Source organism: Stenotrophomonas sp. YJH_SMC_14-1, from assembly GCF_059372275.1.
In genome coordinates, this window is record NZ_JCAFVK010000006.1 from 114099 (window position 1) to 171769 (window position 57671).

The 57671-nt window shown below is 68.2% G+C and carries 47 protein-coding genes (2 of these 47 cut by a window edge); 22 read left to right on the forward strand and 25 right to left on the reverse strand.

From position 1 onward, the window contains the following. Together mutM and AC5P9P_RS14780 are read left to right on the forward strand one after the other, a co-directional pair. Positions 1-330: the final stretch of a bifunctional DNA-formamidopyrimidine glycosylase/DNA-(apurinic or apyrimidinic site) lyase gene (mutM, locus tag AC5P9P_RS14775; protein WP_005407488.1), read on the forward strand. 483 nt of this gene lie to the left of the window's left edge; only the last 330 of its 813 coding nucleotides appear in the window; its start codon lies beyond the left edge, outside the window; it ends in the stop codon at positions 328-330. 106 nt (positions 331-436) lie between these two features. Beyond that, positions 437-2041, forward strand: coding sequence for an OpgD/OpgG family glucan biosynthesis protein (locus tag AC5P9P_RS14780; RefSeq protein WP_012478684.1), 1605 nt, complete (start codon positions 437-439; stop codon positions 2039-2041). A 522-nt stretch (positions 2042-2563) separates the two neighbouring features. Here the strand turns inward: AC5P9P_RS14780 and AC5P9P_RS14785 are convergent. Genes AC5P9P_RS14785 through AC5P9P_RS14795 form a run of 3 tightly spaced genes read right to left on the reverse strand, consistent with a single transcriptional unit; the run spans position 2564 to position 4694 of the window. Next, entirely contained in the window at positions 2564-3184 is a 621-nt protein-coding gene (locus tag AC5P9P_RS14785; protein WP_033833540.1) for a thymidine kinase, read from the reverse strand. Between the two features lie 9 nt (positions 3185-3193). Then, entirely contained in the window at positions 3194-3925 is a 732-nt protein-coding gene (locus AC5P9P_RS14790; protein WP_111188660.1) for an SEL1-like repeat protein, read from the reverse strand. 40 nt (positions 3926-3965) lie between these two features. Further along, positions 3966-4694, reverse strand: coding sequence for an SEL1-like repeat protein (locus AC5P9P_RS14795; protein WP_033833542.1), 729 nt, complete (start codon positions 4692-4694; stop codon positions 3966-3968). A gap of 99 nt (positions 4695-4793) precedes the next feature. Between AC5P9P_RS14795 and AC5P9P_RS14800 the strand changes: the two genes are divergently transcribed. Both AC5P9P_RS14800 and AC5P9P_RS14805 read left to right on the forward strand, forming a co-directional pair. Beyond that, positions 4794-6770: a UvrD-helicase domain-containing protein gene (locus AC5P9P_RS14800; RefSeq protein WP_049402880.1), complete on the forward strand. Its 1977-nt coding sequence runs from the start codon at positions 4794-4796 to the stop codon at positions 6768-6770. Positions 6771-7108: 338 nt separating this feature from the next. Next, positions 7109-7633: a GNAT family N-acetyltransferase gene (locus tag AC5P9P_RS14805; protein WP_495232895.1), complete on the forward strand. Its 525-nt coding sequence runs from the start codon at positions 7109-7111 to the stop codon at positions 7631-7633. Between the two features lie 77 nt (positions 7634-7710). Here the strand turns inward: AC5P9P_RS14805 and AC5P9P_RS14810 are convergent, their stop codons facing one another. Further along, entirely contained in the window at positions 7711-8370 is a 660-nt protein-coding gene (locus AC5P9P_RS14810; RefSeq protein WP_288469182.1) for a YceH family protein, read from the reverse strand. A gap of 101 nt (positions 8371-8471) precedes the next feature. On the opposite strand from AC5P9P_RS14810, the gene AC5P9P_RS14815 reads away from it, so the two are divergent. The 4 genes from AC5P9P_RS14815 to plsB all read left to right on the forward strand — a co-directional run bounded on the left by AC5P9P_RS14815 (position 8472) and on the right by plsB (position 14131). Continuing rightward, positions 8472-9395: a 5'-nucleotidase, lipoprotein e(P4) family gene (locus AC5P9P_RS14815; protein WP_049432499.1), complete on the forward strand. Its 924-nt coding sequence runs from the start codon at positions 8472-8474 to the stop codon at positions 9393-9395. After that, positions 9392-10117, forward strand: a complete 726-nt coding sequence (gene pyrF, locus AC5P9P_RS14820; protein ID WP_033834576.1) for an orotidine-5'-phosphate decarboxylase — start codon at positions 9392-9394, stop codon at positions 10115-10117. Before AC5P9P_RS14815 ends, pyrF begins: the two co-directional genes overlap by 4 nt. Positions 10118-10541: 424 nt before the next feature. After that, positions 10542-11495, forward strand: coding sequence for a hypothetical protein (locus AC5P9P_RS14825; protein WP_049402878.1), 954 nt, complete (start codon positions 10542-10544; stop codon positions 11493-11495). Then, the gene (plsB, locus tag AC5P9P_RS14830; protein ID WP_005407500.1) at positions 11495-14131 is read left to right on the forward strand and encodes a glycerol-3-phosphate 1-O-acyltransferase PlsB; all 2637 of its coding nucleotides are present in this window, start codon (positions 11495-11497) and stop codon (positions 14129-14131) included. Before AC5P9P_RS14825 ends, plsB begins: the two co-directional genes overlap by 1 nt. A gap of 88 nt (positions 14132-14219) precedes the next feature. Here plsB and AC5P9P_RS14835 read toward each other — a convergent pair whose 3' ends face one another. Then, the gene (locus tag AC5P9P_RS14835) at positions 14220-14423 is read right to left on the reverse strand and encodes a YdcH family protein (protein ID WP_005411823.1); all 204 of its coding nucleotides are present in this window, start codon (positions 14421-14423) and stop codon (positions 14220-14222) included. Positions 14424-14513: 90 nt separating this feature from the next. Here AC5P9P_RS14835 and ttcA point away from each other — a divergent pair, with 90 nt between their 5' ends. Genes ttcA through AC5P9P_RS14850 form a run of 3 tightly spaced genes read left to right on the forward strand, consistent with a single transcriptional unit; the run spans position 14514 to position 17215 of the window. Then, positions 14514-15434 carry a tRNA 2-thiocytidine(32) synthetase TtcA gene (gene ttcA, locus AC5P9P_RS14840; protein WP_171956739.1) on the forward strand — a complete coding sequence of 307 codons (921 nt, stop codon included), beginning with the start codon at positions 14514-14516 and terminating at the stop codon, positions 15432-15434. A gap of 36 nt (positions 15435-15470) precedes the next feature. Beyond that, the gene (locus AC5P9P_RS14845; protein ID WP_005411825.1) at positions 15471-16376 is read left to right on the forward strand and encodes a recombination-associated protein RdgC; all 906 of its coding nucleotides are present in this window, start codon (positions 15471-15473) and stop codon (positions 16374-16376) included. A gap of 59 nt (positions 16377-16435) precedes the next feature. After that, positions 16436-17215 (forward strand): M48 family metallopeptidase, encoded by a 780-nt coding sequence (locus tag AC5P9P_RS14850; protein ID WP_033834578.1) that lies wholly within the window; start codon positions 16436-16438, stop codon positions 17213-17215. A 316-nt stretch (positions 17216-17531) separates the two neighbouring features. Here the strand turns inward: AC5P9P_RS14850 and AC5P9P_RS14855 are convergent, their stop codons facing one another. Continuing rightward, the gene (locus AC5P9P_RS14855) at positions 17532-18398 is read right to left on the reverse strand and encodes a methylglyoxal synthase (RefSeq protein WP_495232896.1); all 867 of its coding nucleotides are present in this window, start codon (positions 18396-18398) and stop codon (positions 17532-17534) included. A gap of 167 nt (positions 18399-18565) precedes the next feature. Between AC5P9P_RS14855 and AC5P9P_RS14860 the strand changes: the two genes are divergently transcribed. Next, the gene (locus AC5P9P_RS14860; RefSeq protein ID WP_495232897.1) at positions 18566-20974 is read left to right on the forward strand and encodes a response regulator; all 2409 of its coding nucleotides are present in this window, start codon (positions 18566-18568) and stop codon (positions 20972-20974) included. On the opposite strand, the gene AC5P9P_RS14865 is transcribed toward AC5P9P_RS14860, so the two are convergent. The 3 genes from AC5P9P_RS14865 to AC5P9P_RS14875 all read right to left on the reverse strand — a co-directional run bounded on the left by AC5P9P_RS14865 (position 20960) and on the right by AC5P9P_RS14875 (position 27509). Then, complete coding sequence (locus AC5P9P_RS14865) at positions 20960-22405, reverse strand: FAD-dependent oxidoreductase (protein WP_033834580.1); 1446 nt, start codon at positions 22403-22405, stop codon at positions 20960-20962. The two genes, AC5P9P_RS14860 and AC5P9P_RS14865, sit on opposite strands and share 15 nt — an antisense overlap. Before the next feature lie 85 nt (positions 22406-22490). Next, on the reverse strand, positions 22491-26945 hold the full coding sequence (gltB, locus tag AC5P9P_RS14870) for a glutamate synthase large subunit (RefSeq protein WP_049432523.1): 4455 nt from the start codon (positions 26943-26945) through the stop codon (positions 22491-22493). A 174-nt stretch (positions 26946-27119) separates the two neighbouring features. Then, positions 27120-27509, reverse strand: a complete 390-nt coding sequence (locus AC5P9P_RS14875; RefSeq protein WP_005407509.1) for an I78 family peptidase inhibitor — start codon at positions 27507-27509, stop codon at positions 27120-27122. Between the two features lie 111 nt (positions 27510-27620). Between AC5P9P_RS14875 and AC5P9P_RS14880 the strand changes: the two genes are divergently transcribed. Next, positions 27621-28676: a DNA topoisomerase IB gene (locus tag AC5P9P_RS14880; RefSeq protein WP_005407510.1), complete on the forward strand. Its 1056-nt coding sequence runs from the start codon at positions 27621-27623 to the stop codon at positions 28674-28676. On the opposite strand, the gene AC5P9P_RS14885 is transcribed toward AC5P9P_RS14880, so the two are convergent. Beyond that, positions 28654-28962, reverse strand: a complete 309-nt coding sequence (locus AC5P9P_RS14885; protein WP_005407511.1) for a putative periplasmic lipoprotein — start codon at positions 28960-28962, stop codon at positions 28654-28656. The two genes, AC5P9P_RS14880 and AC5P9P_RS14885, sit on opposite strands and share 23 nt — an antisense overlap. A 217-nt stretch (positions 28963-29179) precedes the next feature. Here AC5P9P_RS14885 and AC5P9P_RS14890 point away from each other — a divergent pair, with 217 nt between their 5' ends. The 3 genes from AC5P9P_RS14890 to AC5P9P_RS14900 all read left to right on the forward strand — a co-directional run bounded on the left by AC5P9P_RS14890 (position 29180) and on the right by AC5P9P_RS14900 (position 32653). Next, positions 29180-30298 (forward strand): SDR family oxidoreductase, encoded by a 1119-nt coding sequence (locus AC5P9P_RS14890; RefSeq protein WP_495232898.1) that lies wholly within the window; start codon positions 29180-29182, stop codon positions 30296-30298. A 123-nt stretch (positions 30299-30421) separates the two neighbouring features. Continuing rightward, positions 30422-31837, forward strand: a complete 1416-nt coding sequence (locus tag AC5P9P_RS14895; RefSeq protein ID WP_033834583.1) for an XVIPCD domain-containing protein — start codon at positions 30422-30424, stop codon at positions 31835-31837. Between the two features lie 174 nt (positions 31838-32011). Beyond that, on the forward strand, positions 32012-32653 hold the full coding sequence (locus AC5P9P_RS14900) for a hypothetical protein (protein ID WP_229295605.1): 642 nt from the start codon (positions 32012-32014) through the stop codon (positions 32651-32653). Here the strand turns inward: AC5P9P_RS14900 and AC5P9P_RS14905 are convergent. Continuing rightward, entirely contained in the window at positions 32612-33709 is a 1098-nt protein-coding gene (locus AC5P9P_RS14905; protein ID WP_033834629.1) for a serine hydrolase domain-containing protein, read from the reverse strand. The genes AC5P9P_RS14900 and AC5P9P_RS14905 overlap by 42 nt on opposite strands. A 191-nt stretch (positions 33710-33900) precedes the next feature. Here AC5P9P_RS14905 and AC5P9P_RS14910 point away from each other — a divergent pair, with 191 nt between their 5' ends. Continuing rightward, positions 33901-34287, forward strand: a complete 387-nt coding sequence (locus tag AC5P9P_RS14910; protein ID WP_019661969.1) for a BlaI/MecI/CopY family transcriptional regulator — start codon at positions 33901-33903, stop codon at positions 34285-34287. A gap of 3 nt (positions 34288-34290) precedes the next feature. Beyond that, positions 34291-36279 carry a M56 family metallopeptidase gene (locus tag AC5P9P_RS14915; protein ID WP_049432531.1) on the forward strand — a complete coding sequence of 663 codons (1989 nt, stop codon included), beginning with the start codon at positions 34291-34293 and terminating at the stop codon, positions 36277-36279. A gap of 67 nt (positions 36280-36346) precedes the next feature. On the opposite strand, the gene AC5P9P_RS14920 is transcribed toward AC5P9P_RS14915, so the two are convergent. Continuing rightward, a complete protein-coding gene (locus AC5P9P_RS14920) occupies positions 36347-37627 on the reverse strand; it encodes an SGNH/GDSL hydrolase family protein (RefSeq protein WP_181454334.1) in 1281 nt (426 codons plus the stop codon). Positions 37628-37709: 82 nt separating this feature from the next. Continuing rightward, on the reverse strand, positions 37710-38033 hold the full coding sequence (locus tag AC5P9P_RS14925; RefSeq protein ID WP_049402871.1) for an I78 family peptidase inhibitor: 324 nt from the start codon (positions 38031-38033) through the stop codon (positions 37710-37712). Between the two features lie 184 nt (positions 38034-38217). On the opposite strand from AC5P9P_RS14925, the gene AC5P9P_RS14930 reads away from it, so the two are divergent. Continuing rightward, positions 38218-38769, forward strand: coding sequence for a hypothetical protein (locus AC5P9P_RS14930; RefSeq protein WP_495232899.1), 552 nt, complete (start codon positions 38218-38220; stop codon positions 38767-38769). Positions 38770-38796: 27 nt separating this feature from the next. Here AC5P9P_RS14930 and AC5P9P_RS14935 read toward each other — a convergent pair whose 3' ends face one another. Beyond that, positions 38797-39834, reverse strand: a complete 1038-nt coding sequence (locus AC5P9P_RS14935) for a ribonuclease H-like domain-containing protein (protein ID WP_033834587.1) — start codon at positions 39832-39834, stop codon at positions 38797-38799. Continuing rightward, entirely contained in the window at positions 39831-42320 is a 2490-nt protein-coding gene (locus AC5P9P_RS14940; protein WP_111109044.1) for a DEAD/DEAH box helicase, read from the reverse strand. Before AC5P9P_RS14940 ends, AC5P9P_RS14935 begins: the two co-directional genes overlap by 4 nt. Positions 42321-42531: 211 nt before the next feature. On the opposite strand from AC5P9P_RS14940, the gene AC5P9P_RS14945 reads away from it, so the two are divergent. Next, positions 42532-43050, forward strand: a complete 519-nt coding sequence (locus tag AC5P9P_RS14945; protein WP_049402868.1) for a hypothetical protein — start codon at positions 42532-42534, stop codon at positions 43048-43050. Positions 43051-43090: 40 nt separating this feature from the next. Next, complete coding sequence (locus AC5P9P_RS14950) at positions 43091-43765, forward strand: hypothetical protein (protein WP_033834590.1); 675 nt, start codon at positions 43091-43093, stop codon at positions 43763-43765. Between the two features lie 59 nt (positions 43766-43824). On the opposite strand, the gene AC5P9P_RS14955 is transcribed toward AC5P9P_RS14950, so the two are convergent. The 9 genes from AC5P9P_RS14955 to AC5P9P_RS14995 are packed head-to-tail and all read right to left on the reverse strand — an operon-like array spanning position 43825 to position 56173. Beyond that, on the reverse strand, positions 43825-45633 hold the full coding sequence (locus AC5P9P_RS14955) for a hypothetical protein (RefSeq protein ID WP_495232900.1): 1809 nt from the start codon (positions 45631-45633) through the stop codon (positions 43825-43827). Next, entirely contained in the window at positions 45630-47795 is a 2166-nt protein-coding gene (locus AC5P9P_RS14960; protein ID WP_033834592.1) for a membrane protein, read from the reverse strand. The genes AC5P9P_RS14955 and AC5P9P_RS14960 overlap by 4 nt, the downstream gene beginning before the upstream one ends. After that, positions 47792-48913 (reverse strand): BatA domain-containing protein, encoded by a 1122-nt coding sequence (locus tag AC5P9P_RS14965; protein WP_111109045.1) that lies wholly within the window; start codon positions 48911-48913, stop codon positions 47792-47794. Before AC5P9P_RS14965 ends, AC5P9P_RS14960 begins: the two co-directional genes overlap by 4 nt. Next, a complete protein-coding gene (locus AC5P9P_RS14970; RefSeq protein WP_033834594.1) occupies positions 48910-49806 on the reverse strand; it encodes a DUF58 domain-containing protein in 897 nt (298 codons plus the stop codon). The genes AC5P9P_RS14965 and AC5P9P_RS14970 overlap by 4 nt, the downstream gene beginning before the upstream one ends. Before the next feature lie 7 nt (positions 49807-49813). Next, positions 49814-50797, reverse strand: coding sequence for an AAA family ATPase (locus tag AC5P9P_RS14975; protein WP_033834595.1), 984 nt, complete (start codon positions 50795-50797; stop codon positions 49814-49816). A gap of 16 nt (positions 50798-50813) precedes the next feature. Continuing rightward, positions 50814-51521, reverse strand: a complete 708-nt coding sequence (locus tag AC5P9P_RS14980; protein ID WP_033834596.1) for a DUF4159 domain-containing protein — start codon at positions 51519-51521, stop codon at positions 50814-50816. Next, positions 51521-52855: a TldD/PmbA family protein gene (locus AC5P9P_RS14985; protein ID WP_005407529.1), complete on the reverse strand. Its 1335-nt coding sequence runs from the start codon at positions 52853-52855 to the stop codon at positions 51521-51523. The genes AC5P9P_RS14980 and AC5P9P_RS14985 overlap by 1 nt, the downstream gene beginning before the upstream one ends. A 21-nt stretch (positions 52856-52876) precedes the next feature. Beyond that, positions 52877-54511 (reverse strand): TldD/PmbA family protein, encoded by a 1635-nt coding sequence (locus AC5P9P_RS14990; RefSeq protein WP_033834597.1) that lies wholly within the window; start codon positions 54509-54511, stop codon positions 52877-52879. A gap of 30 nt (positions 54512-54541) precedes the next feature. Next, positions 54542-56173, reverse strand: coding sequence for a TldD/PmbA family protein (locus tag AC5P9P_RS14995; protein WP_495232901.1), 1632 nt, complete (start codon positions 56171-56173; stop codon positions 54542-54544). Between the two features lie 426 nt (positions 56174-56599). Here AC5P9P_RS14995 and AC5P9P_RS15000 point away from each other — a divergent pair, with 426 nt between their 5' ends. After that, positions 56600-57214: a DUF938 domain-containing protein gene (locus AC5P9P_RS15000; protein WP_111173312.1), complete on the forward strand. Its 615-nt coding sequence runs from the start codon at positions 56600-56602 to the stop codon at positions 57212-57214. Positions 57215-57287: 73 nt separating this feature from the next. Here the strand turns inward: AC5P9P_RS15000 and AC5P9P_RS15005 are convergent, their stop codons facing one another. Then, positions 57288-57671: the 3' portion of an indolepyruvate ferredoxin oxidoreductase family protein gene (locus AC5P9P_RS15005; RefSeq protein WP_495232902.1), read on the reverse strand. 3303 nt of this gene lie beyond the right edge of the window; only the last 384 of its 3687 coding nucleotides appear in the window; its start codon lies beyond the right edge, outside the window; it ends in the stop codon at positions 57288-57290.

Consider the following 57671-nt stretch of genomic DNA (forward strand, 5'->3'; position numbering starts at 1 on the left):
CAGGCGGTGGTGGTGGGCGTGGGCAACATCTACGCCGCCGAGAGCCTGTTCAAGGCCGGCATCAGTCCGCTGCGCGAGGCCGGGAAAATCTCGCGCGAGCGCTACCAGCGGCTGGCCGATGCGGTGAAGGAGATCCTCGGCTACGCCATCACCCGTGGTGGCACCACCCTGCGTGACTTCATCAGCCCCGATGGCGCGCCGGGTTACTTCGAGCAGGAACTGCTGGTGTACGGCCGTGACGGGCTGCCCTGCCCGAACTGTGGCCGCGCGCTGAAGCACGCCACCATCGGCCAGCGCGCCAGCGTCTGGTGCAGCCACTGCCAGCGCTGAGGCGGGCGGCCAGCGGCAGCTGAACGGGCAGGGCACGTCTCCGCTGCCCGTTAACGTTTGTCTGCCTATGATGGCCGACCTTCCCCTCTGTGCCTGACGCGCCTGCATGCAACGACGCGACTTCATCCGCAATGCCTCCCTCGCCCTGGCTGCATTCGGCCTGCCGTCCCTGCCCGCGTGCGCGGCCAGCAGGAGCGGCCAGATGGGCCTGCGCCGCCTCGGCCAACCGCAGCCGTTCGACTTCGCCACCCTGAAGGGCCAGGCGCGCGCGCTGGCACAGGCGCCCTACAAGAGCCACAAGCGGGTGCTGCCGGGCCGCCTGGAAGGGCTGGACTGGGACCAGTACCAGTCGATCGGTTACCGCCAGGACCATGCGCTGTGGGCCGACCAGCCGGGCAAGTTCCAGGCCAAGTTCTTCCACCTGGGCCTGTACTTCCATTCGCCGGTGCGCATGTTCGACGTGGTCGACGGCAAGGCGCAGGAGCTGGCCTATGACGGCGCGGCCTTCAACTACGGCAAGAGCGGCATCAAGGACGGCGAGCTGCCGGCCGATCTCGGTTTCGCCGGTTTCCGCCTGAACACCCGCAAGGACACCGATCGCGATTTCGCCGCCTTCCTCGGCGCCAGCTACTTCCGCGCGGTCGGCAAGGAAGGCCAGTACGGCCAGTCCGCGCGTGGCCTGGCAATCGATACCGGCATGGGCAAGCCGGAGGAATTCCCGGACTTCATCGCCTATTACCTGGAACAACCCTCGGCTGATTCGGACACGATCGTGGTCTACGGCCTGCTGGATTCGCCCAGCGTGGCCGGCGCCTATCGCTTCGCGATCACCAATGGCGACGTGCTGCTGATGGACATCGACAGCGCGCTGTACCCGCGCAAGGCGATCGAGCGGTTGGGCATCGCCCCGTGCACCAGCATGTACCAGGTGGGCGAGAACGATCGCCGCATGGCCTGGGACTGGCGCCCGGAGATCCACGACACCGACGGCCTGTCGCTGTGGACCGGCGCCGGCGAATGGATCTGGCGGCCGCTGCTGAACCCGCGCAACCTGCGCTTCAACATGTTCGTGGACCGCAACCCGCGCGGCTTCGGCCTGCTGCAGCGCGACCGCAACTTCGACCATTACCAGGACGACGGCGTGTTCTACGAGAAGCGCCCGTGCCTGTGGGTGGAGCCGAAGGGCGAATGGGGCGAGGGCTCGGTGCAGCTGGTGGAGATCCCCACCGTGGACGAGACCTTCGACAACATCGTGGCGTTCTGGAACCCGAAGGAAAAACCGCAGCCGGGCCAGGAACTGCTGGTTGGCTACCGCCTGTACTGGGGTGCCGAACCACCGGCACGGCCGCCGCTGGCGCACTGCGTGGCCAGCCGCACCGGCCTGGGTGGCGTGGTCGGCAAGAAGCGCGAGTACTTCAGCTGGCGCTTCGCGGTGGACTTCGAAGGCGGCGAGCTGGCCAGGCTGATCGACAAGGGCGAGGTCGAGGCGGTGGTGGAAGCCAGCCGCGGCCGGGTCGAGATCGTGTCGGCGCGTCCGCTGCGCGAGATCAACGGCTACCGCGCGATGTTCGACCTGGTGCCGCCGGAGGGCAGTACCGAGCAGATCGACATCCGCCTGTTCCTGCGCAGTGGCGGCAAGACCCTGACCGAGACCTGGCTGTACCAGTACACCCCGCCGCCGGCCGGTGCGCCGGAGCGCACGCTGTACTGAGTGGTTTGGGATTGCAGGGCTTGCAGCCCTGCACCTGCAGAGGCCAGAGCCGAAGCAACGGCAGAAGCTGGTTTCCTGTGGGGAGGCGGGGTGGGTCCGGTGGCGGGAGACGCCGTAAACCCGTCCATGGGGGCTTGGCCGCGGCATCCATGCCGCGGACACTCCCGCCACCGGACCCACCCCGCCTTCGACAGACCTCCGCGATCTGTCGGAGCACGGGGTCGGATCCCGTTGCTGCGCAACGGGCTCTGACCCCAGATGAATTTCGATATCTGACAGATGTGCCGACCAACGGTCGGCACCCACCAACAGCCGCGTGAAACTGTCAGAGGTGGGGCGGTGTCGGAGTGCGGGGTGTCAGCCGCATGGATGCGGCTGCCAAGCTTACAGGGACGTACTTGCAGCGTCCCCGCAGTCCGACACCGCCCCGCCATCCCACGCAATGCCAGCTGTTGCTGTTGCTGTTGCCGGCCAGCGGCCGGCACTACCGCGGGTGCAGGGCGCAGCCCTGCCGAACACCCTTTACAACGGCAGCGGGGCCTGCGCCGGATCGATCCGCCCTTCACCGCGGGTGATCTTCTTGAACTCGGCACGGCTGACCGACACGTAGCGGTCGTTGCCACCGATCTCCACCTGCGGGCCGTCCTGCACCGCGTGCCCATGTTCGTCCACGCGTACCGTCATCGTTGCCTTCTTGCCGCTGTGGCAGATGGTCTTGATCTCCTGCATCTCGTCGGCCCAGGCCAGCAGGTACTGGCTGCCCTCGAACAGCTCGCCGCGGAAATCGGTGCGCAGGCCGTAGCACAGCACCGGAATGCGCAGCTGGTCGACCACCTCGCTGAGCTGCCAGACCTGGGCGCGCGTGAGGAACTGCGCTTCATCCACCAGCACGCAGCCCATCGGGCCGTTGGCGGCCAGGTCCTGTTCGACCCAGTGCTGCAGGTCGGTGTCACGGTCGAAGGCCATGCCGTCCGCACGCAGGCCGATACGCGAGGCCACCACGCCGGCGCCGGCACGATCATCCAGGCGCGGGGTCAGGATCGCCACCCGCATGCCGCGTTCGCGGTAGTTGTGCGCGCTCTGCAGCAGGGTCGTGGTCTTGCCGGCGTTCATCGCCGAATAGTAGAAATAGAGCTTGGCCATCGGCCAATTCTAGTCGTCCACCGCCTCGTCGTCGCGGACCGTGTCCGGCCGTCCTATCTCGACGCTGGGGGTCCGCGCGGGGCGCCAGTAGTTGTCCTGCAGGCACCAGTAGTCGGCGGCGCGCCAGTAGTCGTTGTCGTAGACGATGCTGCCCGGCGTCACGATGCCCTGCTCGTTGCCGCGGCGCTGGACGACGATCAGGCCGGAGCTCACGTACCCGAGGCGGCTGCCGGTGATCTGCTGGCGGCCGTCCCTGAGGGCGCGCTCCATGCGAGGCTTGGCTGCGCGGTCGCCGTAGTCGGCATAGACCTGCTGGCCGCGCTCGATCGCCCGTGCCTGCTGCAGTGCGTCCAGGCGTGCCCAGTAGTGCTCCCGCAGCACCAGGAAGTCGTGATACATGCGCTCGGCGGCCAGGTCCATCCAGATGTAGGCCATCACCGGATCGGCCCGGGTACCGACGCCCTCCTGGTACAGCCGCGCCACCATGGCCTGGGAGAACTTGTCGGCGTAGCGCGCCGAACGCTTGTAGTAGTCCAGCGCCCTGGCGGGCTGTCTGTCCCGTTCGGCCCGCTGGGCCATGCTGCGCCAGAACAGGTCCGGATGGGCATCGAAGAAGCCTCCGGTCAGGACGGTAGGCGGGATCTGCCGCGGGGCCTCCACCGGGCATTCCCTGGCGGTCACGGCAGCGGCCATCGACAGGCCCAGCAGCAGGCAGAAGCGTGGAGCGTGCTTCGCTTTCATACTTGATCGCCCTCCTGGCAATGACCATGAAATGCGAACGTCAGCGCCCCGCGCCTTCCACGGGGCTGAGTGGGCCGACCTCGACGCTGCGGCCGCCGAACTCCTGTTCCCAGATGCGGTCCTGCATGCACCAGTACGCTGCAGGGTCCCAGTACGCATCCCGATAATAGTCATCGCCGCGGGTCGGCCAGCCGGCTTCCGGGCCGTCGGACAGTTCCACCTGCAGCATCGAGCTGACCCAGCCGGTGCGGCTGCCGGTCATGCCGCTGCGGTCCACGCGCATGGCAGCCTCCATGCGCGGCTTGGCCGTGGCATCGCCGTAGGCCGCATACAGCGCCGGCCCTTCGGCGAGCACCCGTTGCCGTTGCGCGGCATCCAGGCGGTTCCAGTAGCGCTCGCGCTCCAGCAGCAGGTCGCGGTAGCCGCGTTCGGCGGCCAGGTCCATCCAGATGTAGGCCAGCACCGGATCAGGGGCGGTACCCGTGCCTTCCTGGTACATGCGCGCGACCAGCGACTGCGACAGCTTGTCGGCGTGCGCGGCCGCCCGCTTGAAACGCACCAGCGCATGATCGGGCCGGCCCTGGCGCCACGACTGCAGGCCCAGCTCGCGCCAGTGCAGGTCAGGATGAGCCTGCAGGAAGCCCGGGGTCATCAGCGCCGACCGCAACGATGCGCGAGCATCGGGCGCGCAGTCCGCACTGCGGGCAGCCAACGGCGCCAGCAGCAACAGCAGGGTGCCCAGCAGGGCGGCAGGGGCGGTCGGGCGCATGCACCTGGCTCCAGTGCTCCGGTGGCGAATCAATAGCTTAGGAACGGTGTGCATGCAAGTCAGGTCCGCCCGCTGCGGCCCCGCTACAATCCCATTCCCATGCACGGTCTCAATCCCCCCCAAGCCGCCGCGGTCCTGCACATCGAAGGTCCGTTGCTGGTGCTCGCCGGCGCGGGCAGCGGCAAGACGCGCGTGATCGTGGAAAAGATCGCCCACCTGATCGGCAGCGGTCGCTACCCGGCACGCCGCATCGCAGCGATCACCTTCACCAACAAGTCGGCCAAGGAAATGCGCGAGCGTGTGGCCAAGCGCCTGCGCGAGCAGGACGCGGACGAGGTGACCATCTGCACCTTCCATGCGCTGGGCCTGAAGTTCCTGCAGATCGAACACGCGGCCGTGGGCCTGAAGCGTGGCTTCTCGATCTTCGATGCCGATGATGCCGCTGCGCAGATCAAGGACCTGATGTACGGGGCCAAGCCCGACGACATCGAGGACATGAAGAACCTGGTGTCGCGCGCCAAGAACGCCGGCCTGTCGCCCGAGCAGGCGATGGCCGCCGCGCGCAGCAACCGCGAGAAGGAAGCGGCCAGCGTCTACGAGCGCTACCAGCTGCGCCTGACGGCGTTCAATGCGGTGGACTTCGATGACCTGATCCGTTTGCCGGTGCAGATCCTGGAGGAAAATCCGGAGATCGCGCTGGCGTGGCGCGAACGCATCGGCTACCTGCTGGTGGACGAATGCCAGGATACCAACGACGCGCAGTACCGGCTGCTCAAGCAGCTGGCCGGCGACAAGGGCAACTTCACCTGCGTGGGTGACGATGACCAGTCGATCTACGCCTGGCGCGGTGCCAACCCGGAAAACCTGCAGCAGATGGGGCGCGACTATCCCACGCTGGAGATCATCAAGCTGGAGCAGAACTACCGCTGCTCCAACCGCGTGCTGCGCGCCGCCAATGCGCTGATCGCCAACAACCCGCACGAGCACCTGAAGAAGCTGTGGAGCGACCAGGCCGACGGCGAGCGCATCCGCGTGTGGGAGTGCCGCAACAGCGAGCACGAGGCGGAAAAGGTCGCGGCCGAGATCGCCTTCGTGGCGCAGTCGCGCAACGTGCCATGGAGTGATTTCTGCATCCTGTTCCGCGGCAACTTCCAGTCGCGCCCGCTGGAAAAGGCGATGCAGCTGCTGCGCATTCCCTACCACCTGACCGGCGGCACCATGTTCCTGGAGCGCCAGGAAGTGAAGGACACGCTGGCCTGGCTGCGGTTGCTGGTGAACCCGGACGACGACACCGCGTTCATGCGTGCGGTGCAGTCGCCCAAGCGCGACGTCGGTGCCGGCACGCTGGCCAGGCTGGCCGAGCTGGCGCAGGAAAAGGACATGCCGATGGCACAGGCTGCCGAGGCGATCGGCGCCCTGCAGCAGCTACCGCCGCGCGCCGCCAACAGCCTGGCCCGCTTCACCGACATCCTGCGCGACCTGCGCGCGCAGATGCGTCAGGTCACCTCGGGCGACATGATCCGCAAGGTCGCCAAGGAATCGGGCCTGCTCAGCGAACTGCGCCAGCAGGCCAAGGAAGAGGCCAGCTACCAGCGCCGCGCCAACAACATCGAGGAACTGGCGCAGTGGTTCGAGGGCGGCCCGCGCGGCGCCACTGCCGCTGACCTGGCCGGCCAGCTGGCGCTGCTGTCACGCAGCGACAAGGACGAGGGTGGCAACCAGGTGCGCATGATGACCATGCACGCCTCCAAGGGCCTGGAATTCCCGTACGTGTTCATCGTTGGCTGCGAGGATGGCGTGCTGCCCCACCAGGTCAGCCTGGACGAGGGCAACCTGCAGGAAGAGCGGCGGCTGCTGTACGTGGGCATCACCCGCGCCAAGATCCAGCTGTGGATGAGTTACAGCAAGCTGACGCGCAAGTTCGGTGAGCATGTGCGGCTGAAGCCGAGCCGGTTCTTCGATGAGATCCCGGCCGAGGAGATCCAGCGTGATGGCGCTGATCCGGTGGCCGATGCGGCGCGCAAGAAGGAACGGGCGAGTGCGGGGTTGGCGGCGATCGAGGCGTTGTTCGACTGATCGGCGAACGGCGCAGCCCCTCGTGGTTGGCGCCGTTCGCAATGCATTCGTGGGGGCCGGGCGGGTGGGCCGGTCGGGACACGCCGTAAACCCATCCATGGGGGCTCGGCCGCAGCTTGCTCGTGTGCGCTGTCCTGCGCACACGGCAAGACCGGGGTTGGGCGTCCTGCCCAACCCGCCCGAGGCATGCCTCGGGCCCGTGCCGCGGACGGTCCCGCCCAGCCCACCCGCCCGGCCTCTGACAGTTTCCGTGCGCGCCAGCCACGGAAAAGAAAAAGAAAATCAAAAGCAGCAGCCGGGCTTGAGGCAGAATCGGGGTTTCGGCTGGAGGTCCACCTGTGCAACCGATCGAGAGTGAACGCCTGCGCCTGCGTGCGATCGAGCCTGATCGCGATGCGGCGCCGATGCTGGCGCTGTTGAATGATCCGGGCTTCGTGCGCTTCATTGGCGACCGCAATGTGCGCAGTGAGGAGCAGGCGCGGAACTACATCGCGCTGCGTGTGCTGCACAGCTATGCGTTGAATGGCTTTGGCATGTATGCCATCGAGCGGTTGTCCGATGGTGCCTGGCTGGGCAATGCCGGACTGGTACGGCGTGATGGGCTGCCGGGTCCGGACATCGGCTATGCGGTGCTGTCGGAATTCGCCGGGCAGGGCTATGCCGGTGAGGCGGCGCGGGCGGTGTTCGCGCATGCGCGCGCTGGGCTGGGCCTGCACGATCTGTATGGCATCACCGATCTGGACAACGTGGTGTCCGGGAAGATCCTGCTGGGGTTGGGCATGCAGGAGCGCGGGGTGATCCAGCTGCCGGGCGTGGACAGCCCGAGCAGGTTGTATGCCACGCCGGGTGCGGCGCAGGTCTGACCCCTGATGTTGGTAGGTGCCGACCGTTGGTCGGCACGATTCAGATGCAGTGCCGACCACGGTCGGCACCCACCCCCTCAGCCGCGCAGTTCGGCCAGCTGCGCCTGCAGCTCGGCCACGGCCGCTTCCAGCTGGGCCACGCGCTCGGCCAGGCCCGGGTCGGCTGCATCGCTGCTGCCGCCGCCGCCGCCGCTGCTGGCGTACCTGGCCGCCAGCGCTGCACCGTCCACTTCACCGCACAGCAGGTGCATGTAGCGGTCTTCGCGCTGGCCGCTGGCACGCGGCAGCACCACCAGCAGCGCGCGCTGCTGCAGGCGCTCGATGGCGTGGCGGGCTTCATCGGCGTCGGCGAAGCGGTGCAGGCGCTCGCTGCGCGTGATCAGTTCGCCCAGCGTCTGCGGCCCACGCAGCAGCAGCAGCGCCAGCAGCACGGTCTGCTGCCGGGTCAGGTCCAGTGCGGCCTGCAGGCGGTGCTCGTAGCGGTCCGCGCGCGAGGAGAAGTGCTGGCGGGCCAGGCCCAACGCCTCCAGCTGGCGCAGCGCGTGCTGCACCCTTCCGGCATCGATGTTCATCACCGGCTCGCGGGCAGTCTTCTGGTTGGCAGCCGACTGGGCGGCATTGACCGTCAGTGGATAGGTGTCCGGCGTGGTCGCCTCCTTTTCCACCAGGCAGCCCAGCAGGCGGGCCTGCACGGCGTCGAGCAGGGGGACGTCGGGGGTCTGGACGGAATCGGTCATGGCGGCCTCCGGAAGGGCAACGGGTCAACCGCCAAGCATAGCCGTCCCGGGGCCGCCTTTGCCGGTAAAATGCGCCGGTATATCTGATTGCCGGTGAATCCATGCGTCGTCCCGTTTCCCTGTCCCTGACCCTGCTCGCCACTGCGGCGCTGGGCCTGTCCGCCTGCAAGCGCGTGGATGCGCCTGCTGCCGAAGCCGTTGCCCCGGAGGCCCCGGCCGCCGCTGCCAAGGCTGATGGCGCGCTTGATGCAACCGCCAACGACAATCTCAACGCCGTGCTGTGGATGCAGCGCGCGCAGGAGTACAAGGCAATCACCGAGCAGACCTACCGTGCCGCCGCCGACCACCTGGACGCCGCGCTGAAGGAAGCGCACTGGGATGCGCTGGTGCCGGAGGAACGCGGCAACGAGGCCAAGGGCCTGAAGCCGGCCGTGGTGCTGGACGTGGATGAGACCGTGCTGGACAACTCGCCCTACCAGGCGCGCCTGGTGCGCGACGGCAAGGAATACGACGAGCTGAGCTGGGACCAGTGGGTGGCCGAAAAGAAGGCCAAGGCCATTCCGGGCGTGGTCGATTTCGCCAAGGCCGCCAACGCCAAGGGCGTAACCCTGCTGTACATCTCCAACCGCGCCGTGCACCTGAAGGACGCGACCCTGGCCAACCTGCGCGAGCAGGGCCTGCCGGTGGCCGATGACAGCGTGTTCCTGGGCCTGGGCACCGTGGTCGAAGGCTGCGAGCAGGCCGGCAGCGAGAAGAACTGCCGCCGCCGCCTGGCCGGGCAGAAGTACCGCGTGCTGATGCAGTTCGGCGACCAGCTGGGCGACTTCGTGGAAGTGACCGCCAACACCAACGAAGGCCGTGACGCCCTGCTGCAGCAGTACCACGACTGGTTCGGCGAGCGCTGGTGGATGCTGCCGAACCCGACCTACGGCGGTTTCGAGCCGGCGCAGTTCAACAATGACTACAGCCAGTCGCGCCAGGCCCGCCACGACGCCAAGCGCGCTGCCCTGGACTACGCGCCGTGAGCCGCGCGCCGCTGCCGCTGCGCGATGACGAGCGCCTGATCTTCGCGCTGGACGTGCCTGACCGCGCGCAGGCGCTGGAGTGGGTCGACCGCCTCGGCGACAGCGTGGCGTTCTACAAGATCGGCATGGAACTGCTGGCGTCGGGCGAGTACTTCCAGGTGCTGGACGAGCTGGCCCGCCGCGACAAGCGCGTGTTCGTCGACCTGAAGTTCTTCGATATCCCGGCCACTGCCGCGGCGGTGATCAGGCGCCTGTCGCAGTGGCCGGTCAGCTACGCCACCATCCACGGCTGGCACCCGGCGATGATGGAAGCCTGCGCCGCCGCCAACAGCAGCGACATGCGCCTGCTGGCGGTGACCGTGCTGACCTCGATGGGCCGCCCGGACCTGGCGCAGATGGGCATCGACCGTGAACCGGTGGACGTAGTGGTCGAACGCGCGCTGGCCGCGCAGGCGGCCGGTATCGATGGCGTGATCGCCTCGGGCCAGGAAGCCGGCCCGATCCGCGCCGCTACCGGCGCCGGATTCTCGATCGTCTGCCCGGGCATCCGCCCCGGTGGCCCGGTCGGCGATGACCAGAAGCGTACCGTTGGCGTGGCCCAGGCCTTTGCCGATGGCGCCGATGCCATCGTGGTTGGCCGTCCGATCCGCCTGGCCACCGATCCGCAGGCCGCGGCGCGGGCCATCCAGCAGGAAATCGCGTCGGCGCTGGCTGCGCGCTGAGATTCCGTTGCGCAGGCTGCAGGCCCGAACGCCATCCCGACCCGCGCGGGATGGCGTTTCTGCATCCGTCCAGCAAGCGGTTGTGCCCGAATCGCCGCAAAACCTGCCGTAGATTTCATTGCTTTTACGCCCATCATCAGGTGGATCAATAAAATCAATGATTTATACGACGATAGGTGAAGTGTTGCCTTAACTTGAGCGGCAGCGTAGGATCGCCGGCATCCGGTCCTCGGACCGGACATGTGCCACAACACTGTCCACCGGCCCTGCGTCGGTTTGAAGAGCCTGTGATCCCCGTGATCCCGGCTCTTTTTTTATTCCCATCAGTGACTTGCACAAGCAACAGCGGAAACCGTGACGTCCCGGCTTGCCGCTGTCACGTCACAGGCCGCAAGATGCGGACCGGTCCGGGGAGTCCGAGTGCATGAGCGTGGCAGTGCGAGGAAGGTCTGCGCGTGGATGGGGGCTGGCAGCCATGCTGCTGCTGGCCGTGGCGGCGTGTCGTGAATCGGCCCAGGACCCGGCCAAGCCGGCGGCCGAGCCGGTCGCGGCGGTGCAGGCCATGGCGCTGCGCCTGGCCGAGGACGATCTGGTCGGCTACGCAAAGCTGTCGGTGCCGCCCAGTCAGTACCAGCGCCTGCAACAGGCCTGGACCGAAGGCCACAGCCAATGGCCGCTGACCGAACTGCCGCTGGGTGACCAGCTGCTGCCGATGCTGGCCGCACTGCGCAGGCCCAATGCCAGCGCCGAACTGCAGCGCAGCTTCGATCGCCAGCTGGCCGGACAGGCCGGCGCCGTTCGCCAGGCCGCACAATCGATGGGCAACTTCGGTGTGCAGTACCTGCGCCACCAGAAGGGCTATACGCCTGGCCAACAGGCGCATTACATCGCCCTGGTCGAAACCCTGGCCAGCTGGGCGCAGGGTGCCCCGATCAGTGACCGGGCCCGCGCACGCAGCACCATCGCCGCGCTGGTCGGCGCCGCCAACAAGGTCGGTTTCGACGACGAAGCCGGCCTGCAGGCCGCGGGCATGGAAGGCAGCCTGGCGCAGCTGGCGCCGTTCATCCACACCCTCAAGGCGGTGCTGGGCAGCTACGGGCTGGGCGTGGACGACGCGTTGCGCAGCGTGCGCGGCGAACTGCTGTCGGTGGAAGGTGACAACGCCCTGGTACGCCTGCGCTACGACCTCGCCGGTCGCGAGATGAGCCTGCAGCTGCCGCTGAGCCGCCGCGAAGGCCATTGGTACCTGACCCGCACCCTGGCCGATACCGACGCCCTGCTGCGCAAGGCCGATGCGGCCCGCGCCGCTGCGTCGCCGTCACCGGCTGAAGCCCCCGCCGAGGGTGGGGAAGCGGCAACGCCGCCGCCTAAGCCATAATGGCGCCGATGTCGAAACAGAACCCGCTGCCGTTCCCCGGCGAAGAATCCCAGTCGACGCCCGCCGATACGGTGCCGGCGTCCCCCTCGACCGGTACCGGCCCGAACCCGGTACCGCCGCCCGCGCACGCGCGTCCGGCCGGCCGACGCCCACTGTGGGCACGGTTGCTGGGCCGCCTGGTCGAGCCGTGGCTGTCGCTGAAGATCGAGCCGGAAGACCCGGGCCAGTACAACGATGGCCGCCCGGTCATGTACGTGCTGGAAGACTACGGCCTGTCCAACGCGCTGATCCTGGACAAGGCCTGCCGCCAGGCCGGCCTGCCGTCGCCGCTGGTGCCGCTGGCCGGTGACCCGACCGGCCGCAAGCGCGCCTACCTGGCGCTGTCGCGGCGCAGCTCCAGCAATTCGCTGATCCCCGAGCAGCGCGGTGCCAAGACCCATTCCGACTCGCTGGCCAAGGTCCTGCAGGCACATCGCGTGCGCGATGACCTGGACGTGCACCTGGTGCCGGTGTCGATCTTCGTCGGCCGCGCGCCGGACAAGCAGAGCGGCTGGTTCGCGGTGCTGTTCTCGGAAAACTGGGCGCTGGTCGGCCGCTTCCGCCGCCTGCTGGCGGTGCTGCTCAATGGCCGCAGCACCATCGTCCGCTTCGCGCCGCCGATCTCGCTGCGTTCCATCATCGACGAAGGCCTGGAGCCGGAACGCACGGTACGCAAGCTGCAGCGCGTGCTGCGCACCCATTTCCGCCGCATCCGTGAATCGGTGATCGGCCCCGACCTGTCGACCCGTCGCCTGCTGGTGGACCAGGTGCTGGCCGCCGAACCGGTGCGCGAAGCGATCGCCGCGCAGGCCAAGCGCGACAATTCGAAGACGGCCGATGCCTGGAAGAAGGCACACGCCTACGCCTGGGAAATCGCCGCGGACTATTCCAGCCCGGTGGTGCGCTCGGCCAGCTTCATGCTCAGCCACGTGTGGAACCGCATCTATGCGGGCGTGCTGGTGCACCATCTGGACAAGTTCAAGGCCGCCGCGCCGGGCCACGAAGTGGTCTACGTGCCCAGCCACCGCAGCCACATGGACTACCTGCTGCTGTCCTACCTGCTGTACGACCGTGGCATCGTGCCGCCGCACATCGTGGCGGGCATCAACCTGAACCTGCCGGTGGTCGGTACCCTGCTGCGAAAGGGCGGTGCGTTCTTCATCCGCCGCTCGATCCGTGGCAACGCGCTGTACTCGGCCGTGCTCAGTGAGTATGTCGCGCAGCTGGTGGCTGGCGGCTACTCGCTGGAGTACTTCGTCGAAGGCGGCCGCTCGCGTACCGGCCGACTGCTGCAGCCCAAGGGCGGCATGATCTCGATGACGCTGCGTGCGTTCCTGCGCCAGCCGCGCAAGCCGGTGCTGTTCCAGCCCATCTACATCGGCTACGAGAAGCTGATGGAAGGCGGCAGCTACCTGGACGAACTGTCCGGCCGGCCGAAGGAAAAGGAATCGATCTGGTCGCTGCTGTGGGGCATCCCCAAGGTGCTCAAGCAGAACTACGGCCAGGTGGTGGTGAACTTCGGCGAACCGATCGCACTGAACGACGTACTGGCCGAGAAGGCGCCGGAGTGGAAGGGCGAGGCGGTCTCCGAGGACGAGAAACCGGCGTGGCTGTCGACCACGGTGGACACGCTGGCCGAACGCATCCAGGTGCGCATCAACGGCGCCGCCGACGTCAATCCGATCAACCTGCTGGCGCTGGCGCTGCTGTCCACGCCGAAGCACGCGATGGGCGAGGCCGACCTGATCGCGCAGATCGAGCTGTGCAAGACGCTGCTGGTCGAGATGCCGTATTCGGACCGGGTGACGGTGACCCCGCACTCGCCGGAGCGGATCATCGCCCACGCCGAGGAAATCAACGTCCTCACCCGCATCAAGCACCCGCTGGGCGACGTGCTCAGCGTCAGCGGCGATACGGCGGTGCTGCTCAGCTACTTCCGCAACAACGTGCTGCACCTGTTCACCGCCTCGTCGTGGGTGGCCTGCTGCTTCCAGAACAACCGCCGCATGAGCCGTACCGGCCTGGTCCAGCTGGGCCGCACGGTGTACCCATTCCTGCAGGCCGAGCTGTTCCTGCCGTGGAGCGAGGACGAATTCGCACAGCGCATCGACCAGACCATCAACGTGTTCGTGCGTGAGGGCCTGCTGCAGAACGTCAATGACGACGACGGCGGCATCCTGGCGCGCAACACCGGGCAGACCGACGAGGTGTTCCGCCTGCGTGCGATCGGCCACTCGCTGCAGCAGGCGTTCGAGCGCTACTACATCGCCATTTCGGTGCTGGTGAAGAACGGCCCGGGCGTGCTGGGCGCGGCCGAGCTGGAAAGCCTGTGCCAGCAGGCGGCGCAGCGTCTGAGCCTGCTCTATGCACCGGCCGCGCCGGAGTTCTTCGACCGCACCCTGTTCCGCGGCTTCATCCAGAAGCTGCGCGAACTGCGCCTGGTGTGGCCGGACGAGAACAGCAAGCTGCTGTTCGACGAGCGCCTGGATGCCTGGGCCAAGGACGCCAAGTTCATCCTTGGCCGCGAACTGCGCCACACCATCGAACGGGTCAGCCCGGAAGCGGCACGCCCGGACGAGCCGGCGCCGCAGGATTGAAGGCAGCGCCGGGCCATGCGGTGGGTGTGGACCTTGGTCCACACCTCCCAGCCGTGCCAACCAAGGTTGGCACCCACCAGGACGGTCTTTAGGCCGGTTCGTCGGGAATCTGCAGGCTTTCCAGCCTGGCAATGCAGTCCTTCAACTGCAGCTTGCGCCGCTTCAGGCGCTTGGATTCCAGTTCATCCTCGCCGTTGGCGGCCATGCGGGTGATCTGTTCATCCAGCAGGCGGTGCTCGGCGCGCAGGGCGGCGAGGCGTTCGACAATCTCGGCGGGGTCGTAGGTATCCACGGCTTCGAGGATACACAGCGATGATGACCGCCGGGAGAGGGGAATCCCGACCCCCGGCCGTGGCCGCTCCGAGCCGTTAGAATGGAGCCCATGAGTGCCGTGATTTCCCTCCCCGATCCCCAGCCGCGCGCCGCCCGCGATCCGCGCGTGGCCGAGCGCGAGCAGCACAAGCTGGCCAAGCGCCTGCGCCGCCAGGTCGGCGAGGCGATTGCCGACTTCGGCATGATCGAGGCCGGCGACAAGGTGATGGTCTGCCTGTCCGGCGGCAAGGACAGCTACACCCTGCTGGACGTGCTGCTGCAGCTGCAGAAGAAGGCGCCGGTGCCGTTCGAGCTGGTGGCGGTGAACCTGGACCAGAAGCAGCCGGACTTCCCCGAGCACGTGCTGCCGGAGTACCTGGCCGGGCTGGGCGTGCCGTACCACATCATCGAGCAGGACACCTATTCGGTGGTCAGCCGGGTCATCCCGGAAGGCAAGACCATGTGTTCGCTGTGCTCGCGCCTGCGTCGTGGTGCGCTGTACAACTACGCTGAGACCCACGGCTTCACCAAGATCGCGCTGGGCCACCACCGCGACGACATGGTGGCCACGTTCTTCATGAACCTGTTCCACCACGCCAAGCTGTCGGGCATGCCGCCGAAGCTGCGCAGCGATGACGGCAAGCATGTGGTGATCCGGCCGTTGGCCTACGTGCGCGAGAGCGACATCGTCGACTACGCGCAGGCACGCCAGTTCCCGATCATTCCCTGCAACCTGTGCGGCAGCCAGGAGAACCTGCAGCGCCGCCAGGTCGGCCTGATGCTGAAGCAGTGGGAGAAGGACCACCCGGGCCGCATCGAGCAGATCGCGCGCGCCATGGGCGAAGTCCGGCCCTCGCAGCTGGCCGACACCACCCTGTTCGACTTCATGGCGCTGGGCCGTCGCGACGACGCGCCGCTGCCTGACGCCCATGCCTGGCTGGCCGGTTCCCCGGCCGACGCAGACGCAGATCCCGAGACGCCCACCGTTTAAGGTCGGTCGCCCTTCCTCTTTGCCATCCGGAATTCCATGTTCTTTCGCAACCTGACGTTCTTCCGTTTCCCGACCACCACCGATTTTTCCGAAGTCGACACGCTGCTGCCGCACGCCCTGCTGAAGCCGGTCGGCGCACTGGAAATGAATTCGCGCGGCTTCATCTCGCCGTTCGGCCGCGAGGAGAAGGAACTGCTCTCCCACCGCATCGCCGAACACCTGTGGCTGACCGTGGGCGGCGAGGACAAGATCCTGCCGGCGGCGGTGGTCAACGACCTGCTCGAGCGCAAGCTGGAGGAGATCGAGGAGAAGGAAGGCCGCCGCCCGGGTGGCCGCGAACGCAAGCGGATGAAGGACGACCTGCTGCATGAACTGCTGCCGCGCGCCTTCGTGAAGTCCTCGCGCAACGACGCCTTCATCGACCTGCAGCACGGTTACGTGGCGGTGGATACCTCCAGCCGCAAGACCGGCGAGTACTTCATGTCCGACATCCGCGGCCTGCTCGGCAGCTTCCCGGCGATGCCGCTGAACGCCGAAGTCGCGCCGCGTTCGATCCTGACCGGCTGGATCGCCGGCGAGCCGCTGCCGACCGGGCTGAGCCTGGGCGAAGAGTGCGAGATGAAGGACCCGGTGGAAGGCGGCGCGGTGGTCAAGTGCCAGCACCAGGAACTGCGCTGCGACGAGATCGACAAGCACCTGGACGCCGGCAAGCAGGTGACCAAGCTGGCGCTGATCTTCGAAGACAACCTGTCCTTCGTCATCGGCGACGACCTGATCGTGCGCAAGCTGAAGTTCCTCGACGGTGCCCTGGACCAGCTGGAGCATGCCGACGAAGACGGCCGCCGCGCCGAGTTCGACGCCCGCTTCGCCCTGCAGAGCGCCGAGATCCGCCGTCTGTTCCTGTTGCTGGAAGAAGCCTTCAAGCTCAGCAAGGCTGACTGAACAGGCAGCCCGACGGCCGCCGGTCATCCGGCGGCCCGAAGCGGCGCTATGCTGGGCGCATGAGCCGTCTGCTGCGCCGCCTGATCAGCCCGACCCCGCCCGCCACCGTACAGCGCGACACTGTTCGCCTGCGCCTGGAGGATGCCGAGATCGAGGTACTGCGCGTGCGTGATCCGCGTGCGCGCCGGATCAAGCTGAGCGTGGACGAACGCGGTGCACGCCTGACCCTGCCGCCGCGCGCAAGCCTGGTGATGGGCGAACGCTTCCTGGAACAGCACCGCGACTGGCTGGCACTGCAGCTGCGCCAGTACCAGGGCCAGGACCTGCCGGCACCGCTGCAGCCGGGCGAAGACGGCGTGCTGCCCCTGCGCGGCGAACTGTTGCCGCTGCGCTGGCAGGAAGGCCGCTACGCGCGCCTGGAGATCGACGCACACGGCGCCTGCGTGCAGTGGCCGACACGTGGTGGTGACGCCACCCTGCGTCGCCTGCTGCGCGAGTTCTACGAAGCACAGACCCGCGCCGACGTCGGCCGCTGGCTGCCGAAGTACCTGCCCACACTGCCGCGCGCACCCAGCCGCCTGCGATTGAAGGTGATGTCCTCGCAATGGGGCTCGCTCGCCCCCGATGGCAGCATGGCACTGGACCTGGCCCTCGTGCTCGGTCGTTCGGAAGCGTTCGAGTATGTGCTGGTGCACGAGCTCTGCCACCTGATCCAGCCCAACCACTCGCCCGCGTTCTGGCACGAAGTGGAACAACGCTTCCCCGCCTGGCGCGAACAGCGCGACTACTTCCAGCTGGAAGGTCGGCGACTGAAGGCGATGCTTCGCCAGCTGTTGTAGAGCCGAGCCGATGCTCGGCTGACGCGCGCAGCGCGGGGTTCCAGTCATCACGTTGAAGAGCGGCCGAGCATGGCTCGGCTCTACAGAAGAGCGCGCGACCCGCTCCTGCTCTTCCTTCTTTCTTCCGTGGTGGGCACACCGGAAACTGTCGAAGGACGGGATGGGTGGGATTGCGGCGGTGTCCGCGGCATGGATGCCGCGGCCAAGCCCCCAGGGACGGGTTCACGGCGTCCCCCGCAATTCCACCCATCCCGGCCAACCTCATGATCGTGCAGCCCCCACCCACCACGAGGGGCGCAGCCGTTGGCCGAAACCCTCACCCCGCCCGCAACGCCGCCGCCGCCGCCCAGCGCGCCGCCACCCGCGGCGCCGTAATGCACACCGCCTGGTCGGTCACCGTCGTCACCGCGCGCTCCAGCAGCTGGATATCCGCCTCATGCTGGCGCGCCACGTGCGGATCCTCGAAGAAGATCGCGCGCTGGCAGCGCCCTTCCAGTACCCGGTCGGCAATCTGCGCATCGCCGCCCATCGGGCCGCTCTGGTAGCGCGTCACCCAGGGCGTATCGCTGGGCCAGCCACGGCTCCACGCCAGCTCGTTCAAGCGCTGGCCGGTGGTTCCGGTTGCCACCCGCTCACCGAACCGCGCCAGCACATCGAAGTGCTCATCGGCGAAGGCCAGCATCGCCGGCTTCATCGCGTCGTGCGCGATCAGCGCCAGCGTCTGTCCTTCGAACGCATGCAGGTCGTCGGTGCCAGCATCGGCAACCAGTCCGGCATGGATGCGTTCCACCTCGATCCAGTCGCGCGCGGTGGCCACGGTGGAAATGAAAGGCTTGCCGTGGATCACGCACTGCCGCTTCAGCGCCGTGGCTTCCGGAAACACCGAGGATGGATCGACCGGATCGATCAGGTAGACCGCGCCATCCAGTGTCCGATCCGGCCCCATGCCAACCACCTCGGCCACCAGCTTCATCAAGCCACCCTCGCGACCGTAGGGGTAGCGATGCAGGCCCGCGTATCCGGTCAGGAAGCCCTGACGCTGTATCGCGTCATGGGTGCGGCCGACCGCGTGCAGCGACACGCCCAGCTCGCGCAGGCCGGGTTCGCTGACGCGCAGCCAGCGGAACAGGGCGGCGCGCGCGTCGTGGTGATGGAGACGGTTGGCAGCCAGGCCGATGCGCATCGAATGCTCCGCAGAGACGGGTGAAAGCGGCAGTGTATGTCGCCATTCACCTATCTTGGCGTTTCTACAACTTTCTTCATTGCGCCCCGTCCACGCGCCGCTAGCGTAAGAGGCAGCGGTACCGCTGCGCGGCCGTTCATTCCGCCCGCCAGAAGAGGATGCCCATCGTGAACGCCGCTGGCCTGCGTGCCGCCACCGCGGTCGTGGCCGGCCTGCTGTTGCCTGCCCTGGCCGCCGCTGCGGATTGCAGGACGCCGCTGCGCATTGCCTGGCCCGCCGACCGCGCGCCGTTGTCCTCCAGCGAGCAGGGCCAGCCGCGCGGGCTCAGCGCGCAGTACCTGAAGCTGCTGGGCGCGCAGCGACCACTGCAGATGCAGCCATTGCCAACCGCCGCCATCGCCGAGGGAACGGTGCCGCCCGACGTCCAGGCACTGCTGGGCTGGTCGCGCTCGCAGTTGCCGACGGGGTGGGTGGCCAGTGCGCCCTACGTGCAGCTGCCACAGGTCATCGTGCGGCGCCGGGATGCATCGCCGGTGCTGGGTCTGGAGGCGTTGCGCGGAGGCACCGTGGCCAGTCCCGACCCGCTGTCGCTGGTCGGGGCGCTGACCGAACAGGCATCTGGCGTGCAGCTGTTGCCCCCCGCCCCCATCGACGACGCCCTGTCACTGCTGGGCACGGGCCTGGTCGATGCCGTGGTCGCCAATCTTGGAGAGGTCGAGGCCGCGTTGCGCCACTATCGGGGCGAGCCGCTGGTAATCGCTGCGCCGGCCGGAATCGACGACGCGCCGGTGCTGGCCACCGTGCCCGCCTGCGCCGACGTCATCCCGGTGTTCGAGCGGGCCGTGTCGCAGCTGACCGCGAACGAACGCGAGGCGATCCGCACGGCCTGGCTGCCGAACCAGCCGCGACACCCGCCCCCTGCGTCCCCCCTGCGCTGGCTGGTGCCGGCCTCGCTGACCCTGCTGGCGCTCATGCTGGTGTACGCCTTCGGCTATTGGCGCGTGCATCGCGAGAGCGAGCGTCGCCGCGTGGCTGCGCAACGCCTGCAGGAGGTGACCTCGAACCTGCCAGCGGTGGTCTATCAGGCGCGTCGCTCTGCCACCGGCCACTACAGCTTTCCCCAGATCGCAGGCGACGTGCAGGCGTTGTTCGGAATCAGCGTGGAAACCGCCCTGATCGATCATCAGCGCCTGCTGGCAGCGGTTCATCCCGATGATCGCTCGCGGCTGATGGACACCGTCGACGCCGCTGCCCTGGCGCGGGGCCCGATCGATGTCACCTTCCGCACGCGCTCGCCACTAGGCTGGCGCTGGGTCCACTCGCATGGACGGCCGCTGTCCCTGGACAGCGGCGACGTCGAGTGGAGTGGCTACTGGATCGACGTAAGCGGAGTGCAGGCGCGCACCCATGCGCTGGCCGAGGCGCGCCGTGCGGCCGAGCAGGCAGCGCTGGCCAAGGCCCACTTCCTGGCAACCATGAGCCACGAGATCCGTACGCCGATGAGCACCCTGCTGGGCATGCTCGAGCGGTTGGAGGACAGCGATCTGGATCATCGCCAGCAACAGGTCCTGGTGACCGTGGGTGATGCTGCCCAGATGCTGCGGCAGATCCTGGACGACGTGCTGCACAGCCAACGGCTGCAGGCACTGCCGCTGCAGCTGCGACCCACGAGCGTGGCGGCACTGGTGCGCGCGGTGCAGCAGTTGCTGATGCCGGTGGCGGCCAGCCGGGGCCTGCATCTGCGGATCGAACTTGATCCGGAATTGCAGGCCGGATCGCTGGCCGACGGCCTGCGTCTGCGCCAGATCCTGTTCAACCTTGCCGGCAACGCGCTCAAGTTCACCGAGCATGGCGGCGTGGATCTGCAGGTGCAGGTGCTGCAGCAGCACGATCGCGGCCAACGTCTTCGCCTGCAGGTCAGTGACAGCGGGGTGGGCATCAGCCCGGAACGGCAACAGGCGGTGTTCGCTGCCTACACCCAGGCCGAGGCATCGACAACGCGCCGTTTCGGCGGCAGCGGCCTGGGCCTGGCGATCTGCCGTGAACTGGCTGCATCGATGAAAGCAGAACTGTGCCTGCGCAGCGCGCCAGGCAAGGGCACCACCGTGTGGCTGGAACTGGATCTGGACGCCTGTGAGTTGCCTGCCGAGGCATTGCCGCTTCCGGCAGAGGCGGCGCGGCCACTGTCGTCGGCGCGGGTGCTGGTAGCTGAAGATCACCCCACCAACCTGCATCTGCTGGAGCAGCGCCTGCATGATCTGGGTCTGCAGGTGCACGCCTGCACCGATGGTCGCCAGGCCTTCGAGGCCTGGCAGGCGCGGGCGTTCGACCTGGTCATCACCGACTGCCACATGCCGCACATGGATGGCTTTGCCTTGGCACGGGCCATCCGCGCCGACGCCTGCGCGGTTCGCGCGCAGGTCCCGATCATCGCGCTCACGGCCAGCGCGCTGGATCGCACCCGCGAGGCCTGCCGCGAAGCGGGCATCGATCATTTCCTGGCCAAGCCGGTGGCGGCGCAGGAACTGCGGGGCTTGCTGGCCGTGCTGCTGGCGCCGGAATCAGTGCGCCAGTAGGCGGATGATGCTGGCGGCGGCGTCGCGACCTTCGGCCACGGCGGTCACCACCAGGTCGGCGCCACGCACTGCGTCACCGCCGGCGAACAGGCGCGGGTGCGCGGTCTGGAATGGCAGGCGGTCCTTGCCGCCAGCCACGATGCGGCCGTTGGACCGGCCTTCCACGCCGTGCTCGGCCAGCCACGCCGGCACGGTTGGCGAGAAGCCGAAGGCGATGATCACCACATCGGCCTCCAGCAGCGATTCGCTGCCGTCGATCGGCACCGCATTCTGGCGGCCATTGGCATCGGGCTCACCCAGCCGGGTTTCGACCACGGTCACGCCGATCACCTCATCGTCGGCGCCGGCTTCGATCGACAGCGGCTGGCGGTTGAACAGGAAGCGCACGCCTTCCTCGCGCGCATTGGCCACTTCGCGCGCGCTGCCGGGCATGTTGGCTTCGTCGCGGCGGTAGGCACAGGTGACCTTGGCCGCGCCCAGCCGCACCGCGCTGCGCACGCAGTCCATGCCGGTATCACCGCCGCCCAGCACCACCACGCGCTTGCCGTTGAGGTCGGGCAGGGCGATGCTGTCTTCCCAGCCGGCAATCGGCCGGCCCTTCGGATCATCGCCGCCGACGATGCGGCTGTTCTGCACCAGGAACGGCAGTGCCGGCAGCACGCCCTTCAGGTCCTGGCCGTCGAGGCCACCGTCGGTATAGCGGTAGGCACCGGTACCGACGAACACCGCATCGTGGCCGTCCAGCAGCTGCTGCACGCTGAGGTCACGGCCGATCTCCACACCGAGGCGGAACTGCACGCCCATGCCCTCGAGCACTTCGCGGCGGCGGTGGATCACATCCTTGTCCAGCTTGAAGCTGGGAATGCCGAACTGCAGCAGGCCGCCGATCTGCTCGTAGCGGTCGTAGACCACGGCGGCAATGCCGGCGCGCGCCAGACGGTCGGCACAGGCCAGCCCGGCCGGGCCGGCGCCGATCACCGCCACGCTGTGGCCGGTCGGCTGCACCGCGCCCAGGTCCGGGCGCCAGCCCGTGGCCAGCGCGGTATCAACGATGTACTTCTCGACCGCGCCGATGGTGACTGCGCCGAATTCCTCCAGTGTGCAGCTGCCTTCGCACAGCCGGTCCTGCGGGCAGACCCGGCCGCACACTTCCGGCAGCGGGTTGGTGCTGTGGCACAGCGTGGCCGCTTCGTGGATGCGGTTTTCCTGCACCAGCTGCAGCCACTGTGGAATGGCGTTGTGCACCGGGCACTTCCAGCTGCAGTAGGGGTTGCCGCAGTCCAGGCAGCGACCGGCCTGGTACTGGGCATCTTCCTTACCGAACTTGCCGTACAACTCACCCCAGTCGCCGGACGTGCGCAGTTCCACCGGAATGCGCTGCGGCATGCTGCGGGGCAGGTCGAGGAACTGGAAGGCGTGCTTGCGGCTCATGGCGGGCTCTGTGGTGTTTTGCGGTTGCCGGCCAGCGGCCGGCACTACGTGGTCCTGGGTTGCCGGCCAGCGGCCGGCACTACCGTTACGCGGCGCGTCGCAGGGTTTCGGTCAGCGACTCGATGCTGGCGGCCTTCGGTTTGACCAGCCAGAACTTGCCGATGTAATCGCGGAACTCGTCCAGGATCTGCTGCGCCCAGATGCTGCCGGTCAGCTCGCGGTGGCGGCCGATCAGGCGGTGCAGGTGCTGGCGGTAGTTCTCGAAGCCCTCGGCGGAGACGCGATGGATGTCGATCAGCTCGTGGTTGTAGCGGTCGACGAAATCGCGGTCGACGTCCAGCACGTAGGCCAGGCCACCGGTGAAGCCGGCACCGAAGTTCAGGCCGACCTTGCCCAGTACCAGCACCACGCCGTCGGTCATGTACTCGCAGCAGTGGTCACCGGCACCTTCCACCACCGCCAGCGCGCCGGAATTGCGTACCGCGAAACGCTCGCCGGCGCGGCCAGCGGCGAACAGCTCGCCACCGGTGGCGCCGTACAGGCAGGTGTTGCCGATGATCGCGGTGCTGCGCGCTTCGAAGCGCGCGCCACGCGGCGGGCGCACCACCAGGCGGCCGCCGGCCATGCCCTTGCCGACGTAGTCGTTGGCTTCGCCTTCCACTTCCAGATGCAGGCCGCCCACGTTGAACGCGCCGAAGCTCTGCCCGGCACTGCCACGGAAGCGCAGTTCCAGCGGTGCCTCGGCCATGCCCTGGTTGCCGTGCGCGCGCGCCACCGCACCGGCCAGGCGCGTGCCGATGCTGCGGTCGGTGTTGTGGATCAGGAAGCGATGCTCGCCGCCGCGCTTGTGTTCGATGGCTTGGGCAAGCAGGCCGTCCATCTGTGTGGCCAGGCTGTCCGGCGATTCGTACAGGCGCTGGGCGGCGCAGTGGCTGCCCTCGTAACGGGCATCGGCCAGCAGGCGCGACAGGTCCACACGCACGCCATCGCGGGGCGCGGCCTCGATCTGCCGCAGCAAGTCGGTACGGCCGACGATCTCTTCCAGCGAACGTGCACCCAGGTACGCCAGCCAGCCGCGCACTTCCTCCGCCAGCAGGCGGAAGAAGTTCTCCACGCGTTCGGGCTGGCCGGTGAAGTGGTTCTCGCGCAGGCGCTCGTCCTGGGTGGCCACGCCGGTGGCGCAGTTGTTGAGGTGGCAGATACGCAGGTACTTGCAGCCCAGCACGATCATCGGCGCGGTGCCGAAGCCGAAGCTGTCCGCGCCCAGCAGCGCGGCCTTGACCACGTCCAGTCCGGTCTTCAGGCCACCATCGGTCTGCAGCAGGGTGCGCCCGCGCAGGTCGTTGGCCAGCAGCGCCTGGTGCGCTTCGGCCACGCCCAGCTCCCACGGCACGCCGGCATAGCGGATCGAGCTGACCGGCGAGGCTCCGGTGCCACCGTCATGGCCGGAGATGGTGATCAGGTCGGCACCGGCCTTCACCACGCCGGCGGCGATCGTACCCACGCCGGCATGGCTGACCAGCTTCACCGACACCAGCGCGGTCGGGTTGACCTGCTTGAGGTCGTAGATCAGCTGCGCCAGGTCTTCGATCGAATAGATGTCGTGGTGCGGCGGCGGCGAGATCAGGCCGATCCCGGGCCGGGCATAGCGCAGGCGCGCGATCAGTTCGTTCACCTTGTGGCCCGGCAGCTGGCCGCCCTCGCCGGGCTTGGCGCCCTGCGCGACCTTGATCTGCAGCACTTCGGCGTTGACCAAGTACTCAGCGGTGACGCCGAAGCGGCCCGAGGCGACCTGCTTGATCTTGCTACGCTTTGCGGTGCCATAGCGGGCGGGATCCTCGCCGCCTTCGCCGGAATTGCTGCGGCCGCCGAGGCGGTTAATGGCAATGGCCAATGCTTCATGTGCTTCCGGCGACAGTGCGCCCAGGCTGATCGCCGCAGTATCGAAGCGCGGGAACAGGGTACTGGCCGGAGCCACCTCTTCCAGCGCTACCGGCGTGGCCACCGGCACCAGTTCTAGCAGGTCGCGCAGCGCCGACGGCGGCCGTGCGTGCACGGCATCGCAGTACTGCTGCCAGGCACGCGGGTCACCGCTGCGCGCCGCGCGCTGCAGGGTGGTGACCACGTCCGGGTTGTACATGTGGTACTCGCCGCCGTGCACGTACTTCAGCAGGCCGCCCACGTCCACGTCCTGCTGCGCGTCCCAGGCCTGCACGCACAGCTCGCGTGCGTCGGCATCCAGGCGCGCGAAGCCAGCACCACCGATGCGCGAGGCGGTATCCGGGAAGCACAGGTCCACCACTTCCGGTTCCAGGCCGATGATCTCGAACAGCTGCGCGCCGCGGTAGCTGGCCACGGTACAGATGCCCATCTTCGAGATGATCTTCGACAGGCCCTTGTAGACACCCTTGCGGTAGCGGCGGCCGATCTGCGACTGCTCACCGCCCTTGCTCAGCTTGAGGATGCCGCGGCGGCCCAGGTCGAACAGGGTCTGGTAGGCCAGGTACGGGTATACCGCGGTGGCACCGAAGCCGAGCAGGCAGGCCATGTGGTGCGGGTCGCGCGCGGTGCCGGTCTCGACGATGAGATTCACGTCGCAGCGCAGGCCCAGCCGCGACAGGTGGTGATGGATGGCACTGGTGGCCAGCAGCGCATGCACCATCGGCCGACCGGCCACCGGGTAGCGGTCGGACAGCAGCAGCATCACCATGCCATCGCGCGCGGCCTGTTCGGCCTCGGCACAGATGCGCTCGATGCCGGCGCGCAGGCCCTCGTCCTCGCTGTAGGACAGGTCGAGTAGGCGGTTGGCCTGCACGTACTGCTCCATCTTCAGCAGCTGGCGCAGCTTGCGCTGGCTCAGCACCGGCGAGTTGAGGATGACGTGGTTCACCGTCTCCGGGCCGGCATGGAAGATGTTGGTCTCCTTGCCGAGCTGGGTGGACAGGGACATCGCGCAGTCTTCGCGCAGCGGATCGATCGGCGGGTTGGTGACCTGCGCGAAGGCCTGGCGGAAATAGTCGTACAGCGGGCGGCTGCGCTGGCTCAGCACGGCTATCGGCGTGTCGTCGCCCATCGAGCCGGTGGCTTCCTGCTCGGTCTCGGCCAGCGGCCGCAGCACCTGCTCCACTTCCTCGCTGCTGAGCTGGTAGAGCTTGTGGTAGCTGCGCAGGGTGGCTTCGTCGAAGGGTTCCTCCACCAGCGAGGGATCGATCAGCTCGGTCTGCAGGTAGGTGACGCCCTGCTGCAGCCACTGCTTGTACGGCGCACGGCCACGGTTGATGCGGTCCACCGCGTCGGAGTCGAGCAGGTCGCCGCGCTTGAGGTCGATGGCGACCATCTCGCCGGGGCCGAGCTTGCCCTTGCGCACCACGCGCTCGGTTGGCACTTCCCAGACGCCGGCCTCGGAGGCGACCAGGAAGTGGCGGTCGGCGGTCAGCATCCAGCGCGCCGGGCGCAGGCCGTTGCGGTCCAGCGTACACACCGCATAGCGGCTGTCGCAGGCGACGATGCCGGCCGGGCCATCCCACGGCTCGCTGTTCAGGCCGTGGAACTCGTAGAACGCGGCCAGGTCCGGGTCCTTGAACTCCAGCGACTGGGTGGCCGGCGGCACCAGGATGCGCAGCGCCTGGATCAGCTCCATGCCACCGGCGACCATCAGCTCCAGCATGTTGTCCAGGCTCTGCGAGTCCGAGCCGTGCATGGAGATCACCGGGTCGAATTCGGCGATGTCAAAGCGCGGCGTCTTCCACACCTTGCTGCGCGCCTGCGCCCAGCGGCGATTGCCTTCGATGGTGTTGATCTCGCCGTTGTGGGCGAGCATGCGGAACGGGTGGGCGAGCGGCCAGCGCGGCAGCGTGTTGGTCGAGAAGCGCTGGTGGAACACGATCGCGCTGGAGGCCAGCTCGCGGCGCTGCAGGTCCGGGAAGAAGCGGCTGAGCTTGTCCGGCAGCACCATGCCCTTGTAGCTGATCGCATCCGGGGTGAGGGTGGCGACGTAGAAGTCGGCCTGTTCGCGCAGTTGCTGTTCGCTGCGGCGACGGGCCAGGAACAGCGCCAGTGCGAAGCCGGCATCATCCTGGCCAACCCCGGCATCGACGAACACCTGCTCGATGCGCGGCAGCGTGTCGCGCGCCAGTTGGCCGCAGACGCTGTCGTCGGTCGGTACCTCGCGCCAGCCAGCGACCTTGCAGCCCACCGCTTCCACCTGCGCCTGCAGCTGCGCGCGGCAGGCCTGCGCAGCGTCGGCGTCATGCGGCAGGAATACCAGGCCGGCGGCGAAACGCGCGGCGACGGCAATGCCGGCCTCACTCGCCAGCAGTTTCAGGAACGCATCGGGGCGGCGCAGCAGCAGGCCGCAGCCATCACCGGTCAGGCCATCGGCGGCGACACCGCCACGGTGGGTCATGCGCGAAAGCGCGGCGATGGCGGTATCAACCAACAGGCGCGATGGTTGATCGTCGAGCTGGGCGACCATGCCAAAGCCACAGGCATCGCGCTCGGAGCGCGGGTCGTAAAGCCCTTGGCGGTTGCGGGGGGCCATCTCTACCTCGATGCGTATAGGGTTGGCGGCGACACTCGTCCCCGCTCATTCCCTGGAGCGCATCGTGAGGCCACCGGATGCCTCGACTAGATCACAGGTTGCTGCAACGCCGCAATACACGGTTGCAGGTGCAACGGAACGCGCCGGCAACCCAGTGCCGGCGCGGGGCGGGACTCAGCCGCAACGCACGCCGCTGACGGCGCCCTTGTCGTCCACTTCGATGTTCAGGCGGTCGCCGAGGAACTCCATCGTGGCCACATCATTGGGCTTGAGCACGCGCACCTGGCTGGCACCTGCATCTTCCTGTGCCTGCTTGCCGAGGGCATCGGTGTAGGCCTGGCCGACCAGGCTCTGTACCTGGCTGGCATCGCAGGTGCCGACCGGCGGAGCCTCGGTAGCCTTGCCGGCGTCGTCGGCCGGCGCCTTGGCTGCTTCGGCGGCCTGCTGGGCGTGGGCGGTGGCCGAATCCTGTTCATCCAGCGCCGGTGCCTGGCAGGCGGTCAGGGCCAGCACGGCCGGCAGCAACAGGGCGGAGAGCGAACGGGCGCGAATCGGGAACGACATCATGACTCCGGAAGGGGTTGTGAAGACCCGAGCATAGCGGCGAACCGGCCCTCACGTGTTTGTCTTGTGTTATCGACAGGATCGCGGCATGGCGACGGCGACACTGGAGACATGCCAACTCCCTCCACCCCCGAACGACAGGCAGCGCGCGCGGCCGGCCTGCGCTATGTCGACGACACCCAGCCGGGCATCAGCCGGCGCCGCGCCGGCAAGGGCTTCAGCTACCGCGATGCTGATGGCCACGCGATACGCGACGCCACCACCCTGCAACGCATCCGCGCACTGGCGATCCCACCGGCCTACACCGCGGTGTGGATCTGCGCCCATGCCAACGGCCACCTGCAGGCCACCGGTCGTGATGCGCGCGGTCGCAAGCAGTACCGTTACCACCCCGATTGGGCCCGGGAGCGCGATGCCGGCAAGTTCGACCGCATCATCGCCTTTGGCGAGGCGTTGCCTACGCTGCGGCGGCGGCTGTCGCGGGATCTCAAGCGCCCCGGTTTCCCGAAGGAGAAGGTGCTGGCCATGGTGGTCGCACTGTTGGCGGACACGCTGGTGCGGGTCGGCAATGAGACCTATGCGCAGCAGAACCGTTCGTTCGGACTGACCACACTGCGAAACCGGCATCTGGAGCTGCTGCGCGGTGGCCGCGTGCGCATGCGCTTCCGTGGCAAGTCCGGGCAGCTGCAGGAGGTCACCGTGGGCGACCGCAGGCTGGGGCTGCTGGTGCGGCGCCTGCAGCAGCTGCCGGGGCAGGCCCTGTTCCAGTACCGCGATGACGACGGTGCGCTGCAGCCGGTCGACTCCGGCGCGGTGAACGACTACCTGCGCGAGGTGATGGGCGAGGACTTCACTGCCAAGGATTTCCGCACCTGGGGCGGGACGGTTGCGGCGGTGCAGGCGTTCGCCGCCACCGAACTGCCGGAACCGGCCAGCCAGCGCGCACTGGCGCAGGCGCAGCGCGCGGTGGTGTGCGAAGTGGCGTCGCTGTTGGGCAATACCCCGGCGGTGTGCCGCAAGGCCTATATCGACCCCTGCGTGTTCGCCGGCTGGGAGCGCGGCGAACTGGCCACGCTGGCCGGCCTGCGTGGGCCGCGCCAGTGGGAACAGGCGACCCTGCGCGTGCTGCGCAGGGCGCGCCGGCTCAGCCGCAGTAGATCGCGGTGATGTTGTTGGTACGGCCCTTTTCGATGGTCAGGCGGTCGCCGCCTTCGCTGGCCGGCGGCACCCGCGGGCCGTCGTGGCGCAGCACCCGTACGTGCAGGCTGTCGCTGTCCACCCGTGCGCGTGCGACGGTGGCGTCCGACGCGGCCAGGCCAAGTGCGCCGCGCACCCTGTCGCTGTGGCACTGGCCGGAAATCACACCGTCGATCGGCTGTACCTGGGCCACCGGTGTGCTGCTGCAGGCGGCGAGGGCAAAGCAGACGGCGGCGGTGGCGATGGCGTGTTTCATGAAGGCGTTCCTTGTGTGATTGCGTGCAGGGTGCGACGGCGCACGTGGTGGCGGAATGAATGCCGTGCACATCATGGACACGGCGCACTCACTGCCGCCAACAGCAGGGGTGGAGACACTGCAGGAGCGGCGGACGCCGCCCCCGGTACTGCGGCGCATGCGCCCGGTAGTGCCGGCCGCTGGCCGGCAATCCCATTCCCCCCCCGAGGAGACCTGCATGGCCACCACCAGGAAAACCCCCGCCCGCCGCAAAGCCTCACCCAAGGTGCGCAAAGGCAGCACTGCAACCAGGACCATCGCCGACCCCGATCGCCCGCGCGTGTTGAAGACTGCAACCCGCAAGGCCGCCGCCAGCGATCCCCGCGCCGCCCGCGTTGCGGCACGGCAGCGGCGCCTGCAGGACCAGGAGAAGGCCAAGGACGCCCGTGCGGCCAAGAAGGCAACCAAGAAGGCAACAAAGAAGACCGCGACCCAGGCCGGAGCACGACGCCAGTCGGAGGCGATGCCGGCGCAGCAGCTGGCCAAGCCCGGGCACGAACACGAACTGGAGCTGGCGCCGCGTTTCCTTGCACCCGACTACACCGGCAGCGGCAAACTGCAGGGCATGCGTGCGATCGTCACCGGTGGCGATTCCGGCATCGGCCGCGCGGTGGCGGTGCTGTTCGCACGCGAAGGTGCCGACGTGGCCGTGCTGCACCTGGACGAGGCCGAGGACGCGGACATCACCCGCCAGCACGTGGAGCGCGAAGGCGGTCGCTGCGTGGTGATCGCCGGTGACGTGCGCGATCCGCGCTTCTGCGACGAAGCGGTGAAGCAGGTGGCCAAGGCCTTCGGCGGCATCGATATCCTGGTCAACAACGCCGCGTTCCAGCTGCACTGCGAGCGGCTGGAAGACCTGGAAGACGCGCACCTGCAGGAGACCCTGCAGACCAACATCGGCGGGTACGTCCAGATGGCGCGCGCGGTGCTGCCGCATCTGGGCGAGGGCGCCAGCATCATCAACACCGGTTCGGAAACGGGAATCTTCGGCAGCAAGGCGCTGATCGATTACTCGGCGACCAAGGGCGCGATCCACGCGTTCACCAAATCGCTGGCCAGCCAGCTGCTGCCGCGCGGCATCCGGGTCAACTGCGTGGCGCCGGGGCCGGTATGGACGCCGCTCAACCCGGCCGACAAGCCGGCGCAGGACGTGGCGGAATTTGGCAAGGACAGCGACATGGGCCGGCCTGCACAGCCCGAGGAACTGTCGCCGGCCTACGTGTTCCTGGCCTCGCCGGCCTGTGCCAGTTACATCAGCGGGGTGATCCTGCCGGTGATGGGCGGGCCACGCGGGTGAACAGCACTACGGCGTGGCGTCTGCTGAACGGGGCTTCGCGCAGGCGTGTGGCGTGTGTCAACGGCTGCGCCGGTGCGGTGGGGTAGGCTGGACTCCCATACCGATCACGTTCAGGGAAAGATCATGCCGGAGATGGATATCAACGCAGCGGCCGATGAAGTCGTCGCCCTGTTGCGGCAGAACGATGCCCGTGGCGCGGCCGCCCGCCTGGAGGCCCTGCACAACGGCCAGCGTGCGGTGGTGCAGGAATCGCTGGATCGCTACATCGCGGCGCGGGGCGCCACCGAGCTTGAGGCGCTGCGACAGAGCGGTGGCGTATCCGCCACCGACGCGGCCACGGTCAACCCGATGCTGGATCGCCTGAGCGACGCGACGCGCCCACCGCGCATGCCCGACGCCGCGGAGACTGCGGGCCTGAGCCAGGCCCAGCAGTACGACGTGTATGGCAGCATCGTGGCCCAGCGCGGCAACGCCGCCGCGAACGATGCGATGGCCACGCAGGATCGCGTGGTGCTGGGGCTGCGCGACGAGAACCGCACCACCGAGGCGCGAGGACGTGGTGTCTACGACGACCGCATCGTGGTGCTGTGGAAGGATGCGCAGGGCCACGGCCATGTGCGCGAGTTCAACCAGGCCACGACAGAACCGACCGCCCAGTACGACGGACACGCCAAGACCACGCCACGCAGCCCTGGCTTCGGCAACGTGGCGCCGCGTACCAAGACCGAGGGCGAGGACGTCAACGGCGACCGGGTCAAGGATCTTGGACGGTTGGGCGAAGGCACCACCGAGATGCGCGCGACCACGCATCCGCGCAACGGCCATCCCGATGAGTTCGCGTTGCGCCCTTCGCAGGCGGCCATCACCGCCGGCGCTGGACGGGTGGAGCGCGACAGCAATGGTGATGGCTGGTTCGATGCGCGCGATACCCAGGGCGTGCAGGACCTCAACGACACCTTCAAGATCCATCGTGGCAGCCGGTCCAATACCGATTCGGCGGGCTGCCAGACCATCGGCGGCGGTGAGTACGACGACTTCGTGGCGACGGTACGCGGCACCCCCGGGCAGAACCGTTGGCAGTATGTGCTGACCTCGGTTGCGCCGGGCCAGGCGCGCGGGCTGGGACAGGACACACCGCTCGCGGCCAATGACGATCCCCGGCAGCCGCAGCATCGCGACCACGCCCTGCAGCAGCAGATCAGCACGCACCTGCAGGCCTTGGGCGGGCGCTACGCCGAGCACGCCGATGACTACAGCCTGGTGATGCTGCGCGAAGCGAAGGCCGCAGGCATCACCCGGGTCGACCAGATCGTGGCCAGCAATCCCAGTGGCGGCCGCGCTGCGGGTGAGACACTGTTCCTGGTGCAGGGCACTCCGGGCGACCCGGCGGCCGTGCGCGCAGGCGTCAACGCAGCCGAGGTGCGCGAGACTGCGGTGGAAACCAGCCTGCGCCAGCTGCAGCAGCAAGCGCGCGAACAGGGTGCACCCGTGCCCGCGCCGGCACAGCAGCACGAAACACCCGCGATGGGAGTACGTTGAAGGATGATCCGTCTACCCTTGATGTCCGGTTTGCCGTGGGTGTTGCTGCTGGCGTGCAGCGCATGTGCACCCGCCGGGGAGCACACCGTGCCGGTCGCACGCGCAGCGAAGCCTGAGGCGAAACCGGAGACCTTGCCTGCGCAGGCACGACCCACTGAACGCGGATTGCCTGCATTGCCGGAAGCTTCCGGCAGCGCCCATCCCGGCGGCCGCTACGCTGTGCTGCCCGAACCGGCCAGGCGGGTGCTGGCGCAGTTGAAGTGCAACGTGGAGAGTGCCGGCAATGCGCAGGTGCTTTCCATTCCCGCGCAGGGTGGCCAGCAGGATTTCATGGTCACCGATCGCAGCGGTCCGCGTTTCCGCTACTGGATGCGCTCGTTCTCCAGCAGTGGCGGTACCACCGGGTATCTCGTGCAGCTGCAGGACTGCCCAGCAACCACCACGGGCATGCGCGCCTACATCGCACAGGGAGCCGCACCGCTGCAGGATGTCACCGCGTCGTTGCTGGCGCAGGCCGAGCTGCCTGATGCGGCGACGATGACGGCTTACCAGGACAGGGGCGCGGGCGATCTGTTCGCCTTCATCGCGCAGCTGGACAAGGTACCGGTGGTGCGCTGGGTGGCCGAAGCCGACCCTGAGCAGCCATTAGCCGACGATGCGCGCAGCTTCGACCATGGCAATGCCATCCACGGCGGTTTCCTGCGCTGGAACCAGGATCACTTCGAAGTGGCCAGGACCGTGCCGGCCGGGCTATGGCCCTGCGATGACAGCCCGTTATTGCCGTGCAGGGGCGACCCGTTCGTGACTGGGCGTTGAGGCATCGCGCGCATAGAAATCGGCAATGCGTGGAATGAACTGCTGCGGATTGGCACCGACAAGATTGGTCAGCACCACCACCGCCACGCCGCGCTCGGGATAGACCACGAACGCCGAGCGCGCACCGCCGATACCGGCCACCTGAAGGTCGGGCGATGCGCGCAGTACCGGCCAGCCCCCCGCCCACGGGCCGGCACGGCCATCCGCCAGGCGCTCTGCGCTCCACATCCGCCGCAGGGCGGTCTCCGGCAGCAGGCGGCCTTCGATCAGCGCGACCAGCCAGCGCGCGGTGTCGTCGGCGGTGGTGAGGATGCCGCCACCGGCCCACAGCGAAGGCGGTATGTCGTAGAACCAGTGCGACAGGCGGGACGGTGCATCCGCAGCGTCGGTGGCACGCGGGGCCAGGCTGTACATCGTCGCCGCATCGGGAATCAGGTCGTAGCTGTCGCCGAAGGTGGTGCGGGCCATGCGCGCGCTGCTGAACTGGCCGGTGGCGAGGAAACGTTCGTAGGGCATGCCGGATTGCTTCGCGATGATTCGTGCCAGCAGTACGTAGTTGGTCTGGTTGTAGGCGAAGCGCTGCCCGGGTTCGGCTTCGAGCGGCTGCGCAGTGACGGCCGCCCACGCCTGCGCTTCTGAGCCACCGCCCAGCAGTCCCTTCGCATCAAGGATGTCGGGAAGGCCGGAGGTATGCGCCAGCAGCTGGTGTACGCGTACGTCTCTCCACGCTGGCGGAAGGCCATCCAGGTAGCGCGAGGCCGGTGCGTCCAGATCCAGCTGCCCCTGCTGGGCCAGTTGCGCGGCCGCCACGCCGGTGAACGCCTTGGTGGCCGAATTGAGCGGGAAGCGGGTGTCGCGCGAGGCAAGCACACCGTTCTCCACGTTGGCCAGCCCGTAGGCCTCGGACAACACCGTCTGCCCGTCCTTGACCACCGCGATCTGCAATCCCGGGATGCGCTGCTCCAGCATGATCTGGCGGATCAGGCGGCGGGTCTGGTCGTTGGCCTGGTCCTGGCTGGCAGAGACGGCGGCGAAGGGCAGTGCACTGATGAGCATGAGCAGGACTCGGAGCATTGGGCGGGACATGCGGAATTCCAGCGGGGCGTTGCGGATCGGATGCAGCGGGCGGGTCAAAGGTTTAAGCGCTCGGTGGTGCCTACCGTTCGTCGGCCCATGACTTCCGGGGGGTTGACTACAGTTGTCGTCAAGCTGACAGTGACGACACGTGTAGTCAAGGGAGTGGTGTCATGCGTGGCAAGACCATCGGGGACCAGGAACTGGCCCTGCTGCAGTACATCGATGAACATGCGCCGGCCAGCGTCGGCGAGGTCGCCAGTGGCTACGGCGAGGCCCGCGGCCTGGCCCGTTCCACCGTGCTGACGATGATGGAGCGGCTGCGGGCGAAGGGGTATCTTCAGCGCCGGCAGCAGGACGGCGTCTACCGCTACCAGGCCACCCGTGGCCCGCAGAGCGTGCTGCAGGGTGCCGTGGCCCAGTTCGTCGACAACACCCTGCAGGGCTCGGTGTCGCCGTTCGTGGCCTACCTGTCGCAGCGCCAGCAGGTCAGCGACAACGAGCTGGCCGAGCTGGAAGCGCTGGTCGCCCAACTCCAATCGCGTCGCCACGAGGGCTGAGCCATGGACACCACGATGCTGATTCCGATGCTGGAACGGTTGGGCTGGACCAGCCTGCAGACCGTGCTGCTGGTGGCGCTGGTGTACGGCCTGTGCCGCGCGCTGCCGTCGCTGTCGGCGGCGACCCGCTGCCGCCTGTGGTGGCTGGTCTCGCTGCAGGCCGTGCTCGGCCTGTTCTGGAGCCAGCCGTTGCAGTTGGCCTGGCTGCCGGCGCCGCAGGCGGTGGCGATGACCGCGACCGACGTGGCCGCTGACATCGTCTACCCGCTGGCCCCGGAGGCCTCTGCGCAGTTGCTGGCCGCGATGCCGCTGCCCACGGCCGATGTACCGGCAGTTGCATGGTGGGCGGTCGCACTGGCCGCGCTGTGGCTGTCCGGCGTGCTGATGATGGGGCTGCGCACCTTCGGTGAGTGGCGCCGCTGCCGCGCACTGCTGGCTGCGGCGTATCCCTGCGAGGACGAGGCGCTGGTGCAGGCCCTGCAGCTGGCCTCCGACGCGCACGGCGTGCGCCCTGCGCCGCGGCTGTGGATGAGCGCGCAGGTGGACTCGCCGCAGCTGGTCGGGCCGTTCCGCCCGGTGCTGCTGCTGCCGGCCGGCGACAACGCCCTGCAGGGTGACGCGCTGGACCTGGCACTGACCCACGAACTGCAGCACCTGCAGCGCCGTGACCTGCAATGGGGCCTGCTGCCCGCGCTGGCCCAGCACCTGTTCTTCTTCCACCCGCTGCTGCGCCTGTCGGTGCGCGAATACGCCCAGGCCCGCGAGGAAGCAGTGGATGCGGCCGTGGTCGGCCAGCATGGCGCCAGCCGCCAGGCCTATGGCCGCCTGTTGCTGCAGCTGGGCGTGGCAGCGCAGCCGCATCTGGGCGTGGCCAGTGCCGCACCGAGCACCACCAGCCTCAAGCGTCGCCTGCTTTCGCTGCAGTCGCACCGGTCCTGCCCGCGTCTGCTGGCGATGGCGTTGACCGCCGTCGTGGTGGTGGTGGGCGTGGCGCCGATGCGGCTGGTCGCAGCGCCGGTGCCGCCGGCACCGCCTGCGCCTCCGGCCGCACCGAAGGTTGCTGTGCCGCGGCCGCCGAAGGCCCCGGAAGCGCCGCCCGCACCAGCCTCGGCCGCGCGCGTTCCGGCCGAGCCGGTGGCTCCCGCACCGCCCGCAGAACCGGCCGATATGGAAGAACCCTCCGGTCCTGACGATGCCGATGTGGCCGATGTCGACGATGCCGCTGGCATGGATGAGGACCATGACGGCACGACCACCACCTCCTCCATCACGACCTACGGTCGCCTCGATCTGGGCAAGTCGCCCCGGGAGGCCTTCGTGCTGGTCGATGGTGATTCGACCTTCGCCAACGGCGGCATGGACGACGTGATGGTGGCCCGCCGGCAGCTCGGCAAGGGCCCGGCGCTGTGGTTCCGCCAGGGCGACAAGCGCTATGTGGTGCGCGACCCGATGTTGATCCAGTCGCTGCAGCGCGCCTATGCCGGTGCGGCGGACCTTGGTCGCCAGCAGAGCGAACTGGGCCGCCAGCAGAGTGCGCTGGGCCGCCAGCAGGGCGACCTGGGCAAGCAGATGGGTGAGATGGGGCGTCTGCAGGGTGAAGAGGCGCGCCGCCTGGCACTGGCCGCAGCGGAGGCCGCGCGCAGTGCGATGGCCGCGCATGACATCAACCGCGAAGCGGCGGCCGAAGCGGCGAAGGCGGCGCGGGGCGCGACCAACGACGCGGCGGTTGCACGTGAGGCCGCACGTGAGGCTGCCGCCGAGGCGCGTCGTGCGATGCAGGAAGTGGACAACGAAACCGCGCGTGCCAGCCGCACCCGCGCCATGCAGCGCCTGGCCAGCCAGCAGTCTGAACTGGCCAGCCGCCAGGCGGCGCTGGGCAGCCAACAGGCCGCGTTGGGCGAGCGCCAGGCACGCGTGCATGCACAGGCATCGCAGCAGGCGCAGCAGGTGATCGCGCGCGCACTGGCCAGTGGCAAGGCCGACCGACTCTGATCGGTAGTGCCGGCCGCTGGCCGGCAATGGGGGGTGCCGGCAAGCGGCCGGCACTACCCTGGGGCAATCAGTGCTGCAGCCAGCGTATCGGGAACGCGTCCGCCATCGCTGCATAGCCGGCATCACTGGGATGCAGATGATCCCCGCTGTCATAGCTGGGACGCAGATGGGTCGGGCGCTGTGGATCGCGCATGATGCGATCGAAGTCGATGACACCATCGACGCCCTGTGCTGCCCTGATCCAATCGTTCACGGCTTGCCGCTTGGTTTCTCCGGCGGCGTCGAAGTAGCCTGATCCTCCATAGGGCAGCAACGTTCCAAGCATCACCCTGATCCCACGTTGCCGGGCTCGCTGCACCGACGTGCGCAGGGCGTCGATCAACTGCGCTGCAGACACCGCCTGCGGCGGATGCAGCTGGCCGATGCCGATATCGTTGATGCCCAGCAGCAGCACGGCATGGCTGGCACCGGACACCGCCAGCACATCGTGCCCGAAGCGCGACACGCCTGCTGGCCCGACTCCATCATGCAGCCAGCGATTGCCGGCAATGCCGCCATTGACTACGCTGACCTTGCGCAGGCCTGCACTGCGGACACGGTCATCAAGCAGGTTGGGCCAGCGGAAATTGCGATCCACTGTAGAGCCGGCACCATCGGTGATCGAGTCACCGAAGGCGACCATGACCACCGGCTTGCCGCCAGCTGCTGGTACCGCCGATGGCTGGTTTCCGGCAACGTCAATGGCGTCCAGCCAATAATAGGCCCGCATGGGGTCGGCGAAGCGCAGCAGGGCCGCGCCGACCTGGTTGCCGGGCGCGCGGTAGTTGGTCTGCAGGCCGACCGAATGCGTGGTGACCACCGGCGTCGGTGCCATGACGTACAGGCTGACGGACAGTTCCGTCTGGTCAGCCACATGCAGGTTGATCCGATCACTCCAGCGCTCTTCGCCGGGGGCGAGCGTCAAGCGTGCTGCACCACTGAAACGCAATGAGCGCTGCTTGTGGAGGACGATACCATCGGCGCCCATGCTTGGCGCAATACGGAGGTCCTCCAATGTGACCGGGGCCTTGCCGAACCGATTGGAGAAGCGAACGCGCAGTGTTTCTCCGCCGCGCGAAAGACGTACGGTCATGCGTACGGTCTGGTCGGCCAGGGTGACGGGTGGGGGCGGGGGAACGATGTTGTCCGGAAAGGTAACGCCGTAGTCCTGCTGGGCGGCGAACCAGGTGGCGGACCATGGGGGCCGGCCCTCTTGTGCCGCCAGCGGGGGGGCGGCCACGCACAGCAGAGTGGCGAACAGACAGCCCAACCACCGGCGATACGGTTTCCCGTTGCGGAACCTCGGCATACAGCACTCCTTGCAGTGTGGCTGGAAGCTTATCCCGCTGGCGCGGGTGGATACCCGGTGCCAGCGGGATCGGTAAGGAACATCAACCGCAGCTGGCGCGCTCGATGCGGTTCTGCGCATTCACCTGCACGGTCACGCGGTCCTGGCGGAAGTCCATGGTCACCGCCATGCCGGGTTTGACTACCCGTGCACCGCGCGCGCCGCTGTCAGCCACCAGCTTCTTGATCGTGGCTTCGTCGGCGGTTTTGCCGGTGAACGCTTCCAGCGCCTCGGGGCGGCATTCGTGCGGGCCATCGGAGACTTTGGCCGGCAGGCTGCCGGTATCGGCGGTGCCGTTGGCACCGGCATGGCTGCAGGCCGCGAGCGGCAGGATGCTGGCCAGCAGCAACAGGGTGGTAGGGCGCATGGGCACGGCTCCGGTGAAGGGACAGCGGGCAGTGTCGCCGCTGCGCGTGTCAGTGGTGTCAACGCGGCCTGAATCCGTGCCTGGCAAGCGCCACAGTGTGTGAAGTCGTCGAAGAGCAGCGGATTGATGCCTGTGCGGGCAGCGGTTAGTGTCTTGCACCCAGTCAACTCAAGGCGCATGTCCGATGGTTGAGCGCGTTCAACGCCTGATCAATGCGGTTTCGTCCATTCCTGGCGTGCGCACCGCTTCGGTGACCAAGCAGGATTTGTCGGAGCTGGCTGTAGACGAATTGTCGCTATTGCCCTACGCGGATCTACCGCTGGCCGTATTGCGGCGTAGCGAAGGTAATCTGTCGCATGAGGTGCTGATTGGGATCGAGTTTGAACTGGACGGCGGCCCGGCAGGCTTGCTGGCGCTGGAGTTTCTGTCGTGGTGGGTGCGTGACGCTGCGCGCAGTGGAGCACTGATGCAGTTGCGCAGCCTGGCGTTGCGCCCCCTGGAGCAGCAGTTTGGCCAGACCCTGAAGTTCACCGTCGACTGGTTCCATGCTGACCCACAGCAGGACCTGGAACGGCTGCTGGTCGCCGTAGACGAACGGGCCGCAAACCTGGAAGCGACCTTGGATCACTTCGCCATTGCCGAGCGCATCAAGGCCGCCGCTGTCGATTCGTCCAGCAGCGACGTGCCCGCGCCCAGTGGGTTTGCTGGACGACTGCGGAAGTTCTTGACTGAGTGAATCGCGGGGAAAAAGCGGGCGCTGCGGTCAACGCGAGTCGTCCTGCCTGGCGACCAGCGCCAGCGTCTCGCGCTCGCGCTGCTCCTCGTGCACCAGCCGTTGCAGCAGCAGGGCCAGGGTTACCACGTCCTGGTGGTTGTGGTCGGCCACCCGGCGCAGGTTCACCGCGTCGCCGCCGCGCAGGAAGCGCAGCCATGCGCCCGGCGCTTCCGAGCCGGGCAGGTCGTCCTCGCGCACCACGCGCAGCAGCTGGCGCTCGATGGTGGACAGCCTGCAGTTCTCCCAGGTGCCGCGATAGCGGCGACGGGTGGGGTAGAGCAGGTCCACATGGTCCAGCGCGGTGATCGGATCGCGTTGGCGCGCCAGCCGGTAGCGCGCCTTCAGCAGCGGCGCATCGTAGCTGCGGCCGTTGTAGCTGCAGAACACGGTGGAGGGCTGCAGCCAACTGGCGAAGGTGGCCAGCATCGCTTCTTCCGCAGCCATGGTGGACATCAGCAGCTGGCGGATGCGCAGGCCTTCGCCACGTTGCGGGCACACGTGCCAGTCGGCCGCGCCGATCATGAAGGCACGCGTGCCGGTGCCACCGGCCAGGCCGGTGGTTTCGGTATCAAAGAACAGCAGGTCGCGCGCAGCTACGTGCTGGTCCTCGCGCTTGGCGAAGGCCAATGACAGCGGCGCAGTCGGGATTGGTTGCGGCTGCAGCGATTCGATCAGGAACAGGCCCGGCGCGATCTCCTCGCCGGGCAGCTGACGATCCTGTGCACTGGCGCGCGCCGGCGCGGCTCCACCGCGCGAACGCAGGCCGAGCAGGCGATGCAGACCGCCCACTTCCGGCCGACGCAGCGGTGCGGGTGCCGGTGTGGAGACCGCAGCGCCGGTCGGCTTGTGGCGGATCTCCTGTTCGACCCAGGCGAACACCGAACGTTCGGCCGGTGGTTGCCGCGCATCGTTCGCGGCCACGGGTGCCGGTGGCGCAGGGGGCACGTCCGGCGCGGCCGGTGTGCTCGCCTTCGGGTCGCCGGCCTGCCGGCGCAGCAGGCGCAGCTTGTCCAGGCTCAGGCTCACGGTGCCAGCAGCTCCATCGGGTCGCGCGTGGTCACCACCACGTCGGGCACGTGCTGGCAGGCGTCGGCATCGAACAGGTCGAGCACACGCAGCGCCAGCGCGCGCGGCGAAGTCTCATCGTCTTCCTGCGCGGCCAGCACCGGGCCCACGCAGGCCGGGCAGCCGGCCCTGCAGTCGCAGCGCTGCACCAGTTCGCGCGCGCGCTGCACCAGTTCGGCCTGGCGCTGCCACAGCGGTTCGCTGAGGCCGACGCCGCCGGGGAAGTTGTCGTACAGGTACACGGTGGGCACGAACTCCTGCAGCAGCTCCACCCCACCGGGATCGCCCTCGCTGCCGCGCAGCTGGCCGCGGCCGCTCTGGTCGGCGATCGCGAACCAGGAACCATCGCCGTTGCCCACCGACTTCTGCAGGTCGCGCGCATCGGCCATCACCGCCACGGTGGCAACGATGTGCAGTGCATACGCGGCGCCGAGAAAGCCATCCAGCGCATCCTGCTTGCTGGCGAACGCGCGCAGCAGCAGCGCCTGCGGCAGCTGCCACCACACCGCAGTGGTGTGCAGTTCCTGGTCGGGCAGGTTCACCGGCCCGTAGCCGATGTTCTCGTGGGTGTAATAGCGGATCTTCTTGTAGCCGGCCACGCGGCGCACCACGTGCACTTCGCCATGATGCGAATCGCCCCGGCCGGCCACGCCGCCATCGAAACGGTCCAGCACCTTGAGCTTGGTGAAGTCGATGCTGTCGGTGTAGTAGTCCACGTGGGTGCGGGTGACGTAGGCCTTGCGCCCCTGCCAGTCCAGCGTCTCCACCTGGTACGGGGTGGACTGCACCATGTGGATGGCGCCCTCGTACAGGGTGAGCGCGGCGGCGGAGTAATCGACCTCGGCGATGATCTGCTGGCGGCCATCGCTGCGGTCGACCACCACGAAGTTGCCGTCGGCCACCGCACGCAGGCTGACCGCGTTGGCCGGATAGCTGTCGGCGATCCATTCCCAGCGCTCGCCTTCGCGGTGGATCACTTCTGTCTCTGCCAGCGCTTCCAGGAATACCTCCGGATCGATCGGGCCGAAGCCATCGCCGACCCGGAACGGCAGCTCGAAGGCCGCGCAGCGGATATGGTCGAACAGGATCAGCGGCTGGTCCGGCGCGATGCGCGCGTGCTCGGGCGAGGCCTCGGCGAAGAAGTCCGGGTGGCGCACCACATACTGGTCCAGCGGCTGCGAGCTGGCCACCATCACTCCCAGTGCGGGTTGCTGGCGGCGGCCGGCGCGGCCGAAGCGCTGCCAGGTGGCCGCCACGCTGCCGGGGTAGCCGTTGAGGATGACCACGTCCAGACTGCCGATATCCACGCCCAGTTCCAGCGCCGACGTGCTGACGATGCCGTCGATGTTGCCGGCACGCATCGCGCGCTCGGTCTCGCGCCGCTCGGTGGGCAGGTAGCCACCGCGGTAGGCGCGGATGCGCGGCGGTTTGCGCGGGTCGTGGTCGAAGATGTCCTTCAGGTACTTGGTCAGCACTTCCACCATCAAACGTGTCTGCGCGAACACCAGGGTCTTCAGCCCGGACTTGATCGCGATGCGCGCGATGCGGTTGCTCTGTGAGCGCGCCGAGGCGCGCAGGCCCAGGTCCGGATTGATCACCGGCGGGTTCCACAGCAGCACCTGTTTCGGCCCGCTGGGCGCACCGGATTCAGTGATGGCAGTCACCGGGGCCTCGATCAGCGCCTCGGCATGCGCCTGTGGGTTGCCGATGGTGGCCGAGCACAGGATGAACTGCGGTTTCACGCCGTAGAACGCGCAGATGCGCTTGAGCCGGCGCAGCACGTTGGTGACGTGGCTGCCGAACACGCCGCGATAGGTATGCACTTCGTCGATGACGATGTAGCGCAGGTTCTCGAAGAACTGCGCCCACTTGGTGTGATGCGGCAGGATGGCCTGGTGCAGCATGTCCGGGTTGGACACCACGATGTCGCCATGCAGGCGGATGGCCTGTCGTGCATCGCCGGGCGTGTCGCCATCGAAGGTGAAGGCCTTTACGCCCAGATCGCCGGCGCGGTTGAGTTCCAGCAGCTCGGCCACCTGGTCCTGGGCCAGTGCCTTGGTCGGGAACAGGTACAGCGCCTTGGCCTTGTCCTGCATTGCCGCGCTGACCACCGGCAGGGTGTAGCACAGCGACTTGCCGCTGGCGGTGGGGGTGACGATGGCCACGTGCTCGCCGCGCTGGCTGGCCTCCCAGGCTTCGGCCTGGTGGCTGTAGAGCTGTTCGATGCCACGCGCCTTCAGGGCGGCGGCCAGGGCAGGCGGAACTGAATCGGGAATGGGCGCATAGCGGCCTTCGCGGCCGGGAATGGCAAAGCTGCCGGTGATGCGGTCCTGGTAGCGGCGCTGCAGGCGCGCGCTGAGCAGGGCGCCGTCGCGGGCGGGCAGGCCGTCGCGCGTGGCGAGCTTCTGCTCGGCATCGGCGGTGCGCTTGGCGAGTTCGTAGGCCATGGAAGATGGAGCCGGGACGGATTGCGAGGGGTCACATGGCACCACACTCACGTCTCAGGATGTGAGACACCGCACACGGAGGGCGTGAACCGTTCAGTGCCCGCGTCCCGTGGCGTCGCCGCATCTCCCCTGGCTGAACAGCTGCCAGTGCAGCAACGAAATCTGAAGCCGGCATCCGTATCCTTGGGCGCTGGACGCAACCAACAGGTGGATGGCTGTGGCACGACGTGGAACGCAGGGAGCCCTCTTGGCCGGCATGCTGCTGGCCGGCATCGCGCAGGCGCAGCAGGCCACGCCGGTGGCGGTGCCCGATCCTGCGCCCGTTCCCCCGGTGGATGCTTCGGCGGCAACCACCGCACCGATCTCCACCGCTCTGCCGCAGGACAACGTCACCACCCTCGGCGAAGTGCGTGCGCTCAAGCCGGAAGAGGAGCCGCTGGATCTTTACCGCTTCAAGAACCCGGTGAAGTTCGGCGACAACCGCTTCAGCCGTGACTGGAGCGAACCGCCATCGCCGGAGCAGGTGAGCATGGGCGGCGGCTACATCATGATGGGCGTGGTCAAGGGTGTGATGGCGGCGGCCAAGGGGATCAACAAACTCACCGGCGGGCCTTCGCAGATCCAGGCCGCGGTGGCGCGGCCACCGCCGGAGCTGAGTGCCGAACAGCAGCAGCGTGCGCTGCGGTTCTCCCAGGAGCAAGGTGCGGGTGATGCGTCGCCGGTGAAGTAGGCCGGTATATCCTGCCGGCTTCCCCACCAATAGTGCTGCCATGTTCCTGCGTTCGATCTGCCTGATGGCCGCGTTGCTGCCGGCCTCCGCCTTCGCTTCCGGCATCGCCGATGACGGCGCCTGCCGCAATGGCGCGTTCCCGTCCGAACAGAGCCGGTTTGCACTGGCGCGGGTGGTCGATGCACCGCGCCTGTACCTGCTTGGCGACATGGACGGCTGCCCGGCCAAGGGCGAGCCGGCCTGCCGACAGCGCAGCTATGTGGTCAACGGCGATACGGTGGTGACCGGGCGCGACCTGGGCGCTTATCGCTGCGCGTTCTTCCCGAACAGGGTGGGTGGCAGTGCCGGCTGGGTGGACCGCAGCAAGCTGCAGCCATTGCCGGTGGCCGTGCCGTCGCTGCAGGACTGGGCGGGCAACTGGAAGGACGGCGACAACGGCCTGCGCATCACCGTGCAGGGTGGGCAACTGCATGTGGAGGGGGACGCCTACTGGCCCTCCGCCAACCCCACGCCGGAGCAGCGTCCCTACGGACCGAACATGGGCCAGGTGGAAGCGCGCGCCGCGCCGCGCGGTGCCGACGTCGAGTTCGTCGAGGATACCTGCAAGGTACGCGTGCATTCGCTGGGCGAGGTGCTGATCGTGGCCGACAACAGCGAATGCGGTGGCATGAACGTGCGCTTCAACGGCGTGTACCGGCGCGCGGGCTCGCGTTGAAGAACGCCTGACGGAGGGGGTCAGAGCCCTTTCGCGGGCGAAAGGGATCCGACCCCGGGTCAGCGCCGCCGTTCCAGCCACCACAGCAGCGATGCGCACAACACGAACGCCAGCCACCACGGCCAGCGTGAGCCCGGCACGGGCTGCATCACCGACGCGTTCGCCGACGTGCTGGAGGCCAACGCCTGCGTGGTCGCATCGATCATCGCCTGTCGATGCAGTGCGGGTGCGTGCTTCGGGTCGAACACATAGCGCCAGACAACGCTGTCGCCATGCTGCAGGCGCTGCCAGCCTGCCTCACGGGGCCACCAGCCGGCGCAGCGCAGCGCCGACGTTGCATCATCGGCGATCAGCGGCACGCTGTCGCCACGCGGGTTGAAGGCCTGCAGCGGCGCCTGCACGCCGCACAGCGCCTGCCGTTCGCCTGCCCAGCTGATGGGCTGTGGTGACCACAGCGCATCACCGCTGCCCTGCGCGCGTGCCAGCGTGGCAACCACGTCGCTCCACAGTTCGCCGTGGCGGTCATCACGGCCTGCCAGCACCCAGCGCCAGCTGTCGGTCAGCGGCAGCAGGCCGATGCGGCCCTTGCCGACCGCGCGCCAGCCGCCGACGGCCTGGCCGCCCCGATCGTGCAGCAGCGCGTTGCTGCCCGGCGCCTGCAACGCCAGTGCTTCCAGCGAAGGCAGCGCGGCACTGTGCGAGCTGCGGTCGGCCTCTTCGCCGTAGCCGGTCGGCAATGTGCCAGCGGCGAGCGGGCCACGGCGTGCGGCGAGGATCGCGCTTTCGCCATCGCCGGGAAGTTCGAGGGGGTGGCTGCTGCCATCATCCTGCACTGGCAGGCCCAGATCGCGAAGGCGTTGCCGCGCGCTGGCCGAAGGTGCGCCCGCACTGCGCACCAGCACGCCCAGTCCATCGCGCAGCGCCTGGCGCACGGCGGCCAGCTGGCCCGCACTCAATGCCGCCAGGCTGCGCTCGTCCAGCAGCAACAGATCGCTGCGCGTGAGCGATGCTGCATTGATCGACACCGCGCCATCGCCGATGCTGAGTCCGGCCCCGGTATCCGCCTGCACCTGCACACGGATGCCTGCATCGGCTGCCCAGCGCCGCAGGTACTTCAGCTCTGGACCCGGCGCGCCGGCGCGCACCAGCAGGCGCAGCGGTGCGGACGGCAGGGTCTGCTGCGGCACCGGTACGCTGTCCACCACATGGCCGTCGGCATCGAGCAGGCGCAGCTGGAACACGCTGCGGCCTTCGGCGCGGGCGATACCACTCAGCTGCACGCGGCCGTCGTCGGCAACCTCCGTGCGATCGACCACGCTGTCGGCCGGGTCGAGCAGTTCGGCCTTCGCCTTGGCCGCGCCACGCGCCTGTGCCTGCACGTCGAAGCGGGCACCGGGTGCGACATCGGCCGGCGGCTGCAGCGCGATCCAGCCGCGCGGCTCCGGTGCAGCCTGCCAACGCACATCCGGCGGCAGCACCGCGTCGCGGTCACGTGCGACCAGGCCCGCACCGACCAGCGTCAGCGTGGCGGCCGGATGCTGGCGCAGCGCGGTGGCCAGGTCGGGTACGCGCTGTGCGCCGGGCACATCGGCAGCTTCCGGCAACAGCAACAGCGGGCCTTCGCTGGCCGGGAGTGCGCCGGCCTTGCCGGCATCGACGCCAAGCACGACCAGCCCGCCTGCGGGTTGCTGGCGGTTGGGGGGCGCCAGGCAGAAATACAGCAGCGTGGCGACGACGATCTGCAGTGCGATCACGACCCACCGGCGGCCGGGGTGCGCTGTGTCCGCACGCAGCTGGCGCACGCTGGCGATGACCACGATCAGGGCGAGTGCCGGTGCAATCCACAGGTTCACAGCGGAGGCGTTCATGGCTGCGCCTCCAGCGCGTCGAGGTAGCGCTGGCCCATCGCATCGGCGGCACTGCGCCGCATCGCCTGTGGCAGCGGACGCTGCAGCGCCCGCCACAACTGTGCGCGCAGGCGCTGGCGACAGTCGCCGCAGTCGGGCTCGATGCGCAGCTGCTCGATGGCCGCAGCCAGATCGAGTGCATCGGGCAGGTAGGCGGCGTTGCGCTGCTGCCAGGCCGCCAGCGCATCGAGATCCGGTGCGCCGTTGTCTTCACCGAGGCGTTGCCAGGCTTCAACGATGGCCGGGTCCGGCGGGGTTCGCGCGGCCAACGGCAGTTCACGACTGGCCAGTCCGGCGCGATCACCGCCCAGCCGGCGGCTTTCATCGATGGGTGGCAGCTCCGGCCCGACCCGGGCCAGGTAGATGCGCTCGGCCTGCTGCACCTGCTTGATGAAGCCCAGCGCCTTGTAGGCAAATGGCAGCGCCTGCTCCGGGCGGCCCTGGCGCAGCTCGCCTTCGGCCGACCACATCTGGTCCAGCGCGGCCTTCAACGTGGCGCGGGTCTGCGGGTCGAGCAGGGTGGTCGCCTCGGCGTGGTCATGGGTGTGCCCGTATTCGGAAAGCACGTCGGTCTCGCTGCCGAACACCGGCGGGATATCTGCGTTGGCTGTACTGCCATGATCGTGGCCATGGTCGTCTTGCGCGCCGGCCTGCGCGCCATGGTCGTGTCCGTGATCGTCGTTGTGGCCGTCTGCGGTCGGCGCATCGCTGGTGGGCAGGTCGCTGGTCGGCGGCGGCTTCGCCGCACCTTCGCTTTCCTCGCCCAGGAACTGGCCGTAGCGCAGGCGCAGGATGCGCTGGTCGACACCGATCGCATCGCTGCGCTTCACGAAGTCCTCGGCGGCCAGGCTGCGTCGCTGCCGGATCAGCGCTTCGGCATCGATGATGATCTGCCGCTGGCTGCGGAAGTACGCAGGCAGGGTCTTCTTGATGCGGCCCTCGAGCTCTGCACCGAGCGCGACTTCGGCGCTGGGCAGGCGCAGGATCACGCTGCTGCTGCGCCCGGTCTGCGGGGTGGGTGCATGATTGTCGCGTACCTCCAGCTGGGCGATCACATCGTTGCCAGGCTGCGCGCCCAGCGCAGCCAGATCAAGGGTGTGGGCGAAACGCCGCGCGGTGGCTTCGCCGCTGCCGGCAAGCGTGACGCTGCGCTTCACGAAGGTGATGTTCTCACCGCTGCCCTGGGTAGTGGTGATCGACAGCGTTGCCTGCGCCGCGACACCGTAATCGTCGCTGGCCTCGAAGCGCAGTGCCCACTGCCGTTGCCCCGGCGTGCCCAGCACCAGGCTGGCCGTGGGCTCCAGTACGCGCACGCTGGGTGCACGGTCGGCCACCACATCCAGCCGATGCAGGCGGGTCTCTGCCAGTGCCGGTTCGCTCACCACGCGGTACAGCAGCGGCATACGTGCCACATCCTGCGCCTGCCACTGTCCTTCGCGCTCGCTCAGTGCCAACCGGCGACCATCGTGGAACTGCAGCCATGCCTTGTCCGGGGCGCGGTCGAAGCGCAGGGACCAGGACAGCCGGCTGTCGGCGGCAACCTTCGCATCCAGCGCATTCTGGGTGAGCGTGGCCTGGCCGGTATAGGCCGGCGCGTCGATGCGCAGGCGGGTGGACTGCAGGCGCAGCGGGCCCGCAGCAGCAGCGCTGCCAGGCGTCGGCGTGCGGACAGGCACGGAGCCGGGGCTGGAAAGTGGCCAGCCGAATGCCAGCACAACAATGGCCAGGCCTGCGATCCAGTACAGCGCCAGTGCCCCACGCGGCCAGCGCGGACGCAGCTCCGGCATCGCGTGTTCCAGCATGGCCAGCACATGCACACGCTGGCGCTGCTGCAGCGGATTGAGTGTGGTTGTGTCGGCGAACAGCAGATCGGCACTGTCCTCGCTGGCACCGCTGCCATCGAGCTGGCGCTGCAGCCACTGCCGGTCCAGCTGGCGGGCACGCGCAGTGACGAAGACAGCGCAGGTGAGCAGGCTGACCGTGCCGACGACGCAGGCGATATCGAAGCCTGCAAGACGCAGGGCCAGCACCGCGGCGGCCAATGCCCATGGCAGGCCCAACAGCAGGGTGATGAGCGCACGGCGGCGGCGTGCGCGTTGCCAGGCGTGCTGCAGGGTGTTCATGCGGCCACCCTGCGCCGGGTGCTGCTGGCCATCCAGCGTTCCAGCGCGAACAGCAGCACGACGGCCAGCAACAGCCAAGGCGTGGGCTCACGCAGCGGTGGTGTTGCAGCAGGCAATGCGGCCCGCTGCGGTGCCTGGTCACGTGCATCGCCCAGGCGCGGGGCCGTAGGCGGCTGCAGCGCCAGCAGCAGGGCACGTGGCAGGCGCGGATCGTGCAGCGCAGGGTTGCTGGCGGCATTCCAGCCACCCGGCAGCGCCAGCAGATAGCCGTGGCCGATGCGTTGCTGCCACAGCAGCGGTGCGCCCTCGGCATCGCGCAGCAGGATGCTCGTGCTGGCAGCAGGCTTGCCGGCAGTCATGACACGACCGCCGCCGCGCAGCCACGCCTGCCAGTTCGCCGGCAGTGCATCGCTGCGGCTCCACACGCCGATCTCGCCGCGCTCCGGCAGGGCATCCGCCGGCAGCGGAGCAAGCGGTGCCTGCACGCCCCACGCGCGCTGCAGTGCGTTCAACCAGCGCTGGGCAGTGGCCGAAGCATCGCTGTGCACGCGCAGGCGCGGCGACGTCGCGGCACTCGGTTGCGCAGTGACCGGTATCGGCTGCGTGTGCCATTGCACGTCGCGCGACAGCTGCAGGCGGGCCCCATCCAGGCTGGGCAGGGGATCGGGAACGTGCACGGTCAATGCGGTGCCAACGGGCAGCTGCGCGTCCAGTTCGCGCAACAGGCTGGGCAGGGGGGCGGTTGATGCAGATGGCGCCTGATCGATGCCGGGGAAGCCGGGTGCCAGCCAGTGCCAGTTGCCATCCTCGGCCGTTCCACGCAGGGCCGTAGCATCCAGTCCCGGCGCTACCACGGTCCATGCAGCGGGAGGCGCCGTCGGGCCAGTCAACGCAGGTCGTGCCAGCAGCAGGGCCAGCGCGGCCAGCAACAGCAGGCGCACCAGCAGCAACGGCCAGTCATCGAAGCGGATGCGCTGGCGCGGCCGCATCTGCGCGCGCAGCCAGCGCAGCGCGGCGAAATCCAGTGGCGTGTAGGGATGGCGACGGGCCAGGTGGATCAGCAGCGGCAGCAACCCTGCAGCGAGCGCGGCCAGGCCGAGCGGGAACAGCAGGGTCATGCATCGCCCCCACGGCCAAACAACGCCTGCAGCGCCTGGTCCAGCGGCTGGTCGAGCCAGCCTGTGGCACTGGCAATCCCGTTGGCCTGCAGGCGCGCATGCAATGCGCTGCGTGCGTCGGCGAAGCGCTGCAGGTAGTCAGCGCGGATCGCCGCGCCATCGCCCAGCAGTTCCTCGCCGGTCTCCGGGTCGCGGAAGCGGTGGCCGGCGTCGAACGGGAAGTCGCGCTCGTCGGCGGTGAGGATCTGCAGCAGTGCCACTTCGCGGCGCGCGCTGGCCAGTTGTTCCAGCAGCACGATGCCGGCGTCGTCGAAGCCATCACCGATTGCCAGCAGCAGGTCGCCCGGGCGCACGCGCTCCCACAGCGGGCGCAGGCGATCGGCCGCAGGCCAGGCGCCGCGCGCCTGCAGGGCGTGCAGTTGCAGATGCACGCGATCACGCTGGCGCGCGCCGTTCGCCGCAGGCACCAGTTGCAGGCCAGCGCCATTGATCGCCAGCAGGCCGAAGCGATCACCCTGTTGCAGGGCCAGTTCAACCAGGCACGCGGCCACGCCACGCATGTGGTCCAGGCGCGTGCGCTGCGGTACCGCGCGATCAGCCTGGCCGGCCGAGGCGGTGGCATCGAGCAGCAGCCAGACCGTGATCGGGCTTTCGCGCTCGGACTCACGCACGAAGAAGCGGTCCGAGCGTGCATACAGCTTCCAGTCGATCTGGCGGAGTTCGTCACCAGGCTCATAGGCACGGTACTGGGCGAATTCGAGGCCGGCACCGCGGCTGCGGCTGGCGTGCTGGCCGATGCCACTGGCACCGCTGGCCAGGCGCGGTCGCAGCCGCAACATGCGCAAGCGCGCACGCAGTTCCGGCGGCAGGGTCAACGGCGTACCTGCGTTCACGCGTGGCTCAACCCGGGAAGGGCACGGCCTGCAGCAGCGCGGCGACCACGTCGTCGGCACGCTTCTGCTCGGCCTCGGCGGCGAACGACAGCAGCAGGCGATGGCGCATCACCGGCGCGGCCAGCGCCTGCACGTCCTCGCGGGTGGCGGCGAAACGGCCCTGCAGCAGCGCGCGTGCCTTCGCTGCCAGCACCAGCGACTGGCCGGCACGCGGGCCGGCGCCCCACTTCACCCATTGGTTGATCGCCGCCGGAGCACCGTCGCCGGGCCGGCTGGCGCGCACCAGGCGGGTGATCCAGGCGAGCACATCCGGGCTGACATGCACCTGGCGCACCGCGGCCTGCAGCGCGATCACCGCGTCGGCATCCATCACCTTCGGCACCGCGTCGGTGGCACCGCCGGTGGTCTGTTCCAGGATCTGCCGCTCCTCGTCTTCGCTGGGGTAATCCACCAGCACGTGCAGCAGGAAGCGGTCCAGCTGCGCTTCCGGCAGCGGGTAGGTTCCGGCCTGCTCGATCGGGTTCTGCGTGGCCAGCACGAAGAACGGCGCGGGCAGCGCGTAGGTGGTACCAGCGTAGCTGACCGTGCGTTCCTGCATCGCTTCCAGCAGTGCGGCCTGAGTCTTGGGTGGGGTGCGGTTGAGTTCGTCAGCCAGCAGCAGGTGGGTGAAGATCGGGCCCTGCTGGAAGCGGAAGTGGCGATGGCCGGTGCCGTGGTCTTCCTCCAGCAGCTCGGTGCCGAGGATGTCGCTGGGCATCAGGTCGGGGGTGAACTGCACGCGCCGGAACTGCAGCTCCAGTGCCTGGCCGAGCGAGCGCACCAGCAGGGTCTTGCCGAGCCCGGGTGCGCCTTCCAGCAGGCAGTGACCGCCGGCCAGCAGGCCGATCAGCAGCTGCTCGACCACGGCGTTCTGGCCCACCACGGCGCGTGCGAGCGCGGCGCGCAGCTCATCCAGGCGCGGCAGCAGGGAATCGAGGTCGGGGGAGGTCATGGGCGTGCAGGTCCTATCAGTTGTTCAACGCGTACATCACGATGTTGACGCCGAAGCGGGTGTTGTCTTCGGCCAGGAAGCGCTTGTTGCGCCAGTCGTAGTCCCACTCGCAGCCGTAGTCCTTGTTGCTGTACAGCAGGCCCAGGCGGCCGTCGACCTCGATGCCCTTCAGGTAGTCGTGCACCAGGTCGTCGCCCCAGCCGTTGAGTTCGAAGCTGGTGGCAGGCGGGCCATCCGGGAAGCGGAAGAAACTGCGGTACAGCGGGTGGCTGTTGGGCAGCTTCTGCAATGCCCTGGGCCCGAACAGGCGACCCATCTGCGCCTCGAACGAGGTAGCGAACAGGCCGTCGATATCGTGGTTGCAGTCGTCGACGAAGACGAAGCCGCCATTGCGCACGTAGCGCACGAAGTTCTGCCGCTCGGCGGCGTTGAACTCCACCAGCGTGTGCCCGGCCAGGTAGCAGAACGGCGCTTCCAGCATGCGTGGGTCGGCCAGCGCCACCACGTGTTCCTGCGGGTCCACGCGCAGCGAGGTGTAGTCGATCAGCGAGGTGATCAGGTTGGACGGCATGCGCGCGTCCACGTCCCAGTCACCGGAGTCGTACTGAAGGCGGGTGAACCAGAAGTCGTAGCGCGAACTGCGCGGGCCTGCCTGTGCCCAGGTTGGCAGCGCCGCCGCCGAAGCGGCAGCGGCCAACCAGCGCAGGCAGGCCCGGCGATCCATCAGACCGCGTCGGACAGCGAAGTGAAGGTGAAATCGCGCAGCTTCATCGGCGGGATCATCATCACGTAGCTGGATTCATCACCGGCCACGCGCACCGGCTTGCCCAGCTCTTCGATGTTGTTGAGCATGATCACCGGCGATTCGTTGAAGCGGAAGTTCTTCACCGGATGCTTGATCTGGCCGTTCTCGATGTAGAAGGTGCCGTCGCGGGTCAGGCCGGTCAGCAGCACGGTCTGCGGATCGACCATGCGGATGTACCAGGTGCGGGTGACCAGGATGCCCTTCTGGGTGCCGCGAACCAGTTCGGCGGTGCTCTTGTCGCCACCGCTCATCAGCAGGTTGCCCGGCGACGCCTTGGCGGTCTTGCCCTGCTTCTGCGCCCAGAAGCGCGAGTAGTCCAGGTTGGCGATCCTGCCGTTCTCGATGATGGCCATGCGCTCGCGGGGCAGGCCCTCGTTGTCCCACGGCAGCACCGGTGCGTCCGGGTGCCATGGGTCGGCGATCATGGTCACGCGCGGGTCGTAGACCTGCTCGCCCAGCTTGTTGCCGCCGCCCTTCTTGGACAGGAAGCTGCGGCCTTCATCGGCCGAGCGTGCGCTGAAGAAGTTCATCATGAAGCTGATCAGGCCGGCCGCCGCAGCCGGCTCCAGGATCACCGTGTACTTGCCCGGTTCCAGCGCTTTGGCTTCGGCCGATTCGGTGGCCTTGCGCATGGCGATGCGGATGTCCTGGTCCGCCTTGAAGTCAGCCGCATCCTTCAGGTTGCGGCCGACCCAGCCCGAACCACGGCCATCCTCGGTGCGCACGGTGCAGGTGTAATTGAAGTTGGTGGTGCGCTGGTAGGCGAAGTTGCCGTTGCTGTTGGCAGTGGCCTGGAAGCCCTGGCCGTCTTCGAGGAAGCCGGCGGCGATCAGGCCATGGCCACGGCAGGGCGCGATTGAATCTGCGGCAACCTTGGCACGGAACGCCGGATCGATCGCGGCAGTGGATTCGCTGAAGGTGGGGCTGGCGCGGTAGGTCTGCTTGCCGATGGCCGGCATGAACTCCGGGTTTTCCGGGGCCAGGCGGGCCAGGTCTTCGGCACGGCGCACCACGCGTTCCAGCGCGGCATCGTCGAACTCGTTGATCGAGGCCGTGCCGACGCGCTTGCCGAAGGCAACGGTGACCGCCAGTTCGGTGTTGTCGACGATGCCGCTGGTGGAGACATTGTTCAGTGCGAAACGGATGTTGCCGTCGATCGCGCCGGCCAGCACGGCGGTGCATTCGTCGGCCTTGGACAGGGCGATGACCTTGTCGAGGATGGCCTTGGCCTGGGCTTCGGTGAAGATACTCATGGTGTAAGGGCTCCTGACCGATCAGCCGAGGCTGCGTGCGGTGTTGATGACGTTGATGCCGTTGAAGCGCGCGGTGGACGAACCGTGCGAGACCGCCGAGACCTGGCCCGGCTGGCCCTTGCCGTCGAAGAACGAACCGCCCAGGCGGTAGTCACGCTCGTCGGCCACGGCGGTGCAGGCGTTCCAGAACTCCGGCGTGCGGATCTGGTAGGCCACGTCTTCCAGCATGCGGGTGATCTGGCCGTTCTTGATCTCGTAGAACAGCTGGCCGCCGAACTGCGCGTTGTAGCGCTGCTGGTCGATCGAGAACGAACCATCACCGATGATGTAGATGCCGTTCTCCACGTCCTTGATCAGGTCCGGCACGCTCAATGGCTTCTTGCCCGGTGCCATCGACACGTTGGCCATGCGCTGGAACTGCACGCTGGACCACGAGTCGGCATAGCAGCAGCCGTCGGACTCGGTCTTGCCGAGGATGTGGGCCTGGTCGCGGATGGTCTGGTAGTCCACCAGCTTGCCGTTGCTGATCAGGTCCCAGCGCTTGCACTTCACGCCTTCATCGTCGTACGCCACTGCGCCGAGGCTGCCCGGCTGGGTCTTGTCGGCGAAGATGTTGACCAGTTCGCTGCCGTACTGGAAATGCTGTTCGCGCTTGTCCAGGGTGGCGAAGCTGGTGCCGGCGTAGTTGGCCTCGTAGCCAAGCACGCGGTCCAGCTCCAGCGGATGGCCGATCGACTCGTGGATGGTCAGCCAGGTGTGCGACGGGTCGAGCACCAGGTCGTACTTGCCCGGCTTCACCGACGGTGCCTTCAGCTTTTCCTGCGCCTGCCTGGCAGCGGCGATGGCGTCTTCCTTCATGTCGTAGGAAGAACTGTAGTTGACCACGCCATTGGGGCCGACCACCTTGCCCGCGGCGGCGCCATCCAGGTACTCGTAGCCCAGGCCCATCGGCGAGGACAGGCCCGAACGGGTGCGGAACTTGCCGCTGGACTTGTCGATGGCGGTGACCGTCATCGGCGCCCAGATACGGTGCACGTCCTGGTCGATGTAGGAGCCGTCGGTGGAGGCGAAGTACTTCTGCTCGTTGACCAGGAACAGCATCGAGTTGACGAAGCTGGCACCGGCGCCCATTGCGGCGGCGTTGACGTCCAGCAGCAGGCCGACCTTGTCCTTGATCGGCACGTCCATCGCATTCTTGCGGATCGGCGTGCGCCAGCTCACCTCACCGACGCCCGGCGCCTTGGCCAGCTGCACCGGCGCGGTCTGCACGCCGGCATTGGCCTTGGCGATCGCCGCCGCCTGCTGCGCGGCCTTGGCCACATCGGCCGTACCCAGCGCATTGGTGGCGGCAAAGCCCCAGGCACCGTTGACGATCACGCGGATGCCCACGCCGGTGGACTCGGTGTTCACCACGTTCTGCACCTTGTCCTCGCGGGTGATCACGAACTGCCGCAGGTAGCGGCCGATGCGCACGTCGCAGTAGGTGGCGCCGGCCTGGCGGGCGGCGGCCAGCGCCGCATCGGCCAGGCGCTTCTTCAGCCCCAGGTCCAGCGAGCTCTGCAGCTGTTCGGCGGCGATCACCTTGCCGAAGAAGGAGGGCACGATCAGCCCGCCCGCGGTAAGCCCGGTCAGGGCCAGGAAGTCACGTCTTTGCAAGGCTGCTCTCCATGTCGAAGGATGGGTGGCTCAAGCGCCGAGACTGCGCGCGGTGTTGATGATGTTGATGCCGTTGAAGCGGGTGGTGGACGAACCGTGCGAGACCGCCGAGACCTGGCCGGGCTGGCCCTTGCCGTCGAAGAACGAACCGCCCAGGCGGAAGTCGCGTTCATCGCAGATGGCGGTGCAGGCATTCCAGAATTCCGGCGTTCGGATCTGGTAGGCCGCATCCTCGACCATGCCGGCGATCTTTCCGTCCTTGATCTGGTAGTACAGCTGGCCGCCGAACTGCGCGTTGTAGCGCTGCTGGTCGATCGAATACGAACCGCGGCCGTGGATCCAGATGCCGTTCTCCACGTCCTTGATCATGTCCTCGACGCTGAACGGCTGCTTGCCCGGCGCCAGGGAGACATTGGCCATGCGCTGGAACTGCACGCTGGACCAGGAATCGGCATAGCTGCAGCCATGCGATGCATCGCGGCCGAGGATATGGGCCTCGTCGCGGGTGGCCTGGTAGTCAACCAGGATGCCGTCGCGCACCAGGTCCCAACGCTGCGTCTTCACCCCTTCATCGTCGTAGCCGACGGCGCCGAGGCTGCCCGGCTGGGTCTTGTCGGCGAAGAAGGTGACGATGTCGCTGCCCCAGCGGAAACCCGCATCGCGCTTGTCCAGGGTGGCGAAGCTGGTGCCGGCGTAGTTGGCTTCGTAGCCGAGCACGCGGTCCAGCTCCAGCGGGTGGCCGACGTTCTCGTGGATGGTCAGGAACAGGTTGGACGGGTCCAGCACCAGGTCGTACTTGCCGGGCTTTACCGACGGCGCCTTCAGCTTCTCGCGGGCATGGCGGGCGGCCGCGATGGCGTCCTCGACCGGGTCGTAGGAATCGCGGTAGGCGGTGATGCCGCCGGGCAGCTGCACCTTGCCACTCGCATCGCCATCGAGGAACTCGTAGCCCATGCCCATCGGCGAGGACAGGCCAGCGCGGGTACGGAACCTGCCGCTGGCCTTGTCGATGGCGGTGGCGGTGAACGGCAGCCAGATGCGGTGGATGTCCTGGTCGATGAACGAGCCGTCGCTGGAGGCGAAGTACTTCTGTTCGTTGACCAGGAACAGGGTGGAATTGATGTAGTCGGCACCCGCATTCAGCGCGGCGGCGTTGAGCGCCAGAAGCAGTTCGACCTTGTCCTGGATCGGCACCGCCATTGCGTTCCTGCGGACGGGCGTCTGCCAGCGCACCTCACCGACCGAGGGTGTCGGCGCCAGCTGCACCGGCCGGGTCTGGATGCTGGCGTTGGCACGGGCGATCGCCGCAGCCTGCTCGACCGCAGCGCGTACGGCGGCCTCGGTCTGCTGATGGGTCGCGGCGAAGCCCCAGGCGCCGTTGACGATCACGCGCACGCCCACGCCGGACGACTCGCGGTTGGTCACATTGCCGACCTGGTGTTCGCGGGTGATGACCGACTGGTTGAGATAGCGGCCGATGCGGACATCGCAGTAGCTGGCCTTGGCGGTGCGTGCGGCGGCCAGCGCCACGTCCGCCAGGCGCCTGCGCTGGACGGTATCGACCGGGGCAAGCAGCTGCTCGGCGGCGATGGCACGGGAATGCGGCAGCAGCAGGCCCGCCAGGCCCAGACCGGAAAAAGCCAGGAACTCACGTCGTTGCACAGCGTTTCTCTCTCTCGCTTGCGTGCGGTTGGCAATGGGCCGGACCGATCACGTCAACTCCTCGACTTTCGCCAGCGCGGGGCGTGGGGACAAGTGACTGCAGTCATGGTTGGGGGTGTTTCGGCAGGGCTGCGCCCTGCACCTGCTCAGAGCCGGAGCAACAGCAACAGCAACAGCGGGCTTGCTGAGGGATGGCGGGGCGGTGTGGGTGGGCAGGACACGCCGTAAACCCGTCCCTGGGGCTCGATGGCGCCCTCCATGGCGCCAACGGTCCTGCCCACCTACCCCGCCATCCCACAGCAAGTCCGCTGTTGCTGTTGCTTTGGCTGTTGCCGTTGCTCCGGCTTCTGCGGGTGCAGGGCGCAGCCCTGCCGAGCAACACCCCCTCGTGCACAATGGAGCCGACCCCGCCTGGACCCCGTCCTGATGTCGAGCAAGCCGTATTCAGAAGCCTGCGAGCGCAACCGCGAACCCATCGCCACCGCACTCGACCCGTGGATGGGCGACCGCCGTCGGGTGCTGGAGATCGGCAGTGGCACCGGCCAGCATGCGGCCTTCTTCGCCGAGCGCTGGCCGTGGCTGCGCTGGCAGCCCAGTGATCATCCGGACCATCTGCCCGGCATCGAGGCCTGGCGTGCGGAGACCGCGCTGCTGAACCTGTTGCCGCCGCTGGCGTTGCAGGTGGAACTGCCACCGGCGCCTGGGCTCAGCCTGCCACAGGGCAGCACGTTCGACGCCGCATTCAGCGCCAACACGCTGCACATCATGAGCTGGGAACACGTGCAGGCACTGTTCGCCGCGCTGCCACCGGTGCTGCGTCATGGTGCGCTGCTGGCGGTGTATGGCCCGCTCAACTACGGCGGCCGCTACACCAGCGACAGCAACGCGCAGTTCGATGCCTGGCTGAAGGCACGTGATCCGCGCAGCGGCATCCGCGATAGCGAAGCGGTGCAGGCGCTGGCCGCCGACCACGGATTCACCCGACTGGGGGATGTGGCGATGCCGGCCAACAACCGCCTGTTGCTGTGGCGGCTGGGCTGAACCGCCGGTAGTACCGGCCGCTGGCCGGCAACCCATTGCCAGGAGGGATGCCGGCCAGCAGCCGGCACGCCCATCAGGCCACCTGCACGATGTGCAGTGCCTTCGGGTTCCGCCACTGCGCCAGCAGCGTGGCTTCCCGCGCCTTGGCCTGCGCGAAGTGGGCTTCCTTGACGTGGCCGAAGCCGCGGATGTGTTCGGGGATGCTGGCAATCTCCACCGCCAGCGCCAGGCGGTCGTCATCCAGGCCATCCAGCAGCACCTGCACGGTCGCCTCGTAGTCACCGATCAGCTTGCGCTCCATGCGACGTTCCTCGGTGCGGCCGAACACGTCGAGTCGGCCGCCACGCAGGAACTTCAGTTTCGCCAGCAGGCCGAACGCCTTGAACATCCACGGGCCGTATTCCTTCTTCAGCAACCGGCCCTGCTCGTCCTTCTTCGCGAACAGCGGCGGCGCCAG

Bases quoted from the DNA above. Each gene is read 5' to 3' on its own strand.
- AC5P9P_RS14930 (WP_495232899.1), top strand. From the start codon at position 38,218: ATGGTTGAGCGCGTTCAACGCCTGATCAATGCGGTTTCGTCCATTCCT.
- AC5P9P_RS14845 (WP_005411825.1), top strand. From the start codon at position 15,471: ATGTTCTTTCGCAACCTGACGTTCTTCCGTTTCCCGACCACCACCGAT.
- AC5P9P_RS14850 (WP_033834578.1), top strand. From the start codon at position 16,436: ATGAGCCGTCTGCTGCGCCGCCTGATCAGCCCGACCCCGCCCGCCACC.
- AC5P9P_RS14980 (WP_033834596.1), bottom strand. From the start codon at position 51,521: ATGGATCGCCGGGCCTGCCTGCGCTGGTTGGCCGCTGCCGCTTCGGCG.
- AC5P9P_RS14790 (WP_111188660.1), bottom strand. From the start codon at position 3,925: ATGAAAGCGAAGCACGCTCCACGCTTCTGCCTGCTGCTGGGCCTGTCG.
- AC5P9P_RS14890 (WP_495232898.1), top strand. From the start codon at position 29,180: ATGGCCACCACCAGGAAAACCCCCGCCCGCCGCAAAGCCTCACCCAAG.
- AC5P9P_RS14855 (WP_495232896.1), bottom strand. From the start codon at position 18,398: ATGCGCATCGGCCTGGCTGCCAACCGTCTCCATCACCACGACGCGCGC.
- AC5P9P_RS14940 (WP_111109044.1), bottom strand. From the start codon at position 42,320: ATGGCCTACGAACTCGCCAAGCGCACCGCCGATGCCGAGCAGAAGCTC.
- AC5P9P_RS14825 (WP_049402878.1), top strand. From the start codon at position 10,542: ATGAGCGTGGCAGTGCGAGGAAGGTCTGCGCGTGGATGGGGGCTGGCA.
- AC5P9P_RS14960 (WP_033834592.1), bottom strand. From the start codon at position 47,795: ATGAACACCCTGCAGCACGCCTGGCAACGCGCACGCCGCCGCCGTGCG.
- AC5P9P_RS14950 (WP_033834590.1), top strand. From the start codon at position 43,091: ATGTTCCTGCGTTCGATCTGCCTGATGGCCGCGTTGCTGCCGGCCTCC.
- AC5P9P_RS14945 (WP_049402868.1), top strand. From the start codon at position 42,532: ATGGCTGTGGCACGACGTGGAACGCAGGGAGCCCTCTTGGCCGGCATG.
- AC5P9P_RS14880 (WP_005407510.1), top strand. From the start codon at position 27,621: ATGCCAACTCCCTCCACCCCCGAACGACAGGCAGCGCGCGCGGCCGGC.
- ttcA (WP_171956739.1), top strand. From the start codon at position 14,514: ATGAGTGCCGTGATTTCCCTCCCCGATCCCCAGCCGCGCGCCGCCCGC.
- AC5P9P_RS14895 (WP_033834583.1), top strand. From the start codon at position 30,422: ATGCCGGAGATGGATATCAACGCAGCGGCCGATGAAGTCGTCGCCCTG.
- AC5P9P_RS14815 (WP_049432499.1), top strand. From the start codon at position 8,472: ATGCGTCGTCCCGTTTCCCTGTCCCTGACCCTGCTCGCCACTGCGGCG.
- AC5P9P_RS15000 (WP_111173312.1), top strand. From the start codon at position 56,600: ATGTCGAGCAAGCCGTATTCAGAAGCCTGCGAGCGCAACCGCGAACCC.
- AC5P9P_RS14885 (WP_005407511.1), bottom strand. From the start codon at position 28,962: ATGAAACACGCCATCGCCACCGCCGCCGTCTGCTTTGCCCTCGCCGCC.
- plsB (WP_005407500.1), top strand. From the start codon at position 11,495: ATGGCGCCGATGTCGAAACAGAACCCGCTGCCGTTCCCCGGCGAAGAA.
- AC5P9P_RS14780 (WP_012478684.1), top strand. From the start codon at position 437: ATGCAACGACGCGACTTCATCCGCAATGCCTCCCTCGCCCTGGCTGCA.
- AC5P9P_RS14985 (WP_005407529.1), bottom strand. From the start codon at position 52,855: ATGAGTATCTTCACCGAAGCCCAGGCCAAGGCCATCCTCGACAAGGTC.
- AC5P9P_RS14910 (WP_019661969.1), top strand. From the start codon at position 33,901: ATGCGTGGCAAGACCATCGGGGACCAGGAACTGGCCCTGCTGCAGTAC.
- AC5P9P_RS14915 (WP_049432531.1), top strand. From the start codon at position 34,291: ATGGACACCACGATGCTGATTCCGATGCTGGAACGGTTGGGCTGGACC.
- AC5P9P_RS14865 (WP_033834580.1), bottom strand. From the start codon at position 22,405: ATGAGCCGCAAGCACGCCTTCCAGTTCCTCGACCTGCCCCGCAGCATG.
- AC5P9P_RS14810 (WP_288469182.1), bottom strand. From the start codon at position 8,370: ATGACCGATTCCGTCCAGACCCCCGACGTCCCCCTGCTCGACGCCGTG.
- AC5P9P_RS14875 (WP_005407509.1), bottom strand. From the start codon at position 27,509: ATGTCGTTCCCGATTCGCGCCCGTTCGCTCTCCGCCCTGTTGCTGCCG.
- AC5P9P_RS14795 (WP_033833542.1), bottom strand. From the start codon at position 4,694: ATGCGCCCGACCGCCCCTGCCGCCCTGCTGGGCACCCTGCTGTTGCTG.
- AC5P9P_RS14925 (WP_049402871.1), bottom strand. From the start codon at position 38,033: ATGCGCCCTACCACCCTGTTGCTGCTGGCCAGCATCCTGCCGCTCGCG.
- AC5P9P_RS14905 (WP_033834629.1), bottom strand. From the start codon at position 33,709: ATGCTCATCAGTGCACTGCCCTTCGCCGCCGTCTCTGCCAGCCAGGAC.
- AC5P9P_RS14975 (WP_033834595.1), bottom strand. From the start codon at position 50,797: ATGACCTCCCCCGACCTCGATTCCCTGCTGCCGCGCCTGGATGAGCTG.
- gltB (WP_049432523.1), bottom strand. From the start codon at position 26,945: ATGGCCCCCCGCAACCGCCAAGGGCTTTACGACCCGCGCTCCGAGCGC.
- AC5P9P_RS14955 (WP_495232900.1), bottom strand. From the start codon at position 45,633: ATGAACGCCTCCGCTGTGAACCTGTGGATTGCACCGGCACTCGCCCTG.
- AC5P9P_RS14965 (WP_111109045.1), bottom strand. From the start codon at position 48,913: ATGACCCTGCTGTTCCCGCTCGGCCTGGCCGCGCTCGCTGCAGGGTTG.
- AC5P9P_RS14800 (WP_049402880.1), top strand. From the start codon at position 4,794: ATGCACGGTCTCAATCCCCCCCAAGCCGCCGCGGTCCTGCACATCGAA.
- AC5P9P_RS14785 (WP_033833540.1), bottom strand. From the start codon at position 3,184: ATGGCCAAGCTCTATTTCTACTATTCGGCGATGAACGCCGGCAAGACC.
- AC5P9P_RS14920 (WP_181454334.1), bottom strand. From the start codon at position 37,627: ATGCCGAGGTTCCGCAACGGGAAACCGTATCGCCGGTGGTTGGGCTGT.